The 56255-nt window shown below is 63.9% G+C and carries 52 protein-coding genes (1 of these 52 only partly in view); 19 read left to right on the top strand and 33 right to left on the bottom strand.

Annotated features, from left to right (window positions below):
- From nuoL to AC58NV_RS17365, 6 genes are all read left to right on the top strand, one after another.
- A protein-coding gene (gene nuoL, locus AC58NV_RS17390; RefSeq protein WP_497228243.1) for an NADH-quinone oxidoreductase subunit L crosses the window boundary here: on the top strand, positions 1–1421 show its 3' portion. The gene continues 712 nt to the left of window position 1, outside the view; only the last 1421 of its 2133 coding nucleotides appear in the window; its start codon lies off the left edge, out of view; its stop codon occupies positions 1419–1421.
- Positions 1421–2971 carry an NADH-quinone oxidoreductase subunit M gene (locus tag AC58NV_RS17385; RefSeq protein WP_497228242.1) on the top strand — a complete coding sequence of 517 codons (1551 nt, stop codon included), beginning with the start codon at positions 1421–1423 and terminating at the stop codon, positions 2969–2971. Before nuoL ends, AC58NV_RS17385 begins: the two co-directional genes overlap by 1 nt.
- 15 nt (positions 2972–2986) lie before the next feature.
- Complete coding sequence (nuoN, locus tag AC58NV_RS17380; protein ID WP_497228241.1) at positions 2987–4426, top strand: NADH-quinone oxidoreductase subunit NuoN; 1440 nt, start codon at positions 2987–2989, stop codon at positions 4424–4426.
- A gap of 71 nt (positions 4427–4497) precedes the next feature.
- Positions 4498–5244, top strand: a complete 747-nt coding sequence (locus tag AC58NV_RS17375; protein ID WP_497228240.1) for a biotin--[acetyl-CoA-carboxylase] ligase — start codon at positions 4498–4500, stop codon at positions 5242–5244.
- Positions 5245–5256: 12 nt separating this feature from the next.
- Complete coding sequence (locus AC58NV_RS17370; RefSeq protein ID WP_065267100.1) at positions 5257–6039, top strand: type III pantothenate kinase; 783 nt, start codon at positions 5257–5259, stop codon at positions 6037–6039.
- A complete protein-coding gene (locus AC58NV_RS17365; RefSeq protein WP_497228239.1) occupies positions 6036–7703 on the top strand; it encodes a ribonuclease J in 1668 nt (555 codons plus the stop codon). Before AC58NV_RS17370 ends, AC58NV_RS17365 begins: the two co-directional genes overlap by 4 nt.
- A 161-nt stretch (positions 7704–7864) precedes the next feature.
- Here AC58NV_RS17365 and AC58NV_RS17360 read toward each other — a convergent pair whose 3' ends face one another.
- The 4 genes from AC58NV_RS17360 to AC58NV_RS17345 form a co-directional block, all read right to left on the bottom strand.
- Entirely contained in the window at positions 7865–8044 is a 180-nt protein-coding gene (locus AC58NV_RS17360; RefSeq protein WP_366659929.1) for an RSP_7527 family protein, read from the bottom strand.
- Positions 8045–8246: 202 nt separating this feature from the next.
- Entirely contained in the window at positions 8247–9644 is a 1398-nt protein-coding gene (locus tag AC58NV_RS17355; protein WP_497228238.1) for a DEAD/DEAH box helicase, read from the bottom strand.
- A 183-nt stretch (positions 9645–9827) separates the two neighbouring features.
- Positions 9828–10769 (bottom strand): glycosyltransferase family 2 protein, encoded by a 942-nt coding sequence (locus tag AC58NV_RS17350; protein WP_497228237.1) that lies wholly within the window; start codon positions 10767–10769, stop codon positions 9828–9830.
- 101 nt (positions 10770–10870) lie between these two features.
- Positions 10871–12478 (bottom strand): peptide chain release factor 3, encoded by a 1608-nt coding sequence (locus AC58NV_RS17345; RefSeq protein ID WP_497228236.1) that lies wholly within the window; start codon positions 12476–12478, stop codon positions 10871–10873.
- A 189-nt stretch (positions 12479–12667) separates the two neighbouring features.
- Here AC58NV_RS17345 and AC58NV_RS17340 point away from each other — a divergent pair, with 189 nt between their 5' ends.
- Both AC58NV_RS17340 and AC58NV_RS17335 read left to right on the top strand, forming a co-directional pair.
- Positions 12668–14281 (top strand): response regulator, encoded by a 1614-nt coding sequence (locus AC58NV_RS17340; RefSeq protein ID WP_497228235.1) that lies wholly within the window; start codon positions 12668–12670, stop codon positions 14279–14281.
- A 204-nt stretch (positions 14282–14485) separates the two neighbouring features.
- Positions 14486–14848 (top strand): BrnA antitoxin family protein, encoded by a 363-nt coding sequence (locus AC58NV_RS17335; protein ID WP_497228234.1) that lies wholly within the window; start codon positions 14486–14488, stop codon positions 14846–14848.
- 186 nt (positions 14849–15034) lie between these two features.
- Here AC58NV_RS17335 and AC58NV_RS17330 read toward each other — a convergent pair whose 3' ends face one another.
- A complete protein-coding gene (locus AC58NV_RS17330) occupies positions 15035–15694 on the bottom strand; it encodes a sulfotransferase (RefSeq protein WP_497228233.1) in 660 nt (219 codons plus the stop codon).
- A 36-nt stretch (positions 15695–15730) separates the two neighbouring features.
- Positions 15731–16492, bottom strand: a complete 762-nt coding sequence (locus tag AC58NV_RS17325) for a class I SAM-dependent methyltransferase (protein ID WP_497228232.1) — start codon at positions 16490–16492, stop codon at positions 15731–15733.
- 500 nt (positions 16493–16992) lie between these two features.
- Between AC58NV_RS17325 and AC58NV_RS17320 the strand changes: the two genes are divergently transcribed.
- Entirely contained in the window at positions 16993–18447 is a 1455-nt protein-coding gene (locus tag AC58NV_RS17320) for a caspase family protein (protein WP_497228231.1), read from the top strand.
- 37 nt (positions 18448–18484) lie between these two features.
- Here AC58NV_RS17320 and AC58NV_RS17315 read toward each other — a convergent pair whose 3' ends face one another.
- The 3 genes from AC58NV_RS17315 to AC58NV_RS17305 all read right to left on the bottom strand — a co-directional run bounded on the left by AC58NV_RS17315 (position 18485) and on the right by AC58NV_RS17305 (position 22148).
- Complete coding sequence (locus AC58NV_RS17315) at positions 18485–18907, bottom strand: response regulator (protein ID WP_497228230.1); 423 nt, start codon at positions 18905–18907, stop codon at positions 18485–18487.
- A gap of 15 nt (positions 18908–18922) precedes the next feature.
- Positions 18923–20728: a CHASE domain-containing protein gene (locus AC58NV_RS17310; RefSeq protein WP_497228229.1), complete on the bottom strand. Its 1806-nt coding sequence runs from the start codon at positions 20726–20728 to the stop codon at positions 18923–18925.
- Positions 20729–21134: 406 nt separating this feature from the next.
- Positions 21135–22148 (bottom strand): Hint domain-containing protein, encoded by a 1014-nt coding sequence (locus AC58NV_RS17305; RefSeq protein ID WP_497228228.1) that lies wholly within the window; start codon positions 22146–22148, stop codon positions 21135–21137.
- A gap of 202 nt (positions 22149–22350) precedes the next feature.
- Between AC58NV_RS17305 and AC58NV_RS17300 the strand changes: the two genes are divergently transcribed.
- From AC58NV_RS17300 to AC58NV_RS17280, 5 genes are all read left to right on the top strand, one after another.
- Positions 22351–23130 (top strand): SDR family oxidoreductase, encoded by a 780-nt coding sequence (locus tag AC58NV_RS17300; protein ID WP_497228227.1) that lies wholly within the window; start codon positions 22351–22353, stop codon positions 23128–23130.
- 14 nt (positions 23131–23144) lie between these two features.
- On the top strand, positions 23145–24269 hold the full coding sequence (locus AC58NV_RS17295) for a YhaZ family DNA alkylation repair protein (protein ID WP_497228226.1): 1125 nt from the start codon (positions 23145–23147) through the stop codon (positions 24267–24269).
- Positions 24270–24421: 152 nt separating this feature from the next.
- Positions 24422–25471, top strand: coding sequence for a methyltransferase domain-containing protein (locus tag AC58NV_RS17290; RefSeq protein WP_497228403.1), 1050 nt, complete (start codon positions 24422–24424; stop codon positions 25469–25471).
- Positions 25472–25717: 246 nt separating this feature from the next.
- Complete coding sequence (locus tag AC58NV_RS17285) at positions 25718–26824, top strand: ABC transporter ATP-binding protein (RefSeq protein WP_497228225.1); 1107 nt, start codon at positions 25718–25720, stop codon at positions 26822–26824.
- Between the two features lie 42 nt (positions 26825–26866).
- Complete coding sequence (locus AC58NV_RS17280; protein ID WP_497228224.1) at positions 26867–27718, top strand: GNAT family N-acetyltransferase; 852 nt, start codon at positions 26867–26869, stop codon at positions 27716–27718.
- 64 nt (positions 27719–27782) lie between these two features.
- On the opposite strand, the gene AC58NV_RS17275 is transcribed toward AC58NV_RS17280, so the two are convergent.
- Both AC58NV_RS17275 and AC58NV_RS17270 read right to left on the bottom strand, forming a co-directional pair.
- Positions 27783–28457 (bottom strand): helix-turn-helix transcriptional regulator, encoded by a 675-nt coding sequence (locus AC58NV_RS17275; RefSeq protein ID WP_497228223.1) that lies wholly within the window; start codon positions 28455–28457, stop codon positions 27783–27785.
- Between the two features lie 80 nt (positions 28458–28537).
- The gene (locus AC58NV_RS17270) at positions 28538–28846 is read right to left on the bottom strand and encodes a hypothetical protein (protein ID WP_366659899.1); all 309 of its coding nucleotides are present in this window, start codon (positions 28844–28846) and stop codon (positions 28538–28540) included.
- 226 nt (positions 28847–29072) lie between these two features.
- On the opposite strand from AC58NV_RS17270, the gene AC58NV_RS17265 reads away from it, so the two are divergent.
- The 3 genes from AC58NV_RS17265 to tatC are packed head-to-tail and all read left to right on the top strand — an operon-like array spanning position 29073 to position 30655.
- Positions 29073–29288, top strand: coding sequence for a twin-arginine translocase TatA/TatE family subunit (locus tag AC58NV_RS17265; RefSeq protein WP_366659898.1), 216 nt, complete (start codon positions 29073–29075; stop codon positions 29286–29288).
- A gap of 6 nt (positions 29289–29294) precedes the next feature.
- A complete protein-coding gene (gene tatB, locus AC58NV_RS17260) occupies positions 29295–29771 on the top strand; it encodes a Sec-independent protein translocase protein TatB (protein WP_497228222.1) in 477 nt (158 codons plus the stop codon).
- The gene (gene tatC, locus AC58NV_RS17255; RefSeq protein WP_497228221.1) at positions 29768–30655 is read left to right on the top strand and encodes a twin-arginine translocase subunit TatC; all 888 of its coding nucleotides are present in this window, start codon (positions 29768–29770) and stop codon (positions 30653–30655) included. The genes tatB and tatC overlap by 4 nt, the downstream gene beginning before the upstream one ends.
- Positions 30656–31005: 350 nt before the next feature.
- Here the strand turns inward: tatC and AC58NV_RS17250 are convergent, their stop codons facing one another.
- Positions 31006–31320, bottom strand: a complete 315-nt coding sequence (locus AC58NV_RS17250) for a hypothetical protein (protein WP_497228220.1) — start codon at positions 31318–31320, stop codon at positions 31006–31008.
- Between the two features lie 1506 nt (positions 31321–32826).
- Between AC58NV_RS17250 and AC58NV_RS17245 the strand changes: the two genes are divergently transcribed.
- On the top strand, positions 32827–33468 hold the full coding sequence (locus AC58NV_RS17245) for a hypothetical protein (RefSeq protein WP_497228219.1): 642 nt from the start codon (positions 32827–32829) through the stop codon (positions 33466–33468).
- A gap of 211 nt (positions 33469–33679) precedes the next feature.
- Here AC58NV_RS17245 and AC58NV_RS17240 read toward each other — a convergent pair whose 3' ends face one another.
- Positions 33680–34450 carry a hypothetical protein gene (locus AC58NV_RS17240; RefSeq protein ID WP_497228218.1) on the bottom strand — a complete coding sequence of 257 codons (771 nt, stop codon included), beginning with the start codon at positions 34448–34450 and terminating at the stop codon, positions 33680–33682.
- Positions 34451–34835: 385 nt separating this feature from the next.
- On the opposite strand from AC58NV_RS17240, the gene AC58NV_RS17235 reads away from it, so the two are divergent.
- Entirely contained in the window at positions 34836–35678 is an 843-nt protein-coding gene (locus AC58NV_RS17235; protein ID WP_497228217.1) for an ATP-binding protein, read from the top strand.
- Positions 35679–35753: 75 nt separating this feature from the next.
- On the opposite strand, the gene AC58NV_RS17230 is transcribed toward AC58NV_RS17235, so the two are convergent.
- From AC58NV_RS17230 to AC58NV_RS17135, 20 genes are all read right to left on the bottom strand, one after another.
- Entirely contained in the window at positions 35754–37004 is a 1251-nt protein-coding gene (locus AC58NV_RS17230; protein WP_497228216.1) for a peptidoglycan DD-metalloendopeptidase family protein, read from the bottom strand.
- A 102-nt stretch (positions 37005–37106) separates the two neighbouring features.
- A complete protein-coding gene (locus AC58NV_RS17225; RefSeq protein ID WP_497228215.1) occupies positions 37107–37754 on the bottom strand; it encodes a protein-L-isoaspartate(D-aspartate) O-methyltransferase in 648 nt (215 codons plus the stop codon).
- Complete coding sequence (gene surE / locus AC58NV_RS17220; protein WP_497228214.1) at positions 37751–38545, bottom strand: 5'/3'-nucleotidase SurE; 795 nt, start codon at positions 38543–38545, stop codon at positions 37751–37753. Before surE ends, AC58NV_RS17225 begins: the two co-directional genes overlap by 4 nt.
- 222 nt (positions 38546–38767) lie before the next feature.
- Positions 38768–39415 (bottom strand): SDR family NAD(P)-dependent oxidoreductase, encoded by a 648-nt coding sequence (locus AC58NV_RS17215; RefSeq protein WP_497228213.1) that lies wholly within the window; start codon positions 39413–39415, stop codon positions 38768–38770.
- A gap of 136 nt (positions 39416–39551) precedes the next feature.
- Positions 39552–39812: a hypothetical protein gene (locus AC58NV_RS17210; protein WP_366659884.1), complete on the bottom strand. Its 261-nt coding sequence runs from the start codon at positions 39810–39812 to the stop codon at positions 39552–39554.
- Positions 39813–39983: 171 nt separating this feature from the next.
- Positions 39984–40526 carry a DUF2199 domain-containing protein gene (locus AC58NV_RS17205; protein WP_497228402.1) on the bottom strand — a complete coding sequence of 181 codons (543 nt, stop codon included), beginning with the start codon at positions 40524–40526 and terminating at the stop codon, positions 39984–39986.
- A gap of 147 nt (positions 40527–40673) precedes the next feature.
- On the bottom strand, positions 40674–42194 hold the full coding sequence (gene purF, locus AC58NV_RS17200; protein WP_497228212.1) for an amidophosphoribosyltransferase: 1521 nt from the start codon (positions 42192–42194) through the stop codon (positions 40674–40676).
- 263 nt (positions 42195–42457) lie between these two features.
- Positions 42458–43480 (bottom strand): DMT family transporter, encoded by a 1023-nt coding sequence (locus tag AC58NV_RS17195; RefSeq protein ID WP_497228211.1) that lies wholly within the window; start codon positions 43478–43480, stop codon positions 42458–42460.
- Positions 43481–43688: 208 nt separating this feature from the next.
- Entirely contained in the window at positions 43689–44348 is a 660-nt protein-coding gene (locus AC58NV_RS17190) for a hypothetical protein (protein WP_497228210.1), read from the bottom strand.
- A gap of 3 nt (positions 44349–44351) precedes the next feature.
- The gene (locus AC58NV_RS17185) at positions 44352–45752 is read right to left on the bottom strand and encodes a selenium-binding protein SBP56-related protein (protein WP_497228209.1); all 1401 of its coding nucleotides are present in this window, start codon (positions 45750–45752) and stop codon (positions 44352–44354) included.
- Between the two features lie 244 nt (positions 45753–45996).
- Positions 45997–46677 carry a Hint domain-containing protein gene (locus tag AC58NV_RS17180; protein ID WP_497228208.1) on the bottom strand — a complete coding sequence of 227 codons (681 nt, stop codon included), beginning with the start codon at positions 46675–46677 and terminating at the stop codon, positions 45997–45999.
- Positions 46678–47064: 387 nt separating this feature from the next.
- Complete coding sequence (locus AC58NV_RS17175) at positions 47065–47619, bottom strand: CvpA family protein (protein WP_366659874.1); 555 nt, start codon at positions 47617–47619, stop codon at positions 47065–47067.
- Between the two features lie 42 nt (positions 47620–47661).
- On the bottom strand, positions 47662–49023 hold the full coding sequence (gene radA / locus AC58NV_RS17170; RefSeq protein ID WP_497228207.1) for a DNA repair protein RadA: 1362 nt from the start codon (positions 49021–49023) through the stop codon (positions 47662–47664).
- Between the two features lie 65 nt (positions 49024–49088).
- Positions 49089–49871 (bottom strand): DNA repair protein, encoded by a 783-nt coding sequence (locus AC58NV_RS17165; RefSeq protein ID WP_497228206.1) that lies wholly within the window; start codon positions 49869–49871, stop codon positions 49089–49091.
- A 147-nt stretch (positions 49872–50018) separates the two neighbouring features.
- Positions 50019–50471, bottom strand: a complete 453-nt coding sequence (locus AC58NV_RS17160) for a paraquat-inducible protein A (RefSeq protein WP_497228205.1) — start codon at positions 50469–50471, stop codon at positions 50019–50021.
- Between the two features lie 242 nt (positions 50472–50713).
- Complete coding sequence (locus AC58NV_RS17155) at positions 50714–51460, bottom strand: ABC transporter ATP-binding protein (protein WP_497228204.1); 747 nt, start codon at positions 51458–51460, stop codon at positions 50714–50716.
- A complete protein-coding gene (locus AC58NV_RS17150) occupies positions 51457–52239 on the bottom strand; it encodes an MlaE family ABC transporter permease (RefSeq protein WP_366659867.1) in 783 nt (260 codons plus the stop codon). The genes AC58NV_RS17155 and AC58NV_RS17150 overlap by 4 nt, the downstream gene beginning before the upstream one ends.
- Positions 52236–53273 (bottom strand): alanine racemase, encoded by a 1038-nt coding sequence (alr, locus tag AC58NV_RS17145; RefSeq protein WP_497228203.1) that lies wholly within the window; start codon positions 53271–53273, stop codon positions 52236–52238. The genes AC58NV_RS17150 and alr overlap by 4 nt, the downstream gene beginning before the upstream one ends.
- A 109-nt stretch (positions 53274–53382) precedes the next feature.
- A complete protein-coding gene (locus AC58NV_RS17140; RefSeq protein ID WP_497228202.1) occupies positions 53383–54471 on the bottom strand; it encodes an agmatine deiminase family protein in 1089 nt (362 codons plus the stop codon).
- Entirely contained in the window at positions 54452–55978 is a 1527-nt protein-coding gene (locus AC58NV_RS17135; protein WP_497228201.1) for a replicative DNA helicase, read from the bottom strand. The genes AC58NV_RS17140 and AC58NV_RS17135 overlap by 20 nt, the downstream gene beginning before the upstream one ends.
- Between the last annotated feature and the right edge of the window lie 277 nt (positions 55979–56255).

Here is a 56255-nt window from a genome sequence, read left to right as displayed (position 1 = left end):
AATCGGCGCAGCTGATCCTGCACACCTGGCTGCCGGACGCGATGGAAGGCCCGACCCCGGTGTCGGCGCTGATCCACGCGGCAACCATGGTGACCGCGGGCGTGTTCCTGGTCTGCCGCATGTCGCCGCTGATCGAGTTCGCGCCCGAAGCCGCTGCCTTCATCACCGTGCTGGGGGCTGCCACTGCCTTCTTCGCGGCGACCGTGGGCCTGGTGCAGAATGACATCAAGCGCGTGATCGCCTATTCGACCTGCTCGCAGCTGGGCTACATGTTCGTGGCGGCAGGCGTCGGCATGTATTCCGCAGCCATGTTCCACCTGTTCACCCACGCCTTCTTCAAGGCGATGCTGTTCCTTGGCGCCGGTTCGGTGATCCACGCCATGCACCACGAGCAGGACATGCGGAACTACGGCGCGCTGCGCAAGAAGATCCCCTATACCTTCTGGGCGATGATGATCGGCACCCTGGCCATCACCGGCGTCGGTATCCCGCTCAGCGGCTGGGTTGGCTTTGCCGGTTTCGTCTCCAAGGACGCGATCATCGAAAGCGCCTATGCGGGCGGCTCGATGTTCGGTTTCTGGGCGCTGGTGATCGCGGCCTTCATGACCTCATTCTATTCCTGGCGCCTGATCTTCATGACCTTCTACGGCGAGGCGCGCGGCGACAAGCACACCCACGACCACGCGCATGAAAGCCCCTGGACCATGCTGGTGCCGCTGGGCGTGCTGGCGGTGGGTTCCGTCACTGCAGGCATGATCTGGTACAGCAGCTTCTTCGGCCACGCTGATCAGGTCGGCAAGTTCTACGGCATCCCGGTGGCGGAAGCGTCCGCTGCGGCGCATGGCGAAGAGGCTGGCCACGGCGAAGAGGCCGGACATGGCGATGACGCTGCGCACGGTGAAGAAGCCGCCCATGGCGAAGACGCGGCACATGGCGGCGAGCACCACTATGTGTTTGCCGGCAAGCCGGGCGAGGGCGCGCTGTACATCGCGCCGGACAACCACATCCTGGAGGATGCCCATGCGGCGCCGAAATGGGTGAAACTGTCCCCGTTCATGGCAATGCTGGGCGGCCTGGTGCTGGCGCTGTGGTTCTACATCTGGAACCCGTCGCTGCCCGCACGACTGGCGAAGCAGCAGCGCCCGCTGTACCTGTTCCTTCTGAACAAGTGGTACTTTGACGAGATCTATGACGTGATCTTCGTCAAGCCGGCCGTGGCAATCGGGCGCTTCTTCTGGAAACGCGGCGATGGCAGCACCATCGACGGCTTCCTGAACGGCCTGGCCATGGGCGTTGTGCCCTTCTTCACCCGCCTCGCGGGCCGGGCGCAGTCCGGTTACATCTTCACTTATGCCTTCTGGATGGTGCTGGGCATTGCCGCCCTGGTCACCTGGATGTCGATCGGCGGAGGAGCGCACTGATGGACAATCTCCTTTCTATTGTCACCTTCATCCCGGCGCTCGCGGCGGCCATCCTGGCCCTGTTCCTGCGCGGCGAGGATAAGGCGGCGCAGCGCAACGCCAAGTTTGTTGCGCTCTTTGCTACCACGATCACCTTCCTGGTGAGCCTGGGCATCTATTCCCAGTTCGACCCGGCCAACACCGGCTTCCAGTTTGTCGAGGACCGGGCCTGGATCTTCGGTCTGAAGTACAAGATGGGCGTCGACGGTATCTCGGTGCTGTTCGTGATGCTGACCACCTTCATCATGCCGCTGACCATCCTGGCCAGCTGGTCGGTCACCGACCGGGTCAAGGAATACATGATCGCCTTCCTGCTGCTGGAGACCCTGATGCTGGGCGTCTTCATGGCGCTGGACCTGGTGCTGTTCTACCTGTTCTTCGAGGCGGGCCTCATTCCGATGTTCCTGATCATCGGCATCTGGGGCGGCAAGGAGCGGATCTACGCTTCCTTCAAGTTCTTCCTCTATACCTTCTTCGGCTCGGTGCTGATGCTGGTGGCGATGGTCTTCATGTATGTGGATGCCGGCACCACCGACATCGAGACCCTGCTGACCCACAGCTTCTCGGCGGCGTCCTTTGACGTCCTGGGCATCCATGTTCTGGGCGGCGCCCAGACGCTGATGTTCCTGGCCTTCTTTGCCTCTTTCGCGGTGAAGATGCCAATGTGGCCGGTACACACCTGGCTGCCGGATGCGCACGTGCAGGCGCCGACCGCGGGTTCCGTGGTGCTGGCGGCGATCCTGCTGAAAATGGGCGGCTACGGCTTCCTGCGCTTCTCGCTGCCGATGTTCCCGGTGGGTGCGGATGTGATGACCGATGTGGTCCTGTGGATGTCCGCGATTGCGGTGGTCTACACCTCGCTGGTTGCGATGGTGCAGGAGGACATGAAAAAGCTGATCGCCTATTCCTCGGTTGCACACATGGGCTTTGTCACCATGGGCATCTTTGCCGCCAACCAGCAGGGCATTGACGGCGCCATCTTCCAGATGCTGTCGCACGGCTTCATCTCCGCCGCGCTCTTCCTTTGCGTCGGCGTGATCTATGACCGCATGCACACCCGTGACATCGACGCCTATGGCGGCCTGGTGATCCGGATGCCTGCCTACGCGCTGGTCTTCATGTTCTTCACCATGGGCAACGTTGGCCTGCCGGGCACCTCGGGCTTTGTCGGTGAATTCCTGACCCTGATGGGCGCCTTCCAGAAGAACACCTGGGTGACTGCTGTGGCAGCAACCGGCGTGATCTTCTCGGCGGCTTATGCGCTGTGGCTCTACCGCCGCGTGGTGTTCGGCGACCTGATCAAGGGCAGCCTGATGGGCATCCGCGACATGTCCTTGCGCGAGCGTTTCGTCTTCGCGCCGCTGGTCGCCATGACCCTGCTGCTGGGGGTCTACCCGTCGCTGGTCACCGACATCATCGCGCCCTCGACCGAGGCGCTGATTGCAAACTTCAACCAGTCTCTGGCTGCTGCGGACACCGCGCCCGCAGCCACCCAGATTGCTTCGCACTAAGGGAGCATCAGGCAGATGATCCAAGCTGATCTTACTGTAATCCTGCCAGAGATCGTTCTGGCGCTTTACGCCATGGCGGCGCTGATCGGCGCCGTTTACACCGGCAAGGACAAGCTGGCGGTGCCGATGGTCTGGGCCACCGCCGCGCTGCTGGCGCTGCTGGCCTTCTGGATCGCCTCCAGCCCGGACGGCACCAGGACCGCCTTTGACGGGATGTTCGTCGACGACGGCTTCTCGCGCTTTGCCAAGGTGGCGCTGCTGCTGGGCGCCTCCGCCGTGCTGCTGATCGGCCAGGAGTACATGGCGCGCCGCGGCATCCTGCGGTTCGAGTACCCGGTGCTGGTGGCGCTGGCCGCGGTCGGCATGATGATGATGGTCTCCGCAGGCGACCTGATGTCCCTCTACATGGGGCTGGAGCTGCAGTCGCTGTCGCTTTACGTCGTGGCCGCCATGCGCCGCGACAGCGTCAAGTCGACCGAGGCGGGCCTCAAGTACTTCGTGCTGGGCGCGCTGTCGTCGGGCCTGCTGCTCTATGGCGCCTCGCTGGTCTACGGCTTTGCCGGCACCACTCAGTTCGCGGGCATCATCCAGGTGGCGGAGCAGGGCCACATGTCCATCGGCATGCTGTTCGGCCTGGTCTTCATGATCTCCGGCATGGCGTTCAAGGTCTCGGCGGTTCCGTTCCACATGTGGACCCCGGACGTCTACGAAGGCTCGCCGACCCCGGTCACCGCCTTCTTTGCCACCGCGCCGAAAGTGGCTGCAATGGGCCTGTTCGCGCGCGTCCTGTTTGATGCCTTCGGCGGTGCGATCTCCGATTGGCAGCAGATCATCGTGGTGCTGTCGGTGCTGTCGATGTTCCTGGGCGCCATCGCGGCAATCGGCCAGCGTGACATCAAACGGCTGATGGCGTTCTCCTCCATCGCCCACATGGGCTATGCGATGATCGGCCTGGCCGCGGGCACCGAACAGGGCATCACCGCGATGCTGGTCTACCTGGCGATCTACGTCACCATGAACATCGGCACCTTCTCCTTCATCCTGATGCTGGAAAAGGACGGCAAGCCGGTCACCGACATCCTGGCCCTGAACCAGTTCGCCGCGCGCGAGCCGGGCAAGGCGCTGGCGGTGCTGATCCTGATGTTCTCGCTGGCGGGCGTGCCGCCGATGCTGGGCTTCTTTGCCAAGCTGGGCGTGTGGCAGGCAGGTGTGGACGCCGGCCTGATGGGGCTGGTCATCGCTTCCGCCGTGGCCTCCGTCATCGGTGCGTTCTATTACATCCGCATCGTCTTCTACATGTACTTCGGCACTGGCGAAGACGATGTCGAAGCCAAGGGCTCCCCGGTTCTGGGCGTGGCGCTGATGGCCTCTGCCGCGATGATGCTGGTGGGCGTGGTCTACCAGTTCGGAATCGACGGCGCCGCGGCTGCCGCCGCAGCAACCCTTGTAAATTGATCTGCTTTTCAGGCAGGCTGACAGGGCCCGGTCACGCGACCGGGCCTTTTCGCACTTTGTGAGGGACGCAGATGAGCTGGCCAGCAGGATACGGAAAACGGGTGCTCGCCGAGGTGGACAGCACCCTGAATGAGGCAGCCCGCATCGCGGGGGAGCTGGCGGGGCCCGAGTGGATCCTGGCCCTGCGCCAGACCCAGGGGCGCGGCCGCCGCGGCCGCGACTGGAAGGATCCCAAGGGCAACTTCGCCGCCACCCTGGTGATGCGCCCGGAGGGCACCCCGGACCAGGCCGCACTGCGCAGCTTCGTGGCGGCGCTGGCGGTCTATGACGCCTGCGTCGCGGTCACGGGCCGAAGCGAAGGCCTGTCGCTGAAATGGCCGAACGACGTGCTGCTGAAGGGCGGCAAGCTGGCGGGCATCCTCTTGGAAAGCGCCGGCAACGGGCAGGGGGTCAACCATCTGTTTGTCGGCATCGGCGTCAACCTTGTGGAAACCCCGATGAAGGAATGGCTGGAGCCGGGCGCGGTCTGGCCGGTTTCGCTGCTGTCGGAGACCGGCGTGCAGGTCACGCCGGAGGACTTCCTGGAGGCGGTGGCCGAGGCTTTTGCCCGCTATGAACAGCAGTTCGCAACCTATGGCTTTGAGCCGATCCGCACCGAATGGCTGGCACGCGCGGCCAAGCTGGGCGAGGTGATCACTGCCAAGACCGCGTCGTCGGAAACCGAGGGCACCTTTGAAACGGTGGACGCCGGCGGCAACCTTGTCCTAAACACCGCCAAGGGCCGCGTCAGCATTCCCGCGGCGGACATCTATTTCTAGGAAGGAGCAGCGATGCTTCTGGCAGTTGATTGCGGCAATACCAACACCGTCTTCTCGATCTATGACGGCGAGAAGTTCATCGGCATGTGGCGCACCGCCACCGAATGGCAGCGCACCGCGGACCAGTATTACGTCTGGCTCAACACGCTGATGCGGCTGCAGGGGATCGAGGCGGATATCACCGACATGATCATCTCCTCCACCGTGCCGCGAGTGGTGTTCAACCTGCGTGTGCTGGCGGACCGCTACTTCAACACCCGGCCGCTGGTGGTGGGCAAACCCGAATGCCTGCTGCCGGTCGCGGTGCGGGTGGACGAGGGCACTGCCGTCGGCCCCGACCGGCTGGTCAACACAGTTTCCGGCTTTGACACCTACGGCGGCAACCTGATCGTGGTGGATTTCGGCACTGCGACCACGTTCGACGTGGTGGCCGAGGACGGCGCCTATGTCGGCGGGGTGATTGCGCCCGGCGTGAATCTGAGCCTCGAGGCGCTGCACCAGGCCGCCGCCGCGCTGCCCCATGTGGACATCTCCAAGCCGCAGAACGTGATCGGCACCAACACCGTCGCCTGCATGCAGTCCGGCGTGTTCTGGGGCTATGTCGGTCTGGTGCGCGAAATCTGCGAGCGCATCAAGGCCGAGCGCGCGGTGCCGATGAAAGTAATCTCAACCGGCGGGCTGGCGCCATTGTTCCAGCAATCTGCCGATCTGTTTGACGCATATGAGGATGATCTCACCATGCACGGGCTGCAGATCATTCATAAATACAACAAGGAAAACGGTACTGACGCATGAGCAGTGATAGATTGATCTACCTGCCCCTCGGCGGGGCAGGCGAAATTGGCATGAACGCCTATGTCTACGGCTATGGGCCGCAGGGCAAGGAACGCCTGGTCCTGGTCGACCTGGGCGTGACTTTCCCGGATATGGACACCACCCCGGGCGTCGATCTGATCATGCCCGACATCACCTGGCTGAAGGAGCGCGCCAGCCAGCTGGAAGGCATTTTCATCACCCACGGGCACGAGGACCACATCGGCGCCATCGCCCATCTTTATGCGCATCTGAACGTGCCCATCTACGCCCGGGCCTTCACTGCCAACCTGGCGCGCCGCAAGATGGAGGAGGCGGGCCACGACCCGGCCAATGTGCACACCGTACAGGCCTGGCCCGAAGTGACAAAGCTCGGCCCCTTCACCATCGGTGTCGCCCCGATGAGCCACTCGATCCCCGAAAGCGGCGGGCTGGTGATCGACAGCCCGGCAGGGCGGGTGGTGCACACCGGCGACTTCAAACTGGACGCGAACCCGCTGGTCGGCGAACCCTTTGATCCGGAGATGTGGGCGGAAATCGCAGGAGACGGCATTCAGGCACTGGTCTGCGATTCCACCAATGTGTTCTCGCAGCACCCGGGCCGCTCGGAATCCGAACTTCCGGAGGAGATCACCAAGCTGTTTTCCGAGGCGAAGGGGCTGGTCGCTGCTACCACATTCGCCTCCAACGTGGCGCGGGTGAAAACCCTGGCCGAGGCCGGGGTGAAGGCGGGCCGCTCCGTGGTGCTCTTGGGCCGCGCCATGCGCCGGATGATCGAGGCGGCGGTGGAAACCGGCGTGCTTGTCGACTTCCCCAAGGTGATCAGCCCGGAAGACGCTGCCAACGTGCCGCGCGACAACCTGATGCTGATCACCACCGGAAGCCAGGGCGAACGCCGCGCTGCCACCGCGCAGCTGGCGCGCGGCAAATACCGCGGGCTGGAGCTGAAGGAGGGCGACCTGTTCCTGTTCTCCTCCAAGACCATTCCGGGCAATGAGAAGGGCGTCATCCGCATCATCAACCAGTTTTCCGAAATGGGGGTGGATGTGGTCGACGACAGCTCCGGCCTCTACCACGTCTCCGGCCACGCCAACCGCCCGGATCTGGAGGCGGTCCACAAGCTGCTGAAGCCCAAGATGCTGATCCCGATGCACGGCGAGCACCGCCACCTGCGCCAGCACGCCCGCCTGGGCGAGGAAAAGGGCATCGCCAGCGCCGTGGTGGTGAACGGCATGATGATGGACCTGACCGGCGATGCGCCCAAGGTGACCGAGTGGATCGAAACCGGCCGCACCTATCTGGATGGCACCGTCAAATACGGCGCGCTGGACGGCATCGTGCGCGACCGCATCCGCATGGCGCTGAATGGCCATGTGCTGGTGACGGTGATCCTCGACGAGGAAGACGAGCCGCTGGGCGAACCCTGGTGCGACCTCAAGGGCCTGCCCGAAACCGGGACCTCCAATGCCGCTCTGGTGGAGGTTCTGGAGGAGGACCTGAACCAGTTCCTGATGCGGGCTGGCGCCAAGACCCTGCGCGATGACGACAGGCTGGAGCAGGAACTGCGCCGCATCGCCCGCCAGACCGCGCAAGCCGAGATCGGCAAGAAGCCGGAGGTGACGGTGGTGGTCAGCCGCATGCGCTGATCCTGCCGGCTGGGCAGGGCGGTGCTCCCGCCCGGCCCAAACCGCATCACCGATGCAGCAGGCCCCGTTGGGCCTGGCGCCGAAAAAGGAAACGCCGCGGCCCTTTTGGGCACGCGGCGTTTTTCAATTGAGTTGCTGCTCCAGTTGGAGCGGCAGAAGACTCAGCCGTGCAGCGGGCGGGCGCAGCTGGGGCAGGAGACCACCTTGCGCGGGGCGCTGAACAAGGCGCGGAACAGGCCGCGCATCATGGCGGCAAAGGCCTCGGCGCGCAGCTCATGGGCGCGGGCTTCGATGGCCTGGAACTGGGAAATGGTCAGGGTTTTCGTGTCGTTGGTATTCATGGCGTGGCCCATCATCAATGGCGCGTTTCGTGTTGCAGAAGCTATACGCCCGTCGCCGCGGGCTGACACCGGTCAAGATCGAAGACCCGCTATGCTGCGGATGCAAAGGTGGCCATGCATGCATGCGCATGGTGAACGGCATTGCCTGCCACGAAAAAGGCCGCCCCAGGGGGCGGCCTCAAACTCTGCCGGATGCGCCGGATCAGCTGGCGCGGCGTTCTGCGAAGCTGAGCGCGATGAAGCTCGGCAGGTGATCGCCCATGCCGACCACAACCTTGTCGTCGCGCTTGCCGTGTTTGCCGCGGCCCGAGGCGCGCTCCTGCTTCTGCGCGGGCTTTTCGTCCTTGCGGCGCTCGCGGCTCTCGTCCTTGCGGCTTTCGTCCTTGCGGCTCTCGCGGGTGTCCGCATCCGCCTTGGCGGCACGGGCGGGCTTTTCCTTCTTGGGCTCCGGCTTGACCGGGTTGTCCAGCCGCGGGATTTCCTTCTGGATCAGCTTTTCCACCGCATCCAGCGCCTTGTCGTCGCGCGGAATGCAGATGGTGATCGCCTTGCCTTCGCGCCCGGCACGGCCGGTGCGGCCGATGCGGTGGACGTAGTCCTCGGCGTGGCCGGGAACGTCAAAGTTGAACACATGGCTGACGCTGGGCACGTCCAGCCCGCGGGCGGCCACATCCGAGGCCACCAGGATTCGCAGCGACCCTTCGCGGAAGGCGTCCAGCGTCTTTGTCCGCTGGCTCTGGTCCAGATCGCCGTGGATGGCAGCGGCGTCATAGCCGTATTTCTTGAGCGATTTCGCGCAGATATCCACATCCGTCTTGCGGTTGCAGAAGATGATGCCGTTGGTCAGCTTGTCGCCCTCGGCGTCGATCAGGGCGCGCAGCACCTTGCGCTTCTCGCTGCCCTCGCGGTCGCGGCGCGACGCCTTGAACTGCACCACGGCCTGTTCGATGGTCTCCGACGCGGTGGCCTGGCGGGCCACTTCGATACGGGCAGGGCCGGACAGGAAGGTGTTGGTGATCCGCTCGATCTCCGGCGCCATGGTGGCCGAGAAGAACAGCGTCTGGCGGGTGAACGGCGTCAGCGAGAAGATGCGTTCGATATCCGGGATGAAGCCCATGTCGAGCATCCGGTCGGCCTCGTCCACCACCATGATCTGCACGCCGGTGAGCAGCAGCTTGCCGCGCTCGAAATGGTCCAGCAGACGGCCCGGGGTGGCGATCAGCACATCGACGCCCTTGTCGATCAGCGCATCCTGCTCCTTGAAGGAGACGCCGCCGATCAGCAGCGCCTTGGTGAGCTTTACATGCTTGGCGTAGGTGTCAAAGTTTTCCGCCACCTGGGCGGCCAGCTCGCGGGTCGGGCACAGCACCAGGCTGCGCGGCATCCGGGCGCGGGCGCGGCCGCGGGCCAGAAGCGTGATCATCGGCAGCGTGAACGACGCGGTCTTGCCGGTGCCGGTCTGGGCGATTCCCAGAACATCGCGCCCTTCCAGCGCCGGCGGAATGGCCCCCGCCTGAATCGGGGTGGGGGTTTCGTACCCGGCTTCCTCAATAGCCTTGAGGACCTTGGGATTAAGGTTCAGATCGGTGAATTTTGTCATATGCATCCGTGATTGCGGACACTGACCTGGCCCGCGCGTGTGTGTTGCAGCCGGCTCCGCAAAAGGTCATGCGGTGTGGCAGCTGCCGGCTCGTGGCGGGGCATAGCAAAATCCCATGCGCAGGTCAATTAATGCTGGATTTTGCAGGGTTTTCGTTACCGGGGTGGGCAAAATGGAAACAAATCAGCCGAAACCGGGGAAGTGTTTTTGCCGTTTCTCCTCTAGGCCGAGCGGGCGAATCCGCAATAGCCCGCGCTCCTGCAGCTTGCGGTAGACCGCCGGGTCCCTGGCGCTGACTTCGTCGAAGAAACTGCGCAGGCCATCTGCGCCGTGCTCTTCCTCGATCAGTGACAGAAGTTCATGCGCGCTGAGCCCGCCCAGAATCCGGGCAAAGCCCCGGCCCAGTCCCGGCCGGTAGGAGCCGCGCTCGAGGCGGAACCGGTAGACGGATTGCCACTGCTCCCAGCTGGCAGCATGGCAGTGGCACAGGTCGGCCCGGTCCAGTTCGCAGGTTGCGGTGGTCTTCTCGCCGTCTAGGTACAGGTTGTGGATACGCAGCTCGGCGTTCGGCAGGCCGGTCCTGGCAATGACCTTGCCGACAGTATGGCTCAGGAATCCGCCTTTCAGAAATCCGCCGAAAGCTGGGTAAATCACACGCACTTCCGTCTCACGATCCGCTCCCTTCGGGATCATCGCCTTGAACTCGTCCTCGCGCCCGGCCAGGGCCTCCACCGGGCGGACCCGGGCGCTGGCGATGTCCTGCGGCAGGGCGGCCAGCATTTGCCCCAGATCCGAGGCCGGCCACAGGAATTCATCAACGTCGATATGGGCAACCCAGTCCGTCTGGATCCGCTCATAGGCGTGGGTTGCATTCAGCGTCTGGCGGACCTGATGCTTGACCGGCCGGTACTTATTCAGCCGCTTCCAATGGCCGACGTCACATATGGTGACCCTGACCTTGGGATGCTGCTTCAGGTGTCCATAAGCTTCCGGATTCGGCTCATCCAGATAGATGTGCAGCCGGTGCGCGCCTAGGTCGAGGTGATAGGCGGCAAAATCCAGTATGGCCCTGGTGTCCGCCTTGATGGTGCTGACGATGCCCCATTTGACATTCCCGTCCGCCATAGCCTGCCTCTTGCGCTGCTGTTTGCCGCAACCATTTCCGCAGGCAGGGAAAAGCGCAAGCCCCGCAACGAAAAAACGCCCGGGCGGCCCGGGCGTTTCAATCAGACCATCATTTCCTTGGTCGCGGTCAGATTCAAGTCCGGGTAATCGCGCACCACCCGGTCGATGTCCCATTGCAGGCGGGTCAGATAGACGATGTCGCCGTCGTGGTCATGGGCGATGTGCTGCTTGTTGGCGTTGATGAACTTGTCCACCGCCGCCTTGTCGCCGCTGACCCAGCGGGCCGAGGTGAACTGGCTTGCCTCGAACCGCACCGGCAGGCCGTATTCCATCTCGATGCGGCTGGCGAGCACTTCGAATTGCAGCTGGCCGACCACGCCGACGATGAAGCCGGAGCCGATCGAGGGTTTGAACACCTTGGCGGCGCCTTCCTCGGCAAACTGCATCAGCGCCTTTTCCAGGTGCTTGGCCTTCATCGGGTCGCCCGCGCGCACACCCTGCAAGAGTTCCGGGGCAAAGGACGGGATGCCGGTCACGCGGATCGCCTCGCCCTCGGTCAGCGTGTCGCCGATGCGCAGCTGGCCGTGGTTCGGGATGCCGATGATGTCGCCGGCCCAGGCTTCTTCGGCCAGTTCCCGGTCGGAGGCCAGGAACAGCACCGGGTTCGACACCGCCATCGGCTTCTTGGTGCGCACATGGGTCAGTTTCATGCCGCGCTTGAAGTGGCCCGATGCCATGCGGACAAAGGCCACCCGGTCGCGGTGCTTGGGGTCCATGTTGGCCTGCACCTTGAACACGAAACCGGCGACCTTCTTTTCCTCAGGCGAGACCTGGCGCGGTTCGGCGGACTGCGGCTGCGGCTCGGGGCCGTAGCTGCCGATGCCGTCCATCAGCTCCTTGACGCCGAAGGAATTGATGGCGGAGCCGAACCAGATCGGGGTCATGTGGCCCTCGATAACCGACTGCGGGTCCAGCGCAGGCAGCAGCTCGCGCGCCATCTCGACCTCTTCCAGCAGTTTGTCCAGCAAATGCGCAGGCACGTGCTCGGCCAATTTGGGATCGTCCAAGCCATTGATTTCGATGCTTTCCGCCACCTTGTTGCGGTCGGCGCGGTCCATCAGTTCCAGCCGGTCGCGCAGCATGTCATAGCAGCCGATAAAATCGCGCCCGACGCCGATGGGCCAGCTGGCCGGGGTCACGTCGATCGCAAGCATCTCCTGGATCTCGTCGATGATCTCGAAGGTGTCCCGGCTCTCGCGGTCCATCTTGTTACAGAAGGTCAGGATCGGCAGGTCGCGCAGGCGGCAGACCTCGAACAGCTTCTGGGTCTGGCTTTCCACACCTTTGGCGCCGTCGATCACCATCACCGCCGCATCCACCGCCGTCAGCGTGCGGTAAGTGTCCTCGGAGAAGTCCGAGTGGCCCGGCGTGTCCACTAGGTTGAAGCGGAAGCCGCTGAAATCAAAGGACATTGCGGAGGCCGAGACGGAGATGCCGCGGTCCTTCTCCATCTGCATGAAGTCCGACCGCGTGCGCCGCGCCTCGCCCTTGGCGCGCACCTGTCCGGCCATCTGAATCGCACCGCCGTAAAGCAGGAACTTTTCAGTCAGCGTGGTCTTGCCGGCGTCCGGGTGCGAGATGATCGCAAAAGTCCGGCGCCGCGCAATTTCGGCGGGCAGTTCGGGGCGGTTTGCAGCGGTGTCCAACATGCCGGAGGCTGTAGCCACAAACCGCGTCAGAGGCAAGGAAAACGGACCGCCTACGGCCGGTGCCAGGACGGCAATGCAGCAGGGCAAATGCAGTTTTGCCTATAATTCGCTAACGCTTTTCCTGTAACACTTGCGCGGCAATTGTGTGTTACAGGATTTCAAGGGCTCTCCCGTTTTCAGGAACGATACGTGCAGCAAGATGAATTCTCAGATCATTTTGGCGTCCTCGACGCCGTCGAGCTTGCCGTGATCGTTCTGAAGGTGGGCGAGGACGGGCAGCCGCGCTATGTCGCCATGAACGCCAAGGCGCGGGAAGCCACAGAGTTCGAGCACAGCGATTATGCCGGCAAGACGGCGCTTGAGCTCTATGGCGGAACAATTGGCCGCCGCGCCTTGAACCACCACCTGGGCGTTATCAGCAGCGGCAAAGAAGCGACCTATGACATCGTTCTGCCCACCGAGCACAAGGCGAAATATCTCAGCACCACGCTCCGGCCCGTGTTCGACGCCGGCGGGCGCCTGGCCTATCTCGTCGGCTCTTCCGCTGACATCACCTCGGAACGGGAACGCGACGAGGCGCTGGAGCTCACCCGGATGGCGCTGGACAAGGCCGAGGAGGCCAGCCAGGCCAAGGAACGGTTCCTGGCCAACATGAGCCACGAAATCAGGACGCCGATGAACGGGATCATCGGGATGTGCGAGCTGCTGAAAGAGACGGAGCTGGACGAGCAGCAGCAGCTGTTTGCCGACACGATCTTCAGCTCCGCGACCGCCTTGCTGACGGTCATCAACGACGTGCTCGATTTCTCCAAGATACAGGCTGACAAGGTCTTGCTGCACGATGCGCCGTTTTCGTTGCGGGACGTGGTTCAGGACGTGGCAACCCTGCTGTGGGCCAGGGCCGCCTACAAGGGGATCGACCTGCGCACCGACTACCCCGAAGACGTGCCGCATGAATTTGTGGGCGACGCCAGCAAGATCCGCCAGATCCTGATGAACCTGCTGGGCAACGCGATCAAGTTCACGGAGGCCGGCCATGTGACCATCCGGGCCGCCTATGACCCCGGGGCCGCGAAACTGCCTCTGCGCATTCAGGTTGCCGATTCCGGCATCGGGATCGAGCCCTCGCAGATGGACTGGATTTTCTCGGCTTTTGAACAGGTTGACCGCAAGACGGCCCGCGTGATCGAGGGCACGGGCCTGGGCCTGGCAATCACCCGGGCGCTGGCGGAGCGGATGGGGGGCACGGTCACGGCCGCCTCGATTCCCGGCGAAGGATCGGTGTTCACCGTCGGCCTGAACCTGCCGCAACCGGGGGCGGCCGGCCCGGGCGGCGGGGACACGCCGGAGGTCCAGGGCAGCCGGCAGGCGGTGGGCACAGCACCCGGCCTGCCGGGTCCGGAGCTGCCGCCGGAGGCGCTCAAGGGCATGCGCATCCTGGTTGCCGAAGACAACCGGACCAACCAGCTGCTGGTCCGGAAAATGCTGAAGTCCACCGGCGCCGAGTTGCGGTTTGCCGGAACCGGCCAGATCGCGGTGGAGCTGTTCGAGTCCGATGGCGCGGACCTGATCCTGATGGATCTGTCGATGCCGGTTCTGGGCGGGCTGGACGCCACCCGACGGATCCGCGCGCATGAACGGGAGGCCGGGCTGCCGGAATGCCCCATCGTCGCGCTGACCGCCAATGCCCAGCCCAGCGATGTCGAGGCCTGCCTGGCGGCCGGGATGAATGATTTCCTGTCCAAACCCTTCCGCAAGAATGAGCTGCTGGCCCGGATCCTGCGGCAGGGAAAACAGGCCTGAAAAGGCGGGGGTGCCAGGCGTGCACCCCCTGTACACCCCTTGTGCACCCCCTGATGCCGGATGGCGGGGGCAGAGGCCCGCCACGGGTGTTGCGCAAGCACCGTACGCACCGCTGGCGCGGAATTAACCGGATCGGGGCAGGGTGGGGATCAGCGCGGGAGTGCCGCACCGCGTCGCAATCCGCCGCCGCCACGGGAGAGACCGATGCCCAGCAAGCGATACTTTGACAATGAAATGCAGCTGGAGCTTGATGAGTTGCAGCAAAACCTGCGCCGCGACTGGCTGGACAAGAGCCTGCCGGATGACTGGGACGGCATCCTGAGCTGGGAGCGGATCGACAAGCCGAAGACAAGGGTGACGATCCGGCTGGATGAGGACATGGTGAAGTGGTTCCGCAAACTGGGCCCGAACTACAGCCGCCGCATCAACTCGGTGCTGCGGATCTACTGGCTGGCGCTGCTGGCGGGGCATATTCAGGCCCATGACAAGGACAACACGATCCTGCGCATCGCCTTGCGCGCCCGTGAATTGCAGCAGGACCTGCAGCGGCGCAGGGTGGGGGAGTGAAAGAGGGGCTGCGTTTAGAGAAGGTCCCTTTGTGGACTTTGCGTCCCCTTCGGAAAGAAACCTTCTGCACCGAACATGGCTTTCGACCGCTTCGAGCCCGAAACGGGCCAATGTGAACGCGCAACAAACTTCAACGCCGGGCGGATTCCGAGGAAAAACACCCGTTCGCTGCCAGCACGAGAAATCTTAGCCTTTCGCGGCAGCCTCCTTCGCAGCAAGAACCTCGTCCGTGACCCGCGACAAGCCCCATTTCCCGGAGGCAAGCTCGAAATCGGGAGCACAAAAAGCCACGATTTTGTCGATCGGCTCATTGTCGATTTCGAAGACGACTAGTCGGTCTTCCTCACCAATGAAGAAAGTCTGGACATTTTCGTTATGGCGGTCGAACTCGTCACCCCAGCGCTTAAGGACCTCGGCTTCATCGAGGTTCAGGCGCTGCATCGATCGTTTCAGATAGTTTCCGCTATTGTGCCTAGCTCGGCTGCGAAGCCATTTCGATTTGTCACGAATGTTGAGGATAAACTTTGCGTTCGGATAGGCCGCAGCAAAACGGTCGAAGAACTTAAAATTCTCGATTTTTGCATCCGAATTAGGGATATCGTACTCCATGTCAAAAAAAGCCCTGAAGTCTTCAAAGCCCGCGACAGGGGGAAGTCCGGCGTAGATATTGTGATGGATGGCGAGTTGGGGGTGCCCCAAGCTTACAACAGGATGACCCGCACGACGAGATCGCCGGCCGCTGCTGTGAAGCGCCGAGTACCCTGAGTGCACAAAGAGCCAGAACAGTGCGGTCGTGGCACATTTGTTGAAACCGATTTGGAATGTCAGGTCACGATTCATGCGCATATTGAGAGTTGCAGCTTAAATTCAGCATGTTCAATCTCAGGCTCTTTCGATCAGCAAGCGCCTAGACTTTGCGTTCGCACCCTCGGGAAGGACGGATATCTTTCCAAGTTCCGAAAGTTCGTTCTGGACATGCTCGTGGTGCTTGCGGATATCAAGAATGATACGGCCTCCGGATGGAACGGCAGTTCTGAAGAACGTATCGTAGGTTGTCCAGGGATAGTGGAAACCGCAAGAGATGAAACTGACCACAAGATCCTGATCTTTGATACCGCTTAGATCCTGAGTCTGCGGGTTGAAAGTACTGATCCTTTCGGCAAGCACTCCATTCTTGCTCAACATCTCTGCGGCGGTTTTCAGGTTGGAGTAGGCGGCACCGCTGTTCTTGAACCCGAAATGGCGGTCCTCGCTGGTCTCGACATCGATCAGGTTCACGACACACCCAAAATCCTCTGCAATAAACAGATCAAAAAAGGCGTACCCACATCCGATATCCGTCACGGCGTGCGGAGGCGCCTCTTCAAATACCGGGCGCATTTCTTGATATTCCTTGAAGATCAGCGCAGCCGCGCGGCGAATGATGGTTTCTTTGCCTAGTTTGTCGATCAGTTCCAAGAGCGGTTCATCATCGCCCTTGGTCCAGGCTTTGATTCGCTTGTTATACTTGGGCTGATCCGAGAGAATCCTGGAGCGTTGCAGGGCCAGATTGAGGGCATCTTTTATCGAAAAGGATGATACATCAAGGGAGGATACTCTGTCGATTTCGGAATGGAAAAACGCGGACTCCACACTAATATCCATGCTTTTCTCCTAATGTGCTGCTCGTTTTTCAGATTCGGAGGTGACGCTACTTCTTAGCATGCCTGTTGCAGCCGCAAATCACACTATGCAAAAAATGTAGCTATCTCACTGAGACGTCATACGTTTAGTGAAGCTTTGGCCTGTACCCCCAAGACATTGAGATTGAACGCTGTTAGCCCAACCCTTGGCGGCCTGTTGAGCAGCGTCAGATCTTGCGCACGGGACAACATTTTTTTGGCTCGCTCTGCTAGAAAGCTTTGAACTTTTTGTCCATTCGGATGCTGCGCCATGCACGAAGGGCCGCTTCGGTGAAGCAGCGCCGCACAGTTCGGAGGGTATGCCAAGGTCGGGAAATTGCCGCAATGCCGGTATTCAGGTGCGCGCGGCGAAAGCTCTCTTTGTCCCGCTCCGTCCAGCCGCCGCCCCCAATTGATTTTTCCCGCCGCCTTTGCCTAGATACCCGCAAGCCCTTGATTGCAAACCACGGGGAAAGAGGCGGGATGCTGCATCGAATTTGGCTGATCCGGGCCGCGGCGGCGGGGGTGGTGCTGGCGCTCCTGACGCTTGCCATTGCACCGGCCCGGGCGGGGGAGCGGATTGCGCTGGTGGTGGGCAATTCGAACTATGCCCATACCGCGCCGCTGGCCAATCCCGGCAATGATGCGCGGGTGATGGCGGCGGCGCTGGAGGGGGCGGGGTTCGAGGTGACCACGCTCCTGGATGCGGACCTGGGCGGCATGAAACAGGCGCTCTTGCGGTTCGGGCGTCGGCTGCGCGGCGAGGGGGTGGAGGCCGGGCTGTTCTATTATGCCGGGCACGGGGTGCAGGTGGACGGCGAGAACTACCTGGTGCCGGTCAGCGCCGCCATCACGAGCGAGGATGAGATCGACCTGGAAGCGGTCAATGTGAACAGCTTCCTGCGCGTGATGAATTCATCGAACGCCAGCATCAACATCGTCATTCTGGATGCCTGCCGCAACAGTCCCTTTGCCGCCTCTGCCCGGTCGGCGGCGCGGGGGCTGGCGCCGGTGGACGCGCCGCGCGGCACGCTGATCGCCTATGCCACCGCGCCGGGCGACGTGGCGCTGGACGGCAGCGGCGCCAACTCGCCCTATACCAAGGCGCTGGCCGGGGCGATCTCCGCCGGGGCGGGGCGCACCATCGAGGCGGTGTTCAAGGCGGCCCGCAGCGAGGTGCTGGCGGTGACGCAGGAGCGGCAGGTGCCGTGGGAGACCAGCTCAATCACCGGCGATTTCTATTTCCACGCCCGCCCGGCGGCCGCGGCGCAGCCGGCGGGCAGCGCCGCGCCCTCTGCGGATGATATCGGCCAACGGTACCGGCTGGCGGAACGGATCGGCACCAGGGCGGCCTGGCAGGCCTTTGTGGACGCCCACCGGGACCGGCCGGAGGATTTCTATGTCGTCCTGGCGCTGGAGGCGCTGGCGGGGCTGGAGGCGCCGGCGCCGCAGCCGCAGCGGCATCTGCCGCTGCCCGCAACGCCGACCTATGCCTGCCACCGGGGGCGGTTCGGGGCGGTTCCGGCGGAACTGTGCGTGTCCTCCCACCTGGCGCCGCAGGGGCGCAATGCCTACTCGGGCGCGATGCTGTCGGACGGCAGCGCCCGCACCGCCTGGGTCGAGGGGCGGGCGGATGACGGCGAGGGGGAGGTGCTGCGCTTTGCCTTCGCCGGGCCGCAGCAGGTGAGCAGTGTGCTGGTTGCAAACGGCTATGGCAAAAACCGGGACATCTTCCTGAAAAACGGCCGGGTGCGGTCGCTGATCGTTCAGACTTCGGCGGGCTTCCGCGGAGAGGCGGTGCTGGAGGACCGGGACGGGCTGCAGGAGCTGCGCCTGCCGCCGCTGGGGCAGGTCACCTGGATCACCCTCACGCTGAGCGGCGTCTATTACGGCACCAAGTACCGGGATACCGCGATCAGCGAGGTGCAGTTCCGCTGACCCCGGGCGGATGCCGCTGCCGCCGGGCGGCGCCCGGTCAGGCGCTGGCGCACAGGGGCGGGGTGCAGATCTCCCACATCTCCTGCAGCGCGCTCAGCACCTGTTTGGTGCCTGAGGAGGAGCTTGGCTTCACGATGTAGCCGCTGACGTTGCGGTGGTAGGCGCGGTCGATGTCCCTGGGGTTGTCGGAGGTGGTGAACATGTAGACGATGTTGCCGGAAATCTCCTCCCTGGCCCGCAGCTCATCCAGGAATTCATGGCCGTTCATGCGCGGCATGTTGATGTCCAGCAGGATGAAGAAAGGCCGCGGCAGGTCCTGCGCGCGTTCGGTGGTGAGGATCTCCAGCGCGTCTTGGCCGTCGCAGGCCCGCGTGATCCTGGCCGATGGGGACTGCTTTTTCAGGATACGCTCCAGAATGAGCGCATCCACGTCATTGTCCTCGACCAGAAGGATATTCATTCAGCGTTCTCCACGTCAGGCGGCTTTGTCTTGATGTGCTGCCGGGGCTGCCTGCCCCTGGCCAGGCCAGCTAAACCTGAAATCGGCGCCTTGTCCAACCTCAGACTGCACGGTCACCTTAAATCCGTGCTGTTCCACCGCTTTCTTGACGATGGCGAGGCCAATGCCTGTGCTTTCCGGCTCCCCCGCGCGCCGCAGGGTCTGAAAGACCTCGAAGATCCGGCTGTGGTGTTCCGGCGCGATGCCGCCGCCGTTGTCCCGGACCGAAACGTCATAGCGGCCGCCCGCATCCGCCACGCTGACGGTTATTTCCGCGCGGTCCGGATCGGGATGGTACTTGACCGCATTGCCCACCAGGTTTTCCAGCACACGGGCAAAGTTGAACGTGTCCGTGGCAATATGGGTCACGTTGCCGCTCAGCTCCAGCTGGCTTTCGGACAGGCCGAAATCGGACCGGAGCGTTGCCACCGCGTCAGCCAGGCACAGCGGCTTGTTCTCAGCCGCAAGCTTGCCGATGCGGGCGTATTCCATCACCCCCTGTGTCAGGTCATTCATCCGGCACACCCGTTCGGCGATCCGCTGCAGGTTGGCAGCCACTTCGGGGTCTGCATCCGCCGAGTTGAAGTAGTCCTCCAGGTCTTCCTGGATCATCTCGGTGAGCGCGCCGATGCCGCGTACCGGCGTCTTCAGGTCGTGCGAGGTGATATAGACAAACTTCTCCAGCTCTTCGTTGGCCTTTTCCAGTTTCCTGGTCTCTTCTTTCAGGTCGGCTGTGACCCGTGCTGCATAATCTCTGGCGCGCTGGCTGGAGCGGGCCATGAGGAACAGTAGCGAAATCACAAGCACCTCGATCACCAGCCCGGCGATCAGGATCAGCGCCGGCTGCGTATAGGAATGCGCCTGCCGGAACCCGAGGGTGGTGCGGAACTCAAGGGTCCAGGTCCGGCCGTAAATCTCAAGCTCGACCGTTTCGGCGAACTTGGGGTCGGGGTCGAACTGGGGATCTGCCGGATCATGCTCGTCATAGATCTGCTCGCCGCCGTCGCTGATGCTGAACCGCACGTTCCTGAGGTCCTTGGACAGCAGCCCGGCCATCAGTTTGCGGACCACGAATGGCGCATAGACCATGCCGTCAAAGCTATGTTCCCGTTCGTTGCGGCTGCCGGCGCCACCACCTGAATAGAAGGGCGCATAAAACAGGAAGCCTGCGGTGCTACCCTTGTCCTGCACCAGCACGATCGGGCCGGTGATCCGGGCTTCGCCGGTTGCGCTGCTGGCCAGGGCGGCCTCCCGGCGGTTGGCCTCATGCGCGACATCCAGGCCGACTGCCGCAGCATTGATGTCCTCCGGCTCGATGAAGGAGATCGGCAGGTAAATGCTTTTGCCGTGCTCCGGGTAGACGGAAAACCCGGGCCGCTCCTGGCGCCGGGTCTGCAAATAGCTGTCAAACTGGGAGGGGTCGACATGATGAATGATGCCGATGCCGTTGATCCCGGGATAACGCGCGTCCACGCGCAGCGAGTGCGCAAAGGCCTTCCATTGCTGATAGGTCATGTCGCCGCCGTGGGACTGGACGGCGGAGACGCCGGCCCACAGCGCGTCCTCGTATTTGGCCATGCGCGCGGAAATCAGGCCGACGGCCTGATCCCGGGCGGCCTTGAAGGCGTTTTCGATGCGGGTTTCGGTCTGCACGCTGGCATAGTACCAGGCGCCCACGGTCATCATCAGCGACAGGCCAATGACCAGGGCATGGATCAGGGATAGGTGGCTGTTCCGGATGAAGCGGCGCCAGCCGTCCAATCTGGGGTAATGTTCCGGCATGAAGTCACGGTCCTTTGCGCGCCTGGTTCATTCTGCTTTTGCGGGATTAACAACAGATTAATAGTCTCATTTGGGGTGCGGCTCATTTCAAGGAAAAAGAGCGCCGAGAGCCGCCTCTGGCGGCGGTGAGGTCCGCATTTCTTCTCGGACGGCTGGGCGGAACCGCGGCAGGAGACCGGGCTGAACGGGGAATTTCGTGCTGCATTGCTGCTGCCGCTGCCCGCGCGCGGCAATGGCCGAAAGAGACCCGGCCCTCCGCAACCTGCAGCGCCTGCCTTCTGCGCCGCCGCCGCCCACGCCAATGGCATGAGCGCCAAGGTGAGGAAGATGTGCCTGGTCGCGCTGCTCTCTTGCTGCTGGCAACAGCATGGGTTGAAAGGAAAACGGAATTGCCCGCGGGCACGGCTCAGCGCAGCGAGGCCCGTTTCAGCAGCCGCACAGCGTCCGGCCGGTCCAGCAGCGACCGGCTCACGTCCAGCCCGTGGGCGCCGCGCGTGTGCGTTGCGGGCAGGGTGCCGGGGCGGGCGGTCCAAAAATCCTCGGGCAGCACCTGCCGGGTGACCGGATCGAGGAAGGTGCTCTCGGCCGCGATCCCCTCGGCGTAGATGATGTGGTGCTGGTCGAACAGGATCTGGAAGTAATCGGTGAAGCCGCCGTCCAGCACCACCACGCTGCCGCCGTTGACCAGATCGCGGGCGCGCACCAGCAGTTCCGGCGCGCCTGCGCCGATCTCGTCGCGGCGCTGGTAGACCATCAGCCGGTGGCCGGGGCTGACGATCAGGTCGTTTGAATTGTTCAGGGCGCCTTTGCGGATCAGGATCGGGGCCAGGTCGCCCACCGCGCGCAGGGTGGACTGGCCGACCCAGCGCACCTCCTGGATGCCGTCGTCGCGGGTCAGCACCCGGTCGCCGGCGCGCATGTCCTCGATCGCGCGCTGCTCGCCGGTGGACAGGGTGATGCGGGTGCCGCGGGTGAAGGAGACGCAGGCCGATTGCGCCAGCTTGCGCCGGGCCTGCTCGCGCTCGGCCTTGACCAGCGTGTAGGGCATCTGCGGCTGCAAGGGCGCCAGAGGCACTAGGTAGATGGCGGCGATATAGCCCTCGCCGTCGGCCTCCACCATCACCAGGATCTCGGTGTTGGGGCCGCGGTCGGGCATCAGGGTGACGAGGCCGTCCAGATGCAGCACCGCGCCGGGTGTGCCGATGGCGCTGTCGTCCGCAAAGGTGAAACTGCCGTCGTGATGGGCGGCGATGGCCAGGCGCTGCGGCGGGACCGGGCTGTCCAGCAGATAGATGTCGTCCAGCACCAGATCCTCGAGCACGCCAAGGGGGTCGCCCGAATTGGCGCCGTATTCCACGCGGAAACGCTCGGCCGGGTAGGCCTGAACGGAAGAGAGGCTGGCGGTCAATGTCTGTCCCATCTGCGGGTTTTTCTTGGTCCATATGTGGGCGCGCGGGGCGCTGTCCAACAGATTTGCCTGCGGAATGTGGCACAATGGCGGTGGAACGGGGCTGATTTTCCGGCAGCATCACGATTGCGTCAGGCACCGGGCGGGTCTGGCCTTTGCCAGGCAGGCGGTGCAAGCTCCGGCAAACGGTGAAGATTCCCGAGGGAGGACAACAATGGATCTGGGTATTTCGGGCAAGCGCGCGCTGGTCTGCGCCAGCAGCAAAGGGCTGGGCCTGGGCTGCGCCGAGGCGCTGGCGGAGGCAGGCGTCAATCTGGTGATGAACGCCCGCGGGGCTGAGGCGCTGGAAGCCTCGGCGCAGGCCATCCGTGATCAGTATGGCGTCGATGTGGTGGCAGTTGCGGCGGATGTCACAACGCCGGAGGGCCAGAAACAGGTGCTGGATGCCGCCCAGGGCGTTGATATTCTGGTCACCAACGCAGGCGGCCCGCCACCGGGCCTGTGGACAGACTGGGACCGCGAGGATTTCATCAAGGCGCTGGACGCCAACATGCTGGCGCCGATTGCGCTGATGAAGGCGCTCCTGCCGGGGATGATGGACCGCGGCTGGGGCCGGGTGGTCAATATCACCTCCGTTTCCGTCAAATCGCCGATCCCGGTGCTGGGGCTGTCGAACTCGGCGCGGGCAGGCCTGACGGGCTATGTCGCGGGCACTGCGCGGCAGGTGGCGGGCCAGGGCGTCACCATCAACAACCTCCAGCCGGGCATCCATGCCACCGACCGCGCCGTGGCGCTGGACGGCGGCGCGGCCAAGGCGCAGGGGATCACGCCCGAGGAGGCCAAGAAGCAGCGCTGTGCCACAATTCCCGCGGGCCGTTATGGCACACGGGCTGAATTCGGCGCTGCCTGCGCCTTCCTGTGCTCGCAGCATGCGGGCTTCATCGTCGGGCAGAACATTCTGCTGGACGGCGGCGCCACCAACACCACGATGTGAGCGGGGCAGGGCGCATGGATGGCGGGTTTTCCCTGAAGGACCAGTTGTTTAATCGGGATAAGGTCCGCTATCTGGCGGGCCTGTTCGCCGCCGCGGACGCGGGGTTTGATGCCGAAGGGTTTGAAGCCCGGGTGATGGCGGACTTGCCGGCGCTGGAGCTGAAGCAGCGGATGACGCTGATTGCGGATGTGCTGTCGGATCACCTGCCGGAGGATCTGCCGGAGGCTGCGCCCATCCTGCTGAAGGCGCTGCCGCCGCCGCTGGATCCGTCCAAGACCGACGATGACTTCGGCGATTTCATCTTTGCCCCCTTGGGTGAATATGTGGCGGCCAGGGGCGTCGAGGCGCACCCGGAGCTGTCGCTGGACCTGCTGGCGGAGATCACCCAGCGGTTTTCGATGGAATGGGCGATCCGCCCCTTCCTGAACCGCTGGCCTGCCGAAGTCATGGTGCGGATGCAGGAGTGGGCCTCCCACTCCAGCTATCACGTCCGCCGCCTGGTGAGCGAAGGCACGCGGCCGCGGCTGCCCTGGGGCGAGGCGGTGGGGCTGGCACTGGATCAGCCGCTGCCCTTGCTGGACCGCTTGCATTCCGACCCCACCCGCTATGTCACCCGCTCGGTGGCCAACCACCTGAACGACATTGCCAAGAAGGACCCGGATCTGGTGATGGACCGGCTGGAGCACTGGCAGGCAGCCGGGGCGCAGGCGGCCAAGGAACTGGACTGGATGACGTCCCATGCGCTGCGCGGACTGGTCAAGGCAGGCCACCCGCGGGCGATGAAGATGCTGGGGTTTGACCCGGAACTGGAGCTGGGTGCCGAAATCGTGCTGAAGTCGCAGAATGTTCGGATCGGTGGTGCGCTGGAATTCTCGGCGCAATTGGAGGGGCAGGCGGGCTCTCCGGTTCTGGTGGATTATATCCTGCATTTCCAGCGGCCTGGCGGCAAGGTGTCCGCCAAGGTGTTTAAACTGAAACAATCGAAAATTTCAGGCAAATTGTTGAAATTGGACAAGCGCCACAAGCTGAAGGGCAACGCCACGACGTTCAAGCTGGTGCCGGGGGCGCACCGGATTGAGCTGATGGTGAACGGCAGGGTGCGGGCCGAGGCGGCGTTTGAGCTGCTGCCGGAGAGCTAGAGCCAAAATCCGCTACGCCCGGCGGAACGCCGGGCCGGCATGGAGGCGGCCACGCTGCATCACAGTTGCGTCAGACACCGCGCCGCCCCGATTGCCCGGGTGCCTGGCTGCCGCTATCCCGATGGTCCGGAACCATCATGAAAGGCGCCCTTATGAAACATGAAAACGTGCAGGCTTATTACGGCGAAGTGCTGCAGGGCAGCGATGACCTCCAGACCAACGCCTGCTGCACGCCGGACGACATGCCGGATCATGTGAAGGCGGTGCTTTCCAAGATCCATGACGAGGTGCTGACCCGTTATTACGGCTGCGGGCTGATCGCTCCGGAGGCGCTGGAAGGGGCGCGCATCCTCGACCTGGGATGCGGTGCGGGCCGGGATGTCTATGCGCTGTCGGCGCTGGTGGGGGAGCACGGCAAGGTGGTGGGCGTCGATATGACGCCTGCGCAGCTGGAGGTGGCGCGGCGCCATCAGGATTACCATGCCGAGGTGTTCGGCTATGCCAAGTCCAACGTGGAGTTTCATCACGGCTATATCGAGACGCTGGAGGAGCTGGACCTGGAGCCGGCCTCCTTTGACATCATCGTCTCCAACTGCGTGATCAACCTGGCCACCGACAAGGGGGCGGTGCTGCGCGGCGCGCATCATCTGCTGAAAGAGGGCGGGGAGATGTATTTCTCCGACGTCTATGCCGACCGGCGGGTGCCCAAGGCGATGGCGGAGGATGAGGTGCTGTACGGTGAATGCCTGTCCGGCGCGCTTTACTGGAACGACTTCCTGACCATTGCCAAGGAGTCCGGGTTCAAGGATCCGCGGATGGTGACCTCGCGGCTTCTGACCATTGAAAATCCGGCGCTGGAGAAGCGGGTGCAGCCCCTGAAGTTCCTGTCGGCCACCTATAGGCTGTTCAAATTGCCTGCGCTGGAGCCCGCCTGTGAGGATTACGGCCAGGCGGTGATCTACAAGGGCACTATAGACCACGCGCCGCATGTGTTCGCGCTGGATGATCATCACGTGATCGAGGCGGGCAGGGTGTTCCCGGTCTGCGGCAACACCTGGATGATGCTGCAGAACACCCGCCTGGCGCCGCATTTCGAGTTCATCGGCTCGTTTGAGACCCATTACGGCATCTTTGCCGGCTGCGGCGGCAACTCGCCCTTCAACGGGCTGGAGCAGGACGGTGCCGCGCCTGGGTGCTGTTAAAACGGCAAGTCCGAAATTGAAATCTACCGCCCGGCGGCACCGCCGGGCAGCGTCCGTCCGCCCCGTCACGCCGGAGGCGTGCTTCCAGCACGACGCGGGCGCTTCGCTCTCCCGCCCTCGGCCGGACGCTGCCCTCAGCGGGACACCCTGGCCGTCACAGGCTTTTCTGACCGCTTGCGGCCCTGCCGCTGGGTTGCTATCCCGTCGAGACCCCAAGCGTTTTTATCGGAAACAGCCCGAGGCCCCATGAACACTGCCCCTGCCGGCATCAGCCGCACGATCGCCCCGCCGCGGCTGGAAATCCGCAACATCCGGCGCTTTTTCGAAGGCCGCGCGGTGGTGGACGATGTTTCGCTGCAGATCCAGGCGGGGCAGGTGACTTGCCTGCTGGGTCCTTCGGGCTGCGGCAAATCCACCACCCTGCGCATGATCGCCGGGGTGGAAATGCAGGACAGCGGCGAGATCTATGTCGATGGCAAGCTGATCTGCGACACCGTGTTCCGGGTGCCGCCGGAGCGGCGCGAGATCGGGCTGATGTTCCAGGATTTCGCCCTGTTCCCGCACCTGAGCGTGGCTGACAACGTCGGCTTCGGCCTGAAAGGCAGCAAGGACGAGAAACGCGCCCGGGTCGAGGAACTGCTGAACCGGGTGTCGCTGAAACGGTTCATCGACGGCTATCCGCACCAGCTGTCGGGCGGCGAGCAGCAGCGGGTGGCGCTGGCCCGGGCGATTGCGCCGCGGCCGCGCATTATGCTGATGGATGAGCCGTTCTCCGGCCTCGACAACCGGCTGCGCGATGGCATCCGGGATGAGACCCTTAGCCTCCTGAAAGAGGAAGACACCGCCGTCCTGCTGGTCACGCATGAGCCGGAAGAGGCGATGCGGATGGCCGACGAGATCGCGCTGATGCGCGGCGGCCGGATCGTGCAGCAGGGCGCGCCCTACAACGTCTATACCCACCCGGTGGACAAGGCCGCAGTGGCGTTTTTCAGCGACGTCAACGTGCTGAAGGCCGAGGTGAACGGCGCGCTGGCCAATACTGCCTTTGGCGAGTTCCTGGCACCGGGCGTGGCGGACGGCACCGCGGTTGAGATCGTGTTCCGGCCGCAGCACCTGCGCATCGACTTCGACCGCGGCGGCAAGGGGCCGCTGCCGACCCCCAGCGACGGCGTTGCTGCCCGGGCGACCGTGGAGCGCGCGCGCTTCCTCGGCAGCGAGAGCCTGGTGGAATTCCGGATGGGCTTCGATGGCTCTGTCCTCAAGGCCACGGTGCCCAACGTGTTCCTGCCGGAGCCGGGCCGGGTGATGTGGCTGACGGTGCGCCGCAACCGCTGTTTTGTCTTTCCTGCCTGACCTTTAGCGGGCATTCTGCGCCTATGGAAACGGGAGGTGCAGATGCAGGGCAGCTATCAGATCAGGCCGCTGGCAGGCGCGGAGATCCAGACCGCGGTGGACTGGGCCGCGCGGGAAGGCTGGAATCCCGGTCCGCAGGATGCCGCTTGTTTTGCGAGTGTGGACCCGCAGGGCTTCTGGGGCGGGTTTCTGGACGGGCAGATGATCGCCTGCATCTCGGTGGTGAACTACGGCGAGGCGTTCTCCTTCCTCGGCTTCTACATCGTGGCGCCGGAGTTTCGCGGTCAGGGCTGCGGCTATGCGCTGTGGCAAAAGGCGCTGGAGCATGCCGGGAGCCGGGTTGTCGGCCTCGACGGGGTGGTGGACCAGCAAGCGAACTACCGCCGCTCGGGATTTGAACTGGCATACCGCAACATCCGCTTTGGCGGGGTGCCGTCCGGCGGGCCGGAGGCTTCTGGGGACTATGAGCTGACAGCGCTGACTGCCCCCGCGGCGGAGCTGGAGGTCTTGGACGCCCGCGTCTTCCCGGCGCCGCGCCGTGGCTTCTGGCGGCAGTGGCTGGGGGCAGAGGGGCATATCTCATTCGCTGCGCATCAGGATGGCAGGCTGAGTGGTTTCGGAACCCTGCGCCCCTGCGGCAGCGGTTGTAAGATCGGGCCGCTGGTGGCGGTGTCGCCTTCGGCGGCTAAGGCGTTGCTGGGGCGGCTGCTGCAAGAGTTGCCACCCGGGCAGGAAGTTTTTCTGGATGTGCCGGAACCCCATGCCGCGGCGGTGGATCTGGCGCGCGCACTGGGGCTGAAACCGGTGTTTGAGACCGCCCGGATGTACCGCGGGCCTGCGCCGCGGCTGGAGACGGATCTGATTTACGGGGTCACCTCATTTGAGCTGGGCTAGGGGGCGCTGCCCCCACCGCCTGTGGCGGCTCCCCCGGAGTATTTTGGCAAAGAAGAAGGGCGGTTCAGCTACCGTAAGGATCGTAGTCCTGCAGCCGTTTGCCGGGTTCATCGACGAACAGTTCGGGCAACGCAGCGGCATCCTCGATCAGGTCGACCCGGAACACCCGGAAGGCGTCGCGGGTTTCGCACCAGGCGGTCAGGGTCCAGACCCGGCCCCAGTATTCCATGTGCAACGGGCGGATCTTCCGCTCTGTCAGGGTGCCATCGATGCGCCGGTAGCTGAGCTGGAGTTTCTGCCGGGCTTTGATGGCGGCCCGCAGCGCGGGCATGTGGGCAAGGGCACGCGCCGCATCCGAAAAAGGGTAGACCGCAAATTTCCAGGCATCGGCCTCGGCAATGGTCTGCTCCGGCAGCACCGCATCCACCTTGGCCGCCAGCGACAGGGCAGCGGCCTTCAGGTCCGGGTCGGCGGCCTCGGCCACGATGGCCATGCCGAGGTTCAGCGCCTCCAGCTCTTCCGGCGTCAGGGTCAGCGGCGGCAGGCTGATCTGCTCGCGCACCATATAGCCGACGCCGCGCTCCCCCTCCACCGGCACGCCGGAGGCCACCAGCGTGTCCATGTCGCGGTAGATGGTGCGGGTGGAGACCTCCAGCCGTTCGGCAATGTCCTGGGCGCGGTGCAGTTTCCCGTCGCGCAGGATCTGGATGATTTCGAAAAGGCGGTCGGTGCGGCGCATGGGCTAAGCCTTCGCGCGGGGGAGGGGGGAGGTCAAGGGCTGCGCCCGGCCTGCAGGCCTGAGGGCGCAGCCTGCGGTGCTTAGGGCGCCATGCCCCACTGCACCTCTTCATGGCGCATGCTGGCGCTGTCCGGCGCAATGGCCGCCATCACTTCCGGCGCGAAATCCTGCTGCATGAACTCCTGCGCCACCTTCTGCGCCGTCGCCATGTCCTTCCAGACCACATAGTCGGTCCATTTGCCGTCCTCGCCCTGGCTCAGCTGGCGGGTGACAAAGCCGTCCTGGGCGCGCACGAAACCTTCGGTGCGCTGCATCAGGGCCGTGAAATCCGCGGGACTCACCCCTTCGGCCAGCTTGAAGGTCACGATCTCGGCGGCATGTTTGCTCATCACGTTTCTCCTTTGTTCGTGTGATGGAGTGGATTTACCGCCTTGCAACTGACATAAACCTGTCAGTTGGATGCGGGACGCCGGCAAAAACCGCAGTTTCCGCCACCTGCAGGCGCATTCTGCGCGCGGAGTTGCTTTCGCTCAAAGCCGCCCCCGCGCTAAACCCGTAGCGAATAATTCCACCGGCGCCGCCAATCCGCGCCGGATCACGTAAGGAGAGACTCTCATGCTCAACAACATCGGCCTGCCTGGCCTTCTGCTCATCGCCGTCGTGGTTCTGGTCCTGTTCGGCCGCGGCAAGATTTCCTCGCTGATGGGCGAGGTCGGCAAGGGCATCACCTCGTTCAAGAAGGGCATCAACGAAGGCAGCAAGGAGCTGGAGCAGGACGCTGCCGAGGCGGCCAAGGACGTGACCCCCGAGGCCGAGAAAGACAAGGCGTAAGCGCGGATGTTCGATCTTGGGTGGACCGAACTGCTGGTCATCGGCGTTGTCGCGCTGATCGTCGTCGGCCCCAAGGACCTGCCGGTGCTGTTCCGTAACATCGGGCGCTTCGTCGGCAAGGCCAAGGGGATGGCGCGCGAGTTCAGCCGGGCGATGCATGACGCGGCGGATGAGGCCGGGGTCAATGAGGTCGCCAAGGGGCTGAAGGCTGCAACCAATCCCGTCGGCACCGCCATGGACGGGGTCAAGCAGGCGGCGCAGGAAATGGCGTCGTCGATCGACCCGACCAAATACGACCCCAGCAGCGAGACCGGCAAACTGGCGGCTGAGCGCGCCGAGGATGCCAAGAAGATCCAGGCGTCGACAGCGCGCGCCGCTGCCGAGCGCAAGGCGCGCGAGGCCGAGGAGGCGCTTGCCAAGGCGGAAGCGGCTGAGGCGGCGCTGAAGCCTGCGGCTGCGAAGGAAGAAGAGGCCAAGTCATGAGCAAGACGGATGAGATCGACGACTCAACCGCGCCGCTGATCGAGCATCTGGCCGAACTGCGCAACCGGCTGATCCATTCGGTTGCGGCGTTCATCGTCGGCATGGTGATCTGTTTCACCGTGGCGACGCCGGTGTTCAACTTCCTCACCGCGCCGCTGTGCCAGGTGCTGGCCGAGGGCGGCCAGGACTGCGCGCTGATCTTCATCAGCCCGCAGGAGGGTTTCTTTGTCGCGATCAAGATCTCTTTCCTGGGCGGCTTCATCCTGGCGTTTCCCTATATCGGCTTCCAGATGTGGCGCTTCGTGGCGCCGGGTCTGTATAAATCCGAGAAGGGGGCGTTCCTGCCCTTCCTGATCGCGTCGCCCTTCATGTTCCTCTTGGGCGCCAGCTTTGCCTTCTACGTCGTGACCCCGCTGGCCTATGATTTCTTCCTGGGCTTCCAGCAGTTCGGTTCCGGCGGCGAAGCGGTGAGCAGCGAGGAAGTGAACCAGGGCCTCAGCGTGGTGTTCCAGGGCTCCGCGCAGGAGTATCTGAACCTGACGATTAAGTTCATCGTGGCCTTCGGCCTCTGCTTCCAGCTGCCGGTTCTGCTGACGCTGATGGGCAAGGCCGGGCTGGTCAGCGCCGAAGGCCTGGGATCGGTCCGCAAATACGCGGTGGTGGCGATCCTGGTGCTGGCCGCGCTGGTGACGCCGCCGGATGTGATCACCCAGATCATCCTGTTCGTCGTGGTCTACGGGCTTTACGAGATCTCGATCTTCCTGGTCGGCCGGGTGGAAGCCAAGCGCGAGGCGAAGCTGCGCGCGGAGGGCTACTATGACGACGAGGAGATGGAGGCGCATCCGGATGATCCGGTGACTGCCGAGGACGGCAAAGGCAAATAGGCCTGCGACGGTATGAAACGGCAAGGCGCGCCAGGGACGGCGCGCCTTTTTACTGCCCGCGGCAAGAGAGCTGGTCCGCCTTGGATCCAGACCGCCAACTGCTGCGCCTGGTCTCTGCGATGTCGATGCGCAGGAAGTGTGCTTTGCACCATCCTGCAGGGAATGCAGCATTGCCGCCAAACGCAGAGCCGAACGCAGCGGCGCGGGTTCCGCCTTTCACCTTCTCGCGCATCGCGCAGCAGTTCCGAAGAATGAATAACCGCAAATCGGGACGAACTTGCTGTCCGAACGAGTGGCCGCACAGCAAACTTTGCAGTTCTGCATCATTTGCCTTGTGCAGAGAAAGTCATTTAGAACCGTGCTTTTCGGAAGGCGGCCTCAACCAGCTTTTGGCGCAAAACATGCGCATACACGTCGATGGCATCCTCCTGCGCGGCGTCGGTGTCATTGAAAAAGTAGTCGCGCAGAATGTCGCCTTTCCTCTTCCGGGCATAGGGATTTCTGGCGCGATCATACGCTGTTGAGCTTTCCTCTGGCGGTGACGCAACCTGGGACGCGGTCGATCGTCCTGTGGACGCCTGAACAACTGCAATGCCTTCGCTGCAAGCAAACTTCACCAGCAGCCGTTCAGTTGGAAAATCACTCTTTACGATCAAAACATACATTACATTCCCTTTTCCGGGTATTGCCCTGGCGTAGGGCGCATTTGCTTTCGAAGCCAAAACTCGCCAATTGCTGTAGGCTTGGGACGTTAAGGCCGTAGAAGCGCGTTTCTCATTTCAAGATACCTGATCGCTCTGCCTCGGGTTTCTTGAAAGGCTGCGCTTGCTATTTCGTATTTAGGCTTCCGCCTGAGGACCACCGGGTTAAAGAGTAGGCAGATAAATTTCAGATCCGAGCCCATGCGTCCTGGGGCAGCTGTTTGGCTTGTGCTCCTTCACTGTAATACTGCACTCGATAACAACGCCGTAGATCGCGACCTTGACGTAATTGGGCGCGCCGCACCTTATGGTTTAACCCGTCGTGTTAATAAGTCTTAAAGAATGAGTTGTGATTGTGGTTATTTGCGGTTCTTTATTGAGGTGGCGCTCTGATGCTGGCTGGGCTGACGGCGGAACGCGGCGGAAAGAAGTATCTCAGAACCGGCGCCGCCAGTTTGAAGACCCGCCGGGAAGCGGCCGCGGCGGGCGCAAACAAACAAAGGCGAAGACGCCTCCTGGCCGGCCCAAGGGCGGCGTGAAGCCGCTAAAAGTAATGTGATTGCAAAGGGATCATGTTCAGCAGGCACGAGGACCGCCGGTACCTCGCGGCCTGTTACGGCGGATGTCTAAAGCCTCCTTTCAGCAGTCAGCAGCGCCGCAACCGATATCTTTTTTTACCCGTGCAGTCCGGGCCTGAGAATTATATTGGAACTTTTATGAGCGCTTAATGAAGCGTAAGGGGTTTCTTAACCAAATGCCCGCAAAAGGATAGTCGAGTCTTGTTCCTTCAATAATCTCTCATAATCAGGAACTCAGTGGGCACCCTTTCCCCGGGGTGCCCATTCTCACAATTTGAGTTCCGCGATCCATGGATCAGTTTGAAATTCCATTTGCTGGCGATCTTATGCGGCAAAGCCTTTCAGCGGATGAGTGGCGCAGAAATTCAGTAAGGGCATTGGTTGGCTGAAACAGAAGCAGAAACAGGGATTCGGATTCAGTAGATGTAAGCCGAAGGCTTTTCCGGCTTGCGCGCAGCTAGTAATTTTTTAATGGGGCGCTCTGCTCAAATTCTGGCACTCACGTAAAGCTCACAATTTTTTAAGATGTTTTGTGTAGTATCGACGTTAAATTCAACCGTGTGGGCGGGAAGAGCGGCCCGTGTTGTATAACAAGTGTTGGTTTATCCCTCGGGCCGTTCGAAAAGACCCCTGACCTTGGGAGGCACGCGCTCGTTTCGTGTCCGCTTGTGGCTGCCCGCCGTCCTTGTCGCCGGCTGCGAGAGCGGCGGTTTTGTCCCGCTGAGCGGACCTTCACGGTTTTCTGCACATTCCTTTGCCCCAGCGTGGACGAACAGCTGAACCATCGCCCAGCCGGCCCCCAACAATCTTTCGTGAAACCCCGCCCGCCAGCGTATCTTTACCCCGCCCCATGCGGCATCCTGCGGCCAGTCCAGGAAATAGGGAGGTTTCCATGAACAAGTTTCTCGCTGTCCTGACCTGCACCGCGGCCTGTGCACTGGCGTCTGCTTCCGTGGCCGAAAACCCGCCGATGGGGTTCTTCGTCACGTCCGTTGGCCTTGGCGACGGCGGCAATCTGGGCGGCTTGGAAGGGGCGGACGCTCATTGCGCCAGCCTGGCAGAGGCGGCAGGCACCACCGGGCGGACGTGGCGCGCCTATCTGAGCACCCAGGAAGAAGGCAAGCGCGGCATCTCCGCCCGCTCGAGGATCGGCACAGGCCCCTGGTACAACGCCAATGGCGAGCTGATCGCGGTGGACCTGGACCAGCTGCATATCATGCCCAATATCTATGCCCGCACCGCGGTGGATGAGAACGGCAACCGCATCAAGGGCCGCGGCGATAATCCGAATGAGCATGACATCCTGACCGGCACCCAGGCCGACGGCACCGCCTATTTCCCCTGGCAGGAGGGCGACAAGACCTGTTCGAACTGGACCTCTAACGGCGAGGGCTCTGCCACGGTCGGCCACCATGACCGCCACGGCGGCGGCAACACCTCGTGGAACGCGGCGCATAATTCCCGCGGCTGCAGCGCCGAGGACCTGCGCACCACCGGCGGCAACGGCTATTTCTACTGCTTCGCGGCGGATTGAGCGGCCCGGGTTAGGGCAGCCCGGCGGAGGCGAAGGATGAAGACAGGTCGCACCAGGCCCGGCGCGTCTTCCTATCCGGCGGGACCGTGCAGGAAAAACAGTCTGCCGGATCGGAAAAACCGCGCAAGCTGCGGTGCCCGCAGTTTGCAAATAGGGCAGGGTCAACAGGGGATCGGAGTATTTTCCGGCACCTGATCCTTTGCGGGTGGCCTCAAATGAACTCAAAGTGGTCTGTAGAAATCGAAGTGTCGACTGTGACTTTGAATAGCTCTTTGTCGTCATCATATATCGTGGCGGTTGTTCCATCGGTTTTCACGCTGCCTTTGCCATCCACATCAACTCTCAGCCAATCGTAAGCACCGTTGAAATTGGTCAGGAACAGGTCGCTTTCCAACTCTGTTGTGACAACGTCGGCGTCTTGGTCGTCGCCAAGATCAATGTAAAAAGTAGTCGCTGAGCCATCATTGATCAGGTTTTTGAACTTAAAGCCCTCCACCTCGTCATCACCATTGCTAAGGTTGATCGTGTCCGCACCTTTGCCGGCGTCAATGCGGAACTTGTTGGACCAGTGCGCCCCGTTCGATACGGAGGAAATGTTCAGCTTGTCGTCGCCCTCGCCAAGAACGATGTTGCCTCGCTTGGTGTTTTTGATGGTGAGCTCAATGCTGGTTGCAATGCCTTCACTGTTAGCAACGTAGTCCGAAAAGTCAGCGTCCACATGCACGAAGTTGTTCAGTGTAACGACCTCTTCCCGCAAATGACCGAAGATGCTGGGCAGAGTTCCGGCTAGATCCGCACCGACTACGGATACGTTCTTTTTATTGTTCCAGCCCTCGGCATCTGCGGTTTGGGCAGTATCAAATGATCCGGGGAGCAGCCCCGCATTAACAAGACCTGTATCTGAAAAGTACTCATACAAATCTTCCAGGACAGTATAGTGCTCGGATTGGCCATGTTTTGAAGTTGCAATAAATGTAACCATACCTAGTCACCCCTTTGTAATTGGCCCAATGGTTTGGGCGGCTTTTCTGCCGGCTGCCAACCTGCTTTAGTCTCCTGTCCAGCAGTGGCTGGCTGCGAACGTATTTCAAGGCCCGAACTGTTGGTGTCGTGCGGACCGAGCTGAACTTTTCCATTGCATTGGGAAGCTCAATAAATTTTTAATCTAATTGTTATAAGTGGCTGGAATGTGGCGAAAAATGTACCTGACAGGTAAAATAGTCTTTCCCTTTCGGGAGGCGCATAGTGGGCTTCGCTTTTTACGGTAATTAGGATTTCAGATGCTTTCTATAGTGGTGCCCTCCCGCTCTTGCCGTACGCCCCTGAACATGCTTTGAAATCCGGAAACTGAAGGACGGAGGCACCCCATGGACCAGATCGCATTGACCCGCATTGCCGAGGCGCTGGAGCGGATGTCTCCGGCACCGCTGGAAACCCCGGATTTCGACGCGGCCGCCGCCTTTGTCTGGCATGTGGGGCCGGAGCGGCTGGAGCCGGTAGAGGCCGTGAACCGGGTCGATCTGAACCTCTTGGTCGGCATCAACCGCTCCCGCGATACGCTGCTGGAGAACACCCGCCGGTTTGCGCAAGGGTTCGCCGCCAACAACGCGTTGTTGTGGGGCGCGCGGGGGATGGGCAAGTCGAGCCTTGTCAAAGCCGTGCACGGGGCGCTGGCAGAGGATCACCCCCAGCTGAAGCTGGTGGAGCTGCAGCGCGAGGATCTGCCGTCGGTGGCGCGGCTTCTGAACCACCTGCGCGGCTCGGAACACCGGTTCATCCTGTTCTGCGACGACCTGTCGTTCAGCCATGACGACCAGCACTACAAGAGCCTCAAGGCGGTACTGGACGGCGGCATCGAGGGGCGGCCGGAGAACGTGGTGTTCTATGCCACCTCCAACCGCCGCCACCTGATGCCGCGGGACATGATCGAAAACGAGCGCTCCAGCGCCATCAACCCGTCGGAAGCGGTGGAGGAGAAGGTGTCCCTGTCGGACCGGTTCGGGTTGTGGCTGGGCTTCCACCCCTGCGATCAGGATGAGTACCTGATGATGATCGAGGGCTATTGCGCGGCCTATGGCGTCGAGGTGGACGCGGACACCCTGCGCGCCGAGGCGGTCGAATGGCAGGCGACCCGTGGCGCGCGCTCCGGCCGGGTGGCGTGGCAGTTCTTCACCGATCTGGCCGGGCGGCACGGGGTGGCCTTGCGCTGACCGGGCTGGAGCCTGGAAAATGAAAAGCCCGGCCAACCAGCCGGGCTATTGTGTGTTAACGGGGCCTTGCCGCCGTCAGTTCAGGTAGGTCAGCGGGTCGATGCTCTCGAACCCGTCGCGCACCTCGAAATGCACATAGGCATCGTCGCCGCCGCGCAGCGAGGCGATGCGCTGGCCGCGGACCACGCTGTCGCCCTTCTTGACGGTGATGTTCCCGACGTTTTGGTAGACCGTCAGCAGCTTCTGGCTGTGGCGGATCACCACGATCGGCACATTGTTGGAATCCTTGGTGATCGCCGCCACGGTGCCCGCTTCGGCGGCATTGACCGGCGCGCCGGCGGCGGCGGCGATGTCAATGCCGTCATTGCGGCCCTTGGAGTAGGTCTTGATGATCTTGCCCTGCACCGGATAGGCCATCGCCGCGCTGCTGGAGCGGGTCGGTTCCGGCAGTTCCGGCTTGGGCAGGGTTTCCGCTGCGGGTTTGACCGCGGCGGGCTCGACCTTCTCTTCCGGCAGCGGCTTGCTGGCGCTGGGCGGCACCGGGGTCTCGGAGCCGGCGCCCGGCTCAGCCACCACCACAGGGGCAGCGGCGGCGGCAGGCGTCACTTCGGCAGCGGGCTGTTCCTTCAGCGGGATCAGCAGATACTGGCCCTCGCGTACTGCAAAATCGCTGCCCAGCCCGTTCCATTCGGCCAGCGATTTCACCGGCACCTGATAGAGCCGCGAAATGGTGTAGGCGGTCTCGCCGCGCTTCACCTTGTGGCGCACCGGCTCCGGGCCGGCCTGCACCTTGGCGGGCTGCGGCTGGGGCGCGGACTGGATTTCGGTTGTGGTCACCGAGCCTGCGTTGGGCGAGGTCAGCGGCGCCGTGTCGATCGCCTGTCCCGCCAGGGTGGCGATATCGACAGAGCCGGGGGCGGCGCTGCCGGGCAGGCTGGCAGGGGCGCGGCGCGGCAGCGCCAGAACCTCGCCCTGGCGCATCTTGTCGCCAGTCTGCATGCCGTTGAAACGGGCGACCTCGTCGGCCGGCAGACCGATGCGGGCGGCCACATCAGCCACTGTGTCGCCGCGCTGGGCAACCGCCACCTGGTAGGACGGGTAGGAGATCAGCCCGCGGGCATCCGGGGCCGGGCGGTTCGCGGTGGCGGATTGCGCCGCGCTCGCGGTATTGAAGGCGCCGATCTGGCCGCGCAGGTCATAGTCCAGCGGGCTCTGGCAGGCCGCCAGCACCCCGGCCAGCGGCAGCACGGCCAGCAGCCGGGCCCGGGGCAGCACAGTATGGGGCAGGCCGCGGAACACGGTCCGGGCGGGGGGGATCCGGGTCATTTCGCTCTCCTCAAAACACGCATCCCCTTTTTCGCGGGGATTCTCTCGCGTCAATCACTATAGCCGATGCCATTTGCGGCTCGGCTGATTTCCGCCGCCAGTTTACGTGTCTTTCCCCAGGCCCTCAAGCAGCGGAACAAAGCGCACCGGGCGCAATTCGTCGTACTCCAGCCCGTCCCCGGTCTTGCGCACCCGGATCAGGGTCTGGACATGGTCCGACTGGCCCACCGGCAGCACCATGATGCCGCCCACCTTGAGCTGCGCCAGCAGCGGCCCGGGCGGGTCCTCGGCGGCGGCGGTCACGATGATGCGGTCAAAGGGCGCCTGTTCGCTGAGGCCATGGCTGCCGTCGCCCACCAGCGAGGTCACATTGGCAAGCTGCAGCTGCTCGAACACCGCCCGCGCCTCGCGCACCAGCCGGGCGTGGCGGTCGATGGTATAGACCCGGCGGGCCAGTTTCGACAGGATCGCCGCCTGATAGCCGGAGCCGGTGCCGACCTCCAGCACCGTGTCGCGCGGCGAAAGCTGCAGCGCCTGGGTCATCATCCCCACCACTGAGGGCTGCGAGATGGTCTGGCCGCAGGCAATCGGCAGCGGCACGTCCTCATAGGCGCGTTCCGCGAAGATGCCGCGCACGAACAAGCCGCGGTCGATCTCCTCGATCGCCTCCAGCACCTTCTGGTCGGTCACCCCGCGCGAGCGGACGGAGTAGACGAACTGCATCTTGGTTTGCGCGTCGGGTCCGCTCATGCGCCGGGGCCCTCGATCGCCTTCAGGGCCGCCATTGCATCCCGTGCGGTCAGGTCGGCGCGCATCGGGGTGACAGAGATGTAGCCGTCCAGATTTACCGCCGCGTCAGAGCCGGGCGTGGCCTCCACATGCTGGTTGCCGCCGCGGATCCACAGGTAGCGCCGCCCGGTGGGCGACAGCTGCTCCTCGGCGGAGAAATGGCTGCCGCGGCGGAAGCCCTGGGCGGCCACCCTTGTGCCCTTCACATCCGCGGCCGGTACCGGCGGGAAATTGATGTTGAAAAACAGCCGGTAATCCTGCTGCTCTTGCGGCTGGGCCGCCAGGATCTTCTTCACCAGCGCGGCGCCATGCACGGCGGAGGCTTCGAACGGATTGTCCGTCTCGCGGTTGGCGGGGCCATAATACTGCGACAGCGCCATTGCCGGGATGCCCTGCAGCGCCGCCTCCATCGCACCGCCCAGGGTGCCGGAATAAAGCGCGTTCTCGGCCGAGTTGTTGCCGCGGTTCACCCCCGACAGCACCAGATCCGGTTTTGCGCCGTGCATTGCCACATGAATGCCCGCCAGCACGCAGTCGGCGGGCGAGCCCTCGGCGGCAAAGCGGCGCTCGCCCAGCTGGCTGAGCATTGTGGGGCGGGTGTAGCTGATGCAATGGGCGACGCCGGACTGCTCGAACGCAGGCGCCACGGTCCAGACCTCGCCATCGGGGCCTGCCACCTCATGGGCGATGGATTCGAGGATGGTGAGCCCTTCGGCGCTGATGCCGTCGTCATTGGTGATCAGAATGCGCATGGGGTGCCTGCCGTCTTCAACCGGGTTTTCGATTGAATAGGACCTGTACCTGAAGGGGGCAAGGTTTTCGCGGACGGAAGCGGCATCCGCGGCAAAACGGGGCAGGGAGGCAACAGGCAGGGGCGCGGGGGCGCTCCCGCGCCAGTGGCCTGCATCAAAGATGCCGCCCAAAGCCCTGGGCCGGGCGCCGCGCGGAGGCGCGGCGCGGGCAGTTGCCGGATGTCAGTCTGCCAGGATCTGCGGCAGCAGGCGCATGGCCTCGTCCTGGATCGGGGTCAGCGCATCGCGGTCCTCGCCCGGGTGGAAGCGGGCGCGCAAGGCGGTGGCCATCGGCTTCGGCTGCAGGATCTTCACCTTGGGGCCCGTGCGCTCTGTCTCGGCCTGCCAGCTGCGGGCCAGCGCCATCTGCGCCGCCTTGGTGGCGCCGTAGGTGCCATAGAACTTCTCGCCCGCCTTGGGGTCGTCAAAGAACACCGCCCGCCCCGACTGGCCCAGAAGGGGGGCCACATAGGGGATCAGCACCGAGGTCGCGGTGGCATTGATCGCCACGGCCTTGGTCCAGTCCTTCGGCGCAACCGACGGCGCCGGGCACAGCGCGGTCGCGTGGATCGCGGTGTGCAGCCACAGGTCCAGCTTGCCCCAGCGGTCATGGATGCCGCGGCAGAGCGTCGCCATCGCCTCCGGCACGGTGATGTCCATCGGCGCCAGGGTGGCAGAACCGCCTGCCGCCTTGATGCGGTCGTCCAGCTCTTCCAGCGCGCCGGTGGTGCGGGCGACGGCAACGATGTGGTGGGTGGGCGCGAGCGCCTCGGCCAGGGCGTTGCCCAGGCCGCGCGATGCACCGGTGATAAGAGCGATTTTGTCTGTCATGGCCGCCTTCTTGGGCCGCCCGCGCGGGCAGGTCAAGGGGCGGCGGACAGGGGGCGCGCGCACACAAGAGTTTTCTGAAAACTCTTGCCGGATTTTCTCAGCAATAATGTGCGCCGCCGCGGCGGCGCAGGGCGGGTCAGCTGCCAGGCATCGCCAGGCGCTTGGTCTCGCCGCGCTGGTTCAGCACCAGGCCGTGGGCGTCGATGGCGACAACCTGGCCCTGCGACAGCTTGGTGCCGCGCTTGACCTCACGGGTGCGGCCCGAGGGCAGGCGGATCAGCGCGCTCATGCTGTCCTCAGGCCCGTAGACGCCCAGCAGGCTCAGGTTGCTGCGGTTCACCGCGTTGGTCTGGGTTGCCAGTCCCGCCACCTTGGCGGAGGTCTGCTCGTTCGCCATTCTTGTCCGTCCCTCGTGGATTTGGAAGGTATCTGGAGAGCCGCCGCGGGCGCTTCAAGAGGTCAAAACGGGCCTCGGCGGAAAGCCGCAGGAGGATGGGAGGAGGGCTGCTGATGACCGCGCGTCAGCCTGTCTGCGCCGGGCCTCTGATCAGGCCTCAGGCCTCCGTTCTCAGGCGTCATAGACCAGCGACGGCAGGTCGTGGCCATAGGCATAGAGCAGCTCCAGCAGCTCCTCCAGCGCGGCCCCGTCCTTTTGCAGCGGATAGAGCGGATGGTTCTGCTCGGTGACCTTCAGTTCCGGATACTGGCCGCCGGGGCGCATCTCCAGCATGCAGCCCGCAGGCACGGCCTGGTCGGGCGGGATCGCATTGGCCAGCCAGGCCGGCCGGTCGCCCAGCTTGTCGGTCTCGCGCATCTCGAACAGGTCAAGATAGGCGTCGAAGTCGTCGCGGCTGAGGCTGGCCCAGGTGCCCAGGATGAACTCCTCGCCGCGGGTGCCGTTCAATGGAATTGCCAGCACTGCCCGGACAAAACGCAGATCGCCGAGGCGGCAGAAATCCTCTGTCAGGATGTCGCCGCGGGTGGCCAGAACGGCAGAGTTGTCCTCCACCTCCATGTCCTCGGAGCAGATGTCGGGCCGGTCGCAGCTGAGGCTGAGCAATTGCGCGAACGTCGCGCCGCAGCAGCGGCACTGGCGCGGGGAGGTCAGCATGCGGGCAAGATGCGCGTCCAAGGGGCGGCCTTTCGTCAGGAGCATAGGAAAAGGCGCGGGCCGTCTCGGCCAGCGCCTCCCCATGCAAAGTTCCGGGCCCTCATAGCCGCATGCGGGCCAAAGTTCAAACCCCTGTTGGGGCGGGCCTCAGCCGGTGGCCAGCTTGGAGGCGTTCCAGGAGGCGCCGGGTGCGGGCATGTCCTTGATCTTGGCACTGACGCGGCTGCTGCCTTCCAGTGCGTCCAGATACTCTTCGGTGACGCCGGTGATGTAGTTGCCGTCAAAGCAGGAGCAGTCAAAGCCCTGGATGTCCGGGTTGCCTTCCTGCGCCGCCCAGATCAGGTCCTCGAGCTTCTGGTAGAACAGCGCGTCGGCGCCCAGCTCCTCGCGGATTTCCTCGATGCTGAGGCCGTTTGCGATCAGCTCATGCTTGGTCGGCATGTCGATACCATAGACGTTCGGGTAAACGACCGGCGGCGAGGCAGAGGCGATATAGACCTTCTTGGCGCCGGCCTCGCGGCACATTTGCACGATCTTCTTGATGGTGTTGCCGCGCACGATGGAATCGTCGATCAGCAGCACGTTGCGGTCCTTGAACTCCAGCGGGATCGCGTTCAGCTTGCGGCGCACCGATTTCTGCCGCTCGGCCTGGCCGGGCATGATGAAGGTGCGGCCGACGTAGCGGTTCTTCACCAGACCCTCGCGGTAGCGGATGCCGGTGGCATTGGCGACTTCCAGCGCCACGGGGCGGGCCGAATCAGGCACCGGGATGATGCTGTCGATCTCCAGGCCCGAGTCCTGAATTTGCTTGGCCAGCGCCTGGCCCATGCGCAGCTGGGTCTTGTAGACCGAAACGCCGTCCATCATCGAGTCTGGGCGCGCCAGGTAGACATACTCAAAAATGCAGGGGGTCAGCTTGCCCTCGACCGCCTGGAAGGTATGCAGGTTGCCGTCCAGATCGATCAGCACCGCCTCGCCGGCCTTCACGTCGCGGACCTTCTCAAAGCCGTTGATGCCGAACGCCACGTCCTCAGACGCGATGCAATAGTCGTCGCCGTCACCCTGCGCGGGGCGCTTGCCCAGCGACAGCGGCCGGATGCCATGCGGGTCGCGGAAGGCCAGCATGCCGACACCGGCGATCATGCACAGCACCGAATAGGCGCCCTGCACCCGCTCCATGGTCATCTTCACACCGGCAAAGATGTTGCGGATCGGCTCGGCGTTGCCATTGACCTTGATCGCATCGGCGACCTTGTCGGCCAGAACGTTCAGCAGGATTTCGGAATCGGAGGTGGTGCGCAGATGGCGGCTGTATTTGCCGGTCACCTTTTCGCGCTGCTCGGCGGTGTTGGTGATATTGCCGTTGTGGACCAGGTAGATGCCGTAGGGCGCATTCACGAAGAACGGCTGCGCCTCTGCCGCGCTCAGCGAGCCCGCAGTGGGGTAGCGCACATGGCCCATGCCGACGCGGCCGGTCAGGGTTTCCGCATCCGACGGGCCGAACACGTCCTTGACCAGGCCGTTGGCCTTGCGCTCGCGGAAGAACTCGCCGGTGTAGGTCACGATGCCCGAGGCGTCCTGGCCGCGGTGCTGCAGCATCAGAAGCCCGTCATATATCTCCGCAAAGACTTCCGTGTCCCGGCTTGCGATCCCCAAAATCCCGCACATTGGCTGGCTCCAATCCCGATTAGGCTTTGCTGTTCGATGGCTGATGGAAGCGGTGCTGGCGGCAGTCTAGCGCATTTTTCCGTGCCTGCGCCAATCCGGCCGCGCCAAAGCTCCCTGCCGGCAAAGCGTCCGGAGCCTGATGGCCGGTTGCGGTCCTGCGTCCCGGCGCTGGCTGCGTCAGGTCAGGTCCACAAGGGCAGGCGGGCAGCGTCTGCAGCAGCGGCAAGGCGGTGTGGCTCCGAATCCGTTTCCTGTTCGCGCCCTCACATAGAGGCTTTCGCCTCCGCTGTCATCAAAGGATCACAATTCCCTTCTGCGCTGCGGCGTATGGCAGCGGCGCGGCGGATTTCGCGGCGCTTGACGACCTCGCGGTGCAGGATGAACAGGCCGCTTCCGACAATCAGCGCGCTGCCGGTGATGGTGGTGCTGCCGGGGATGTCGCCCCAGAACAGCCAGCCCCACAGAACCGCCACCGGGAGCGAGCTGTACTCGAACGGCGCAATGCTGTTGGCGGGCCCCAGCCGGTAGGCCTGGCTGATGCAATAGAAGCCGGCGGCGGCGATCAGGCCCACGGCCACGATCAGCGCGGTCTGCGGCAGGTCCGGCACGCTCCAGGCGCGGAACATGTACTGGGCGCTGGGATGGTCGAACCGGTCCAGCCAGCCGCTGCCGAACATCAGCCCCATGGCACCGCTCAGCGCCACGAAGGTCAGCATCGAAAAGAAGGTCATCCGCAGGGCGCTTTCGGTCGGCCCCAGCAGCCGCGCCAGCAGGCTCTGCGCGCTGTAGGCGCAGGCCGAGACGATGGCGAGGATCATTGCAGGCTCAATGCCGCCCGCGCCCGGCTGCGCCACGAACACCACGCCAAGGAAACCGGCGCAGATCGCCAGCCAGCTGCGCCAGCCGACCTGCTCACCCAAAAGCGGGATCGAGAACATCACCACGAACAGCGGCGCGGTGTAGTAAAGCGGCATGGCATCCGCCAGCGGCAGCACCGCCAGCGCCATGGAAAAGGCCGAGAAGCAGACGAACCCGGCGGCGCCGCGCAGGCAGGACAGGAACAGTCTGCGGGTCGCAAAGGCGCCGCGCCCTCCGCTCAGGTACAGGCCCAGGCTGACCGGGATCAGCGTCACCAGCCCGCGCAGAAAGATCACCTCCTGCACCGCCATCTGGCTGCTGAACACCTTCATGATGACATCCTGAAGCGAGAAGACCGTCAGTCCCAGGACCAGCAGAAGGATCCCTGTCAGGGTGGTGTCATCGCCGTCGCGGCTGCTGCTGTCCAAATTGCGCTTCCTGTGACCCGGGGGCGTTGCGGTGGTGCACGCCTTGCGGTTCGGGAGGGTAGACGGAATTCCCGGCCTCTGGCGGCCGGGCAGCGACCTGGACTGTTCTGGAACCGGCCAGGCCGGGGGTTTCCCGTGCTTTGATCTGCCCCGGGCTGCGCAGCAGGCAGGGGCGTCTTGAAACATGCGGGCGGTTAAAGGCGCCCCGTCAATGCAGCGTCAGCAGCGACACCGCGCCAACCAGGACCAGGCTCAGCGCCCAGACCGCATCGAGGTTGAACCAGCCCTTGGACAGGAACTTCAGCCCCAGCCAGTGATAGATGCCAAACGCCATGGCACCGCCTGCCAGCGTCATCGCCAGCGTATGCGCCAGGGCGACCAGCGCCGCGATGCCCGCATTGCCCGCCATCAGCGTCCCGGCGGCGGCGTGACCCGCGTCGGTCTCAACCGTGGCGCAGATGCCGAGGTAGATCGGCACCAGCATCAGCCCGGCGCCATGCGCCATCGCCGCCAGGAAAGACCACAGCGCCAGCCGCGACGGCGGAACCCGTGCCAGCATGCGCGGATGGCGGCGGTTCCACAGCAGGTAAAGCCCCAGCGCGATCACCAGGCAGGCGGCGCCGGTCTGGATCTCGCGCTGCCACGCCACCAGCACCATCAGCGCCGAGAACGGGAACAGCACCGCCGCCATTGCCAGCAGATGCCCCACGGCCAGCGCGGCCAGCGCCCGCCACAGGCTGCCCTGCGAGCGCTCCATCAGCGCGGCGGAAACCGCCAGCGGCCAGCCCATGCCGGGGTTCACGCCATGATAGACACCGGAAAGGGCCACGGCCCCCCACAGGGCCGCCGCCGTGCTGATCTCTGCCACGCGTCAGACGGATGGGTAGCAGAAGCTGTCAGTGGAGCAGTCTCCGCCCTCCAGCCGGATCTGGTGGCTGCGGTAGCCCTTGGGGAACTCCACATAGAAATCCTTGTCCAGCTCCAGCCCGCCGTTTTCACCCGCGTTGGCCATCACCATCTGGCCGCCTTCGGCATCGGGGTAGAACTGGTCGTCCCAGGTGGAATAAAGCGAATTGGTCCAGTAGACCCGCTTGCCGTCGCGGCTGATCTCCACCATCTGCGGGCCATAGGCAAAATCCTTGCCGTTCGGATGCTTGGCATTCCGCGCAATGCCGCCGACCTCGACCTTGCCGGTCAGCTTGGGGTTCATCGGGTCGGAGACATCATACTGGTGCATCTCGCCCATCCCCCAGCACGCGACGTAGAGGTACTTGTCATCCATGCTCAGGTCGATGTCGGTGACCAGCGGCGGCACCGCCTCGAACCCCTGCAAGAGCGGCGGAAGGTTTTCCGGCTTCTCGGGCCGCGGGTCGATGGTGATGGTCTTCTTGGCATCAAAGGTGCCGTCGTCCTTCTGCCACCAGGTGAAGATCGACCCTTGCAGGTTGGTGGTGTCCACCACCACGCCGCAGAAGCCGTAATCGCGCGACGGATCATGCGCGGGCCGGATTTCCAGCGCCATCTGGTGGTTCTCGCCCAGGTCGATGGTTTGCACGTTCTTGCGCTGGCGCAGGTTCCAGAAATGGATCGAATGGCCGTATTTGTTGCTCAGCAGGTCCTCCGGCACGATGCCGTTCTCGAACTGCGGCGGCAGCGCCCATTCGGAGCTGACCATGTAGTCGCGCGGCAGGTTCCACCAGAAATCATAGTGCTTGTCCTGCTTGCCGCGGTCCATCTCGTAGCGGCCCAGGATCTCGAAGGTCTCGCAGTCCATGATGAAGATGCCCGGCGGCCCGTCGGTGCCGTCCGCGCCGCCGCCGCCCAGGGTGGAGACATAGATGCCTTCCGGGCCGCAGTGGATGGTGTGCGGGCGGGAGTAGCCGGTCTTGGCAAAAACCTCCTCCGGCTCGATGATCTTGTGAATCTTCGCCTTCAGCGGCTCCTTTACGTCCACCACATAGATCCGGCTGGAACGGATGCCGGGGATGATCAGATAGCGCCGTTCCAGGAACGCATGGCCCGACAGCGGCGACAGGGAGGAGGAACAGGCGTTCCAGCCGAAGTGATGAAACTCATCGCCCTTGTTGGGCATGATCAGCTGATGCACGATCTCGCCGTATGTGTCCGACTGCGGGTCGACATCGACCACCGCCAGCCCGTCGGGCTGCGAAAAATTGGGGCTCAGCATCAGGGTGAAGGCCAGCTTTTCCGCCGGAGCCTCCATGGCAAGCTTGGGTGTCGCGTGAAATGTTGGGTCGGGCCGCAAGTTCATCGTCAAATCCTCCCTATGTACCGGGCGCCGGTTGCTCTGCGGTGCCTCCGCGCCTTCCGGAATGCTGGCATACATGGATTATCCGGGCAACTTTTTCCGGAAATGCCCCTGCGTGCGGAACGCTTGTTCCGGCTCTGCCGCGGCTGGCGGGGGAAACGGCCCTGCCTGCCCGCGGCCGTTGCCAAAAGAATAGGCCCGCACGAAGGCGGGCCCGAGGGGGGAGGGAATGTCTTGGGGGCTGGGATCAGGCTGCCAGGATACGGTCCAGCAGGTTGTCCAGCGGGCTGGGCAGGCGGGCGTCAACCTCACCCATGCCGGTCTGCGACAGCGCGCGGCCTTCGTCGCTGGCCAGCACCTGGCGGGTCTCGGTCAGCGACAGCTGGTGAAAGGCGGAGTCTTCGGCGGCATCGCCGGCGGGCAGCAGCATGCCGCTTTCGGCCCAGACCAGCTCTTCTTCTTCGAACTCGAAATGGATGCGGCCCAGGCGCTCCGGCGCTGCCGCGGTGATGCCCTTGTAGCCGGCCAGGGCGATCAGCTTGGCGACGACAACCGGCAGGCCGAACAGGCGTTCCGCGGTGTCCATCTCCAGCGCCACTTTCTGGTCGGAGGGCAGCATCAGCTCGGTGTCGTTCCCCAGCGCGCCGGCCGGGATATGCATCAGGGTGGTCAGGCGCGGCACCGCGTGCTTCACCGCTTTCACTTCCTGGGCGCCGCCGTCAAAGGTGAACACCATGTCGCCGGGTTTCACGTCGCGGGCCTGCTTGAAGCCCTCTTCGGTCTCCACCAGCGTATCGGGCAGGAAACCGCCGCTGCGGATGCGGGCGCGTTTCGGCGCCGGCTTCACGGACTGCGGCAGGGGATTGGTCAGCAGCAGCACATCAACCGGCAGGTATTCGGCGAAATCTGTGGTGTGATCCAGCTGCATTTTCATGTCCCTTCTGAGCGTCTTCGTCCCGGCGTCTTGCCGTTGAAGCCATGTGGCCCCCGAATTGGGACCAAATTGGGGCAGGCTTGCGTCGCATTTCGGGATGGCGCGATTTTTTGGGGACAAAACCTGCTTTTTCCGGGGGATTGTTAACCTTTTTACGGTGCGGGCTGAGGATTTGTTAAGGTTTGACGCAATTTTTGAGACGCCCCGAAATGCCCCTCGAATCCCGATTCTCTTTGGTTAACAAAGCGTTAATGTGAATTTTCGGAGTTAACCGCCGCACCCCGCATCCTGTGGATAACTGTGTGAACGCATTGAATTCAAAGCAAAACGGGCGCCCATGGGGCGCCCGCATATCTGCCTGATGGTGGTAATCCTTAGGAATTACTGGCCGCAGGCACCGATCAGAGCCTCGTATTGCTCCGTCACCCAGCCCAGGGCCTGCTCCGGATTGCGCTCTTCGATCTTGCCGGTCAGGCGCTCGAACACCTCGGCAGAGCGGCTTTCGTCAACGATTGTGAAGCTCTGCCCGGTCATCACCACATCATAGAGGAAGAAGGCAATTGCGATCAGAAGAATGCCGCGCAACACCCCGAAGAAGAAACCCGCGCCCTGATCCAAGCCGCCAAGCGCCGAGCGCTGCACCAGGGTGGAGAACAACGGCGTGAAGAAGGAGACCACAATCAGCGCAAGCGCGAACACCGCGGCAAAGGCGGCGATGATCGACAGTTCGCAGCTGTCGGCGATGAAGTCGCCCACCACCGGAATTTCCGCCATCAGCGGCTCGGCCTGGGGCGCAAAGATGAAGGCCAGCACACCCGCGGCGATCCAGCCGGCAATCGCCATCGCCTCGCGCACGAACCCGCGCGAATAGGCAAGCAGCGCCGATACCACGATGACCAGGGCCACGACCCCGTCGATGATTGTGAAACCTTCCATGTCCCTCGCCCGTTTGCCTGCGATCTCAAATTTTTTGCGACTTTAACCGGCCCCGAAGAAATCGCCAACAAAACCTGCCAGATCGCCTGACTTTCGCAAGTTCAAGCCGTTCACGGACACGGTTTTACTGCCGCCAGGGGCAATCGCCGCCGTGAAACCAAGTTTTTGCGCCTCTTTCAACCTGTTTTCGGTCTGCGGCGCCGGGCGAAGGGCGCCGGATAGCGAAATTTCTCCGAAAACCACCGTATCGGCGGGCAAAGCCACATCTTCCCGCGCACTCAGCAGCGCTGCCGCCACCGCGAGGTCGGCGGCGGGTTCGGAAATCTTCATGCCGCCCGCGACGTTCAGATAGACGTCCAAGCCGGCAAACGGGATGCCGCAGCGCGCCTCCAGCACCGCCAGGATCATCGCCAGCCGCGAGCTGTCCCAGCCCACCACTGCGCGGCGCGGCTGCGAATGCGGCGAGGGCGCAATCAGCGCCTGCATCTCGACCAATACGGGCCGGGTGCCTTCGATGCCCGCAAACACCACCGATCCCGGCGAGGGCTCGCCGCGTTCGGACAGGAACAGGGCCGAGGGGTTGATCACCTCGCTGAGGCCGCTGCCGGTCATTTCAAACACACCGATCTCATCCGCCGGGCCAAAGCGGTTCTTGACCGCGCGCAGGATGCGGAACTGGTGGCCGCGCTCACCCTCGAAATAGAGCACCGTGTCGACCATATGCTCGACCACGCGGGGGCCTGCGATCTGGCCCTCCTTGGTGACATGGCCGACCATGATGATGGAAATCCCGTGCCGCTTGGCGAATGTGGTCAGCTCATGCGCGGCGGCGCGCACCTGGCTGACCGACCCCGGCGCACTGTCCACATGATCTGCCCACATGGTCTGGATGGAATCGATAATGGCCAGCTGCGGCTTCTCCGCCTCCAGCGTGGTCAGGATGTCGCGCAGGTTGGTCTCCGCCGCCAGCTGCACCGGCGCATCCGCCAGTCCCAACCGCTGCGCCCGCATCCGCACCTGGGCCGAGGCTTCCTCGCCGCTCACATAGACGGTCTTGACGCCCGACTGGGCAAAGCGCGCCGCCGCCTGCAAGAGCAGGGTGGACTTGCCGATGCCGGGATCGCCGCCTACCAGAATGGCCGAGGCGGCGACCAGCCCGCCACCCAGCACCCGGTCCAGTTCCCCGACGCCGCAGCAGGCGCGCGGCGGCGGGGTTTCCCGCGCCGACAGATCGGTCAGCTGGATGGTGCGGCCGCGCTTGACGCCCAGCGATTTCTTGGCGGGGCCGGAGGACAGCCCCTGATCCTCGGTGATGGTGTTCCACTCGCCGCAGCCTTCGCAGCGCCCCGACCATTTGGAAAAGCTGGCTCCGCAGGCGGAGCAGGAGAAAGTTGTTTTTGCCATGGCCCTGATCAGTGGCAGATGTTTCCCTTTTGTTCAAGGGGCTGCGCGCTGCGCCCGGCGGCACGTTAGTCGGCGCGGCGCGGCGGCTGGATCGGCACCACGCTGCCGCCTTCGGGGTCCTCGCCGCCGGGCTGCCCCTGCAATTGCGCCGACAGTTCCGGCAGCAGTTCGAACAACTCGCCGCGCAGCCGGGCCAGATGCGACTTGGCGATGCTTTCCTCGATCTCCACGTCGCGGGCCCACTGGCGCAGCTCATGCATGATGATCTGGGCATCCTCCAGCCGCGCCTTGAAGGTCTCCAGCTCCTCCTGCCGCTGCTTCAGGAAGGCGCGGGCGCGCGCCACCCTGGCTTCGGAATAGGTCTCCGCCAGCCCGCGGCTCACCTGGCTCATCTGCGCGGCGGTCTCCAGCACATCCGGCTCCAGCCCCTCCAGGTCCGGGTGGTCGCGCAGGAAGGCCAGCCGCTCCTTCACCGCATCGAATTCGGAGGCCAGGGTGAACACCCCGGCGCGGTCGCCCGCATGGGCCAGCTGATAGGCCTGCTTGACGTCCTCCATGTTCAGCGCGAACCGCCGGTGCGAGCTCTCCAGCGCCATGATCCGCCCGTTTGCGGGCAGGAAGAACAGCAGCATAACCGCCAGCGCCGTCAGTGCGATCTGGGCAAACATGCCGGCCTGCGGGTGGATCTCTGCGCCAAGGCCGGCCTGCAGCGACAGCCAGGGCCAGATACCCAGCGCCGCCAGCGCGGTGGCCGTCAGCGCCGCCGCGGCAGCCAGGCCGATCATCAGGAACGACAACCGCATCAGAACGGTCTGGGCGGTGAACAGGATGGATTGAATGCCGGCCATTGGCCCCCTCCAGCATAAACGCGTGCAGACACGGGGCCGGCAGTGCAGGGGGGACAGCCCGGACAGGGCGCAGCGTGCCGGTCCCATGACGATGGTGTTACTTTTCCGGCTTATTCAAATGGAGCGGTTTGCCGCCGGATCAAGGGCTTACCCGGTCTGCCGCGGCGCCTTGGCGGCGCGTTCCGTCAGCATGCCCAGCACGATGGAGGCGAGGATACAGGCGGTGAACAGATAGAGCCCCCAGGCGGTTTCGATGGTGGCGAGGCCAATGCCCTTGGCCAGGGTGATGTAGAGCGCGATCAGGAAGATGTCGGCCATCGCCAGCTTGCCCAGCACATGCAGCACCTTCTGCACCCGCGCGTCCAGCAGGTTCCACTGCACCAGCGCGGTGCCGATGGTCTTGAGGTAGGGGGCGAAAATCGCAAAGAAGGTGACGATCAGCGCCAGCACCGCGTCGCTGCCCCAAAGGCTCTGCAGCCCGGTGATCACCGAGATTTCGCTAAGGCCGAAAATCGGCAGCAGCCCCGCCCGCATAAGCGGCGCGAACCAGGCGACGGGGTAGAGGATCAGCAGCGACAGGGTGAGAAGGCGGAGGGTCATGGCGGCTCGTTTTCTGCGGGTCCGCCAAGACTTGTGCGTTTTCCCGCTTGTTTGAAAGGGGGAAAACGGCAGCGGCCAACACCAGCCGGGGCGTTTGTGGCCCGGTCAGCGGCCGTCCGCGCCGCCAAACCAAAGGTTTGCCTACGGCAAAACGGCGGGCGCTTCGTTTCCGCCCGCGAACGGCTTCTGGCCTCGTGTTGGAAGCCTCCGGCGGGAGTACTTTGGCAAAGAAGAAGCGGGACTTACCGCACCGCCTCGATCGGCCCCTCCGCGCGGCCGTGGATGAACTGCTCCATGTAGGGATCGCCGGACTGGTCCATCTCGCTCACCGGGCCGGTCCACTGGATCACCCCGCCGTGCAGCATCGCCACATTGTCGGCGATCGCCCGGACAGAGGTCATGTCGTGGGTGATGGTCATCGCGGTTGCGCCCATCTCCACCACGATTTCGCGGATCAGGTCGTTGATCACGCCGGACATGATCGGGTCCAGGCCGGTGGTCGGCTCATCGAAGAAGATGATCTCCGGCTCCGCCGCAATCGCGCGGGCGAGGCCGACGCGTTTCTGCATGCCGCCCGACAGCTCCGAGGGGTAGAGGTCGGCCACCTTGGCGCGCAGCCCCACCCGGCGCAGTTTCTCAATGGCAATCTCGCGGGCCTCATCGGCGGGCCGCTTCAGCGCACCGCGCAGCAGGCGGAAGGCCACGTTCTGCCAGACTGGCAGCGAGTCAAACAGCGCGCCGCCCTGGAACAGCATGCCGAAGCGCGCCAGGAACTTGTCGCGGTCGCCGGAACCGGCGGGCTTGCCATCGACATAGATTTCACCGCTGTCGGGCTGGATCAGCCCCAGGATGCTTTTCAGCGCCACCGATTTGCCGGTGCCGGAGCCGCCGATGATCACCATCGAGGTGCCCTTGGCGATTTCCAGGTTCATGCCGTTCAGCACCTGGTTGTCGCCAAAGGCCTTGCGGACGTTTTCCATGCGGATCATAGCGAGAAGAACACCCCTGTGAGGACAAAATTGGCGGCCAGGATCAGCACCGCGGCGGATTCCACCGAGCCTTTGGTGGCGCGGCCCACGCCCTGGGCGCCGCGGCCCGACTGCATGCCGTAATAGCAGCCCATCATCGCCGCGATGGTGCCAAAGGCGGCGCCCTTGACCAGCGAGGAGATGATGTCGAGCGGCTCCAGGAAGTCGACCGTGTTCTTGAGGTAGGCGGCGGCGTTGAAGCCGAGGTTCTGCACCGCCACCGTGTAGCCGCCCATGATGCCGATGATGTCGCCGATGCCGACCAGCACCGGCACCGTGATCAGCGCTGCCAGCACCCGCGGCGCCACCAGGTATTTCATCGGATGGGTCGACAGCGTCACCAGCGCGTCGATCTGCTCGGTCACCTTCATGGTGGCAATCTCGGCAGCAATCGAGGAGGTCACGCGCGCCGCGATCATCAGCCCGACCAGCACCGGCCCCAATTCCCGCACCATGCCGATGGCGACGATCTGCGGCACCACGGCCTCAGCGTTGAAACGGGCGCCGCCAGCGTAGATCTGCAGGGCCAGCGCGCCGCCGGTGAAAATCGCCGTCAGGCCCACCACCGGCAGCGACAGCCAGCCGACGTTCAGCAGCGCCTGAAAGAACTCGCGCGGGTAATAGGGCGGGCGGATCATGTGGCTGAAGGCCGACAGCGCAAACAGCGCCGCGCGCCCGACCGCCGACATCCCCGCCAAAGCGGCGCGGCCCAGCCGGGCCAGGAGAGTTATTGGATTCATCCCAAATACGTCCGTGCGTAGCGGTGGCCGGTGGAGGTCAGGATCTCATATCCGATGGTGCCTGCGGCCTCCGCTAGCATGTCCACGGTCTGATGCTCATTGAGGATCGACAGCGCATCCGGCACCTCAGCCAGATCTGTCACATCCACAGTGATCAGGTCCATCGAGACGCGGCCCACCACGGGGCAGGCGGTCCCGCCCGCGAAAACCTGGATGCCGCCATTACCCATCGCCCGGTGCAAACCGTCTGCGTAACCGGCGGCAACGGTGGCGATGCGGCTGGGGCGCTGCGCAACCCAGGCATTGCCGTAGCCGGCGCTTTCGCCCGGTTCCAGGTCGCGCACCTGGATAACCGGCAGGTCCAGCTGTACCACCGGCACCGCGTCGGTGAACGGCAGCCCGCCATAAAGCCCGACACCGGGGCGGCAGAGGTCGAAGTGGTAGTCTTTGCCCAGCAGCATGCCGCCGGTGGCGGCCAGCGAGCGCGGCACCTCCAGCCCGTCGGTCATCTCGCGGAAGGCCTGCAGCTGCTGCGCGTTCATCGGGTGCGACGGCTCATCGGCGCAGGCCAGATGCGACATCAGCAGCACCGGGTTCTGGCCCAGGGCAATCTCTGCCACCGCGGCCCATTCGCCATGCTCCATACCCAGCCGGTTCATGCCGCTGTCCAGCTGCACCCCGAACGGGTGGCCCGGCAGGGTCTCGAAATGGCGCAGCATCTGGTCCAGCGAATTCAGCATCGGCGTCAGCTGGAAATCCTTCAGCAGCTTCGCGTCACCCTCCATATGGCCGGAAAACACCGAGATGCCGGAGCCCGGCCCCAGCGCACGGCGCAGCGCGCCGCCTTCCTCGGCTGCCGCCACAAAGAAGTTGCGGGCGCCCGCCTTGGCCAGCGCCTTGCCCACCCGGCCTGCATCCAGGCCGTACCCGTTCGCCTTGACCACCGCTGCGGTCTCGCAGCCGGTCAGCGCATCCAGATTCCGCCAGTTGGTGACCAGCGCATCCAGGTTGATTGTCAGTTTTGCCGTGCTCATGGCGTGTTCATGACATGGGGAGGCTGCACGTCAAGGGGGAAAACCGCAGGAAAGCGGCGAACCGGCAGCTGCATGCCGCAATCGCTAGGTAACGACCGCTAGGCACGGCTCAGGCCGGCATCTGCTGGGTGGCGCAATGGATGCCGCCGCCCAGTTCCGCCAGCAGATCGGTGTCCAGCATCACCAGCTCCCGCCCCGGGTAGTGGCGGCGCAGCGCCTCGCCCGCCAGCGCATCGGTGCGTTTGTCGCCGCTTTGCGGCGCGATAACCCCGCCGTTGCAGACGTAATAGTTCACGTAACTGCACTGGCTGTTCACGTCCCTGATCCGCCCGGCCTCGGGCCAGGGCAGGGTGTCGACCTGAAGGCCCTCTGCCTGCAGGCGCTGCTGCAACTGCCGGGCCGAAGCATCAAAGGGATCATCCGGAACAGGCGCCTCTGCCAGCATCATCAGCACGCGGCCCCCGCCGGTGAACCGTGCCAGCCCGTCGATGTGGTCGTCGGTCACGTCCTGGCCCTTGACGCCCTTGCCCCAGATCATCCGGTCCGCGCCATAGGCGGCCAGCAACGCGGCTTCGATTTTGCCACGGGAGAGGCCGGGATTTCGGTTCTTGTTCACCCAGCTGCTTTCGTTGGCCATCAGCAGCCCGTGGCCGTCCGCCTCGGCGCCGCCGGCCTCGCCTATGATGCCGCTGTCAAACAGGGGCAGCCCCAGCCGCTCTGCCACCCGCGCAGCGATGCGCTCGTCATTGGGCAGATGGTAGCGGCCCCAGCCGTTGAAGTTCAGCTGCCGCACCGACAGGCGGCCGCGCCCGTCACGCCCGAACAACGGTCCGGAGTCGCGGCACCAGAGGTCATCTGCCGGGATGTCCCACAGTTCCACATTGCCGGACAGCTTGCGCCGGGCGCGGGCGTGTTCTTCCGGTGCGGCCAGCATCACCACCGGCTCGAATTCGGCCACCGTATTGGCAATCCGCGCAATCTGGTTCTGAACCTGCCGGCGGTAGCGCCCGGTGCCATAGACCTCAGGGGTCACCGGCCATTGCATGAAGGTCAGCTGATGCGGCGCTTCTTCCGGCGGTACCCGGAACCCGTCCTCTGCCATGCCCGCACCTCCCGCCATGGACAGCGCGCCGGCGCCCGCGGCACCGGCCATTGAACCGGCCAGAAACCGGCGGCGGTTAATAGCCGCCGTCCTCATGCCCCTGCTGCCAGGCCTTGGCGAGGTTGCCGAAGCGGGTGAACTGCGCCTCGAACGACAGCTCCACCGTGCCGATGGGGCCGTGACGCTGCTTGCCGACGATCACCTCGGCCTTGGCGTGCAGCCGCTCCATCGCCTGCTTCCACTCTTCCATCTTCTCCAGCTCGTGGTCGCCGGGCTTTTCCCGCTCCTTGTAGTATTCCTCGCGGAACACGAACATCACCACGTCGGCGTCCTGTTCAATCGAGCCCGATTCCCGAAGGTCCGACAGCTGCGGGCGCTTGTCTTCGCGGTTTTCCACCTGACGCGACAGCTGCGACAGCGCGATCACCGGGATGTTCAATTCCTTGGCAATCGCCTTCATCCCCATCGAGATTTCGGCGATCTCGTTGACCCGGTTGTCCGACATGCCGCGGCAGAGCTGCAGGTAGTCGATCACCAGAAGGTCCAGCCCATGCGTCCGCTTCAAGCGGCGCGCCCGTGCGGCCAGCTGCGAGATCGGAATGGCCGGCGTGTCGTCAATGAACAGCGGGCAGCTTTCCAGATCCTTTGCCGCCTGCACAAAGCGGCGGAATTCGCTTTCGGTCATGTCGCCCTGGCGGATCTTGTGCGAGGAGATTTCCGAGGCTTCCGCCAGAATACGCCCGGCCAGCTGTTCGGCGCTCATCTCGAGGCTGAAGAACCCCACCACGCCGCCGTCCAGCGCGCCTTCCGATCCGTCGGGTTTCACCCCGCGTTTGTATGCCTTGGCGACGTTGAAGGCGATGTTGGTCGCCAGCGACGTCTTCCCCATAGAGGGGCGGCCTGCGAGGATAAGAAGGTCCGAGGGATGCAGGCCGCCAAGTTGCTTATCGAGGTCCATCAGGCCCGTCGAGATGCCGGCCATGCCGCCACCCCGCTGATACGCCTCGTTGGTCACATTGACCGCTTCTGTGACGGCCTTCAGGAATGACTTGAAACCGCTTTCCGTCTGGCCCTGCTCTGCCAGCTGGTAAAGCGACTGCTCTGCCTCAACGATCTGCTCTTTAGGTTCTGATGCCACGTCAACGCGGCGTGCCTTTTCTGCAATCGACTGACCCAGGGCAATCAGCTCGCGCCGGATTGCCAGGTCGTAAATCATCTGCGCGTAATCCCGCACCGCAAAGGCGGAGATCGACGCGCCTGCGAGCTTGGCCAGATAGGCCGGCCCGCCCAGTTCCTTCAGCCCCTCGTGGTCCTCCAGGAACGCCTTCAGCGTCACCGGCGAGGCCAGCGCGTTCTTTGAGATCCGCGCCGCCGCCACCTCGTAGATGCGGGCGTGGACCGGGTCGTAGAAATGCGACGAGTCGATGATCAGCGCGATCTTGTCGTAGACCTCGTTGTTGGTCAGGATCGCACCCAGCAGCTGCTGTTCCGCCTCCACCGAATGCGGCAGCTCATTGTCCGGCATCGCGGTCTCGGCCGGGCTGGTGTCAGGCATCGGTGCGGGGGGCGGCATATCGCCGTCGAAGGGGGTAATCTCGTTCATCACTGCTCTCGTCACTCGGCCCGCTTATAGGGCGCAAAGGGCGTTTTTCCTATCTGGGAATCTCTGTGGATCCCTTGTGGATAACCGCACGGGCGCTGTGGGCTGTTTACCATAAAAGGCCAGCAAGCTTGTCCTATGCAGGCTACATGATGTGGTGCGGTCTGGGAAGGCCCCCAGATCTGCGTATCAGTGAAAGCGGAAAACGATTCGGGGCGGGCTTGTCCACAGCCCGCCCTGTAACGCTTTACTTTGCGTAAGGCGAAGGTCCGCTTGTCCG

This window comes from Leisingera sp. ANG49 (assembly GCF_059694505.1).
Note: the sequence above shows the minus strand (reverse complement) of the source record. Positions and strands in the feature narration are given on the sequence as shown.

Bases quoted from the DNA above. Each gene is read 5' to 3' on its own strand.
- AC58NV_RS17385 (WP_497228242.1), top strand. From the start codon at position 1,421: ATGGACAATCTCCTTTCTATTGTCACCTTCATCCCGGCGCTCGCGGCG.
- nuoN (WP_497228241.1), top strand. From the start codon at position 2,987: ATGATCCAAGCTGATCTTACTGTAATCCTGCCAGAGATCGTTCTGGCG.
- AC58NV_RS17375 (WP_497228240.1), top strand. From the start codon at position 4,498: ATGAGCTGGCCAGCAGGATACGGAAAACGGGTGCTCGCCGAGGTGGAC.
- AC58NV_RS17370 (WP_065267100.1), top strand. From the start codon at position 5,257: ATGCTTCTGGCAGTTGATTGCGGCAATACCAACACCGTCTTCTCGATC.
- AC58NV_RS17365 (WP_497228239.1), top strand. From the start codon at position 6,036: ATGAGCAGTGATAGATTGATCTACCTGCCCCTCGGCGGGGCAGGCGAA.
- AC58NV_RS17360 (WP_366659929.1), bottom strand. From the start codon at position 8,044: ATGAATACCAACGACACGAAAACCCTGACCATTTCCCAGTTCCAGGCC.
- AC58NV_RS17355 (WP_497228238.1), bottom strand. From the start codon at position 9,644: ATGACAAAATTCACCGATCTGAACCTTAATCCCAAGGTCCTCAAGGCT.
- AC58NV_RS17350 (WP_497228237.1), bottom strand. From the start codon at position 10,769: ATGGCGGACGGGAATGTCAAATGGGGCATCGTCAGCACCATCAAGGCG.
- AC58NV_RS17345 (WP_497228236.1), bottom strand. From the start codon at position 12,478: ATGTTGGACACCGCTGCAAACCGCCCCGAACTGCCCGCCGAAATTGCG.
- AC58NV_RS17335 (WP_497228234.1), top strand. From the start codon at position 14,486: ATGCCCAGCAAGCGATACTTTGACAATGAAATGCAGCTGGAGCTTGAT.
- AC58NV_RS17330 (WP_497228233.1), bottom strand. From the start codon at position 15,694: ATGCGCATGAATCGTGACCTGACATTCCAAATCGGTTTCAACAAATGT.
- AC58NV_RS17325 (WP_497228232.1), bottom strand. From the start codon at position 16,492: ATGGATATTAGTGTGGAGTCCGCGTTTTTCCATTCCGAAATCGACAGA.
- AC58NV_RS17320 (WP_497228231.1), top strand. From the start codon at position 16,993: ATGCTGCATCGAATTTGGCTGATCCGGGCCGCGGCGGCGGGGGTGGTG.
- AC58NV_RS17315 (WP_497228230.1), bottom strand. From the start codon at position 18,907: ATGAATATCCTTCTGGTCGAGGACAATGACGTGGATGCGCTCATTCTG.
- AC58NV_RS17310 (WP_497228229.1), bottom strand. From the start codon at position 20,728: ATGCCGGAACATTACCCCAGATTGGACGGCTGGCGCCGCTTCATCCGG.
- AC58NV_RS17305 (WP_497228228.1), bottom strand. From the start codon at position 22,148: ATGGGACAGACATTGACCGCCAGCCTCTCTTCCGTTCAGGCCTACCCG.
- AC58NV_RS17300 (WP_497228227.1), top strand. From the start codon at position 22,351: ATGGATCTGGGTATTTCGGGCAAGCGCGCGCTGGTCTGCGCCAGCAGC.
- AC58NV_RS17295 (WP_497228226.1), top strand. From the start codon at position 23,145: ATGGATGGCGGGTTTTCCCTGAAGGACCAGTTGTTTAATCGGGATAAG.
- AC58NV_RS17290 (WP_497228403.1), top strand. From the start codon at position 24,422: ATGAAACATGAAAACGTGCAGGCTTATTACGGCGAAGTGCTGCAGGGC.
- AC58NV_RS17285 (WP_497228225.1), top strand. From the start codon at position 25,718: ATGAACACTGCCCCTGCCGGCATCAGCCGCACGATCGCCCCGCCGCGG.
- AC58NV_RS17280 (WP_497228224.1), top strand. From the start codon at position 26,867: ATGCAGGGCAGCTATCAGATCAGGCCGCTGGCAGGCGCGGAGATCCAG.
- AC58NV_RS17275 (WP_497228223.1), bottom strand. From the start codon at position 28,457: ATGCGCCGCACCGACCGCCTTTTCGAAATCATCCAGATCCTGCGCGAC.
- AC58NV_RS17270 (WP_366659899.1), bottom strand. From the start codon at position 28,846: ATGAGCAAACATGCCGCCGAGATCGTGACCTTCAAGCTGGCCGAAGGG.
- AC58NV_RS17265 (WP_366659898.1), top strand. From the start codon at position 29,073: ATGCTCAACAACATCGGCCTGCCTGGCCTTCTGCTCATCGCCGTCGTG.
- tatB (WP_497228222.1), top strand. From the start codon at position 29,295: ATGTTCGATCTTGGGTGGACCGAACTGCTGGTCATCGGCGTTGTCGCG.
- tatC (WP_497228221.1), top strand. From the start codon at position 29,768: ATGAGCAAGACGGATGAGATCGACGACTCAACCGCGCCGCTGATCGAG.
- AC58NV_RS17250 (WP_497228220.1), bottom strand. From the start codon at position 31,320: ATGTATGTTTTGATCGTAAAGAGTGATTTTCCAACTGAACGGCTGCTG.
- AC58NV_RS17245 (WP_497228219.1), top strand. From the start codon at position 32,827: ATGAACAAGTTTCTCGCTGTCCTGACCTGCACCGCGGCCTGTGCACTG.
- AC58NV_RS17240 (WP_497228218.1), bottom strand. From the start codon at position 34,450: ATGGTTACATTTATTGCAACTTCAAAACATGGCCAATCCGAGCACTAT.
- AC58NV_RS17235 (WP_497228217.1), top strand. From the start codon at position 34,836: ATGGACCAGATCGCATTGACCCGCATTGCCGAGGCGCTGGAGCGGATG.
- AC58NV_RS17230 (WP_497228216.1), bottom strand. From the start codon at position 37,004: ATGACCCGGATCCCCCCCGCCCGGACCGTGTTCCGCGGCCTGCCCCAT.
- AC58NV_RS17225 (WP_497228215.1), bottom strand. From the start codon at position 37,754: ATGAGCGGACCCGACGCGCAAACCAAGATGCAGTTCGTCTACTCCGTC.
- surE (WP_497228214.1), bottom strand. From the start codon at position 38,545: ATGCGCATTCTGATCACCAATGACGACGGCATCAGCGCCGAAGGGCTC.
- AC58NV_RS17215 (WP_497228213.1), bottom strand. From the start codon at position 39,415: ATGACAGACAAAATCGCTCTTATCACCGGTGCATCGCGCGGCCTGGGC.
- AC58NV_RS17210 (WP_366659884.1), bottom strand. From the start codon at position 39,812: ATGGCGAACGAGCAGACCTCCGCCAAGGTGGCGGGACTGGCAACCCAG.
- AC58NV_RS17205 (WP_497228402.1), bottom strand. From the start codon at position 40,526: ATGCTGACCTCCCCGCGCCAGTGCCGCTGCTGCGGCGCGACGTTCGCG.
- purF (WP_497228212.1), bottom strand. From the start codon at position 42,194: ATGTGCGGGATTTTGGGGATCGCAAGCCGGGACACGGAAGTCTTTGCG.
- AC58NV_RS17185 (WP_497228209.1), bottom strand. From the start codon at position 45,752: ATGAACTTGCGGCCCGACCCAACATTTCACGCGACACCCAAGCTTGCC.
- AC58NV_RS17180 (WP_497228208.1), bottom strand. From the start codon at position 46,677: ATGCAGCTGGATCACACCACAGATTTCGCCGAATACCTGCCGGTTGAT.
- AC58NV_RS17175 (WP_366659874.1), bottom strand. From the start codon at position 47,619: ATGGAAGGTTTCACAATCATCGACGGGGTCGTGGCCCTGGTCATCGTG.
- radA (WP_497228207.1), bottom strand. From the start codon at position 49,023: ATGGCAAAAACAACTTTCTCCTGCTCCGCCTGCGGAGCCAGCTTTTCC.
- AC58NV_RS17165 (WP_497228206.1), bottom strand. From the start codon at position 49,871: ATGGCCGGCATTCAATCCATCCTGTTCACCGCCCAGACCGTTCTGATG.
- AC58NV_RS17160 (WP_497228205.1), bottom strand. From the start codon at position 50,471: ATGACCCTCCGCCTTCTCACCCTGTCGCTGCTGATCCTCTACCCCGTC.
- AC58NV_RS17155 (WP_497228204.1), bottom strand. From the start codon at position 51,460: ATGATCCGCATGGAAAACGTCCGCAAGGCCTTTGGCGACAACCAGGTG.
- AC58NV_RS17150 (WP_366659867.1), bottom strand. From the start codon at position 52,239: ATGAATCCAATAACTCTCCTGGCCCGGCTGGGCCGCGCCGCTTTGGCG.
- alr (WP_497228203.1), bottom strand. From the start codon at position 53,273: ATGAGCACGGCAAAACTGACAATCAACCTGGATGCGCTGGTCACCAAC.
- AC58NV_RS17140 (WP_497228202.1), bottom strand. From the start codon at position 54,471: ATGAGGACGGCGGCTATTAACCGCCGCCGGTTTCTGGCCGGTTCAATG.
- AC58NV_RS17135 (WP_497228201.1), bottom strand. From the start codon at position 55,978: ATGAACGAGATTACCCCCTTCGACGGCGATATGCCGCCCCCCGCACCG.